We start from the raw sequence: 57,340 nt of genomic DNA on the forward strand, positions 1-57,340 counted from the left end.
GCTTCTGCATTAATGCAAGGTTTAGCAGATGGATATTTTGTATTGCCATATACAATTGGTGATTACTTATCAGATGATATTCGTACAGGACCAATCTCAACAGATACCAAAGAATTTGAAGAAGCTGAAAAATCAGTAAAAGAAAAATTAGACTTCTTTATAAATAATAAAGGAAAACATTCTGTAGACTACTTCCACAAGCGTTTAGGTAAAATCATGTGGAATAAAGTTGGAATGTCTCGTAATGTAAAAGGATTAACAGAAGCAATTTCTGAAATCAAAGCACTTCGTGAGCAATTCTGGAAAGAAGTAAGTGTTCCAGGAACTAATGAAGAACTAAATGAAGAATTAGCAAAAGCTGGAAGAGTAGCAGATTTCCTAGAATTAGGAGAATTATTTGCTAAAGATGCTTTAGTACGTGAAGAATCTTGTGGAGGACACTTTAGAGAAGACTCTGTAGAACTAGAAGGTGAACAAAAAGGAGAAGCATTACGTAATGATGAAGACTTTGCATATGTAGCAGCTTGGGAATACAAAGGAGAACCAAGTGATGCAGTATTACATAAAGAAGAATTAGAGTTCAAGGATATAGAATTAAAACAAAGAAGTTACAAATAAAAGGAAGACTATGAATTTAACGTTAAAAATATGGCGTCAGAAAAACGCTAACGATAAAGGGAAAATGGTTGATTATAAAATCAGTGATGTTTCTCCTGATATGTCTTTCCTTGAAATGTTAGATGTACTAAACGAACAACTTATCAATAGTGGAGACGAGCCAGTAGCATTCGATCACGATTGTCGTGAAGGAATCTGCGGAATGTGTTCATTATATATTAATGGAGAAGCACACGGACCAGATAGAGGTGTTACTACATGTCAATTACACATGCGTATGTTTAAAGATGGAGATACCATTTATATCGAGCCATTTAGAGCAAAAGCGTTCCCTGTAATAAAAGATTTAGTAGTGGACAGAAGCGCTTTTGATCGTATACAACATGCAGGAGGATTTATTTCTGTAAATACATCTGGAAATACCATTGATGCCAATGCGATTCCTGTAAACAAACAAGATGCAGATACTGCTTTTGAAGCAGCAACATGTATTGGTTGTGGAGCTTGTGTAGCATCGTGTAAAAACTCTTCAGCAATGTTATTTGTTGGAGCAAAAGTTTCTCAATTTGCCTTATTACCACAAGGACAAGTAGAAGCTACAGATCGTGTATTAAACATGGTAAAACAAATGGACGAAGAAGGATTTGGTAACTGTACCAATACTGGAGCTTGTGAAGTAGAATGCCCAAAAGGAATTTCACTTGAAAATATTGCACGTATGAATCGTGAGTATTTAAAAGCCTCTTTCAAAGGATAAAAAACAATACACATACATACAAAATCCCAAGTATAATCTGCTTGGGATTTTTTAATTATCTTCATCAAAAAAATACTATGTTACGACTACGATTTTTTCTACTCATTTGCGGACTGTTTACATATAATTGTATTTCACAAAATACAACTGTAGCGGAAAGAGCACCTACGAAAGCTTTGTATGACTTTTCAAAAGAAGCATTGTTAAAACACGTCAAAGAATTATCTTCTGATGCCTATGAAGGTCGTGAAACAGGAACTGCAGGTGCTACAAAAGCAAAAAACTATATTGTAGCTGAATTTGAGAAGTTAGGAGTACAACCACTTGGAAAAACCTTTATACAAACATTTCCATTGCCTAAAAACAAGAAGATTGAAAAAGGCGAAAACATCATCGGATTCATCAAAGGAAGCGAGAAACCTGATGCATATATAGTAATATCTGCCCATTACGATCATGAAGGTATAAAACAAGGAAAAATATATAATGGAGCTGACGATGATGCTTCTGGAATAAGCGCATTATTCGCTTTTGCAGAATACTTTCAAAAACATCCACCAAAACACTCTGTAATCTTAGCGGCTTTTGATGCGGAAGAAAAAGGATTGGTAGGTTCTTTCTTTTATGTGAAAAATCCAATCGTAAAAAAAGAACAACTCAAGCTTAATATCAATATGGATATGATTAGCAGAAGCGATAAAAAAGAGTTGTATGCGGTTGGACCACAATATTACAAACAGCTGAAACCAGTTGTAGAAAACCTAAAAACGAGTGGAGATATAAATCTAAAAATTGGTCATAAAGAATGGACGTATGCAAGTGATCATGCTGGCTTTCATAAAGCAAAAATTCCATTCATTTATTTTGGCGTAGAAGACCACAAAGATTACCACAAACCCACAGATGATTTTGAGAATATTCATCCAGCATTCTATACCAATGCAGTGCAAACTATTACCACATTTTTTAAAGCAATCGATCAAAAGAAATTGTAAGTAAAAATAACTAAAAAAGTAAGAGCGGATATCTTTTCGAAGATATTCGCTTTTTTACTTTACAACAGGAAAAAGGAGTTTAGAACATTATATAGATGGTTCAGAACATTTAAGAAGCCGCTAGGTGTTTTTCAAATTATATTTACATCGCTAACCTATTGAAAACACTCAAATCTTATGAAACAAAAACTACTTTTTTTATCATGTGCACTCTGCACATACGTATTAACAGCACAAGCTGTATTTCCTGATACATTCGAATTTCGGGGAATAAATTCAAATGCTCCTGATGTGGGTTCAGTAGCTGCCCCAGGACCAAATCCTGCAGGTTTAGATATAGCCGTTTTACCTACATTAACTGGAAGATTAAGCGCACCAGTATTGGTAGATTTAGACGGAGATAACGATTTAGATATGGTTTCTGGCGCACAAGCTGCGGATGGAAAATTATTTTATTATGAAAATACGGGTTCTCCTACATCGCCAAATTGGGTGCAAACAGCACATCCAGCATTAGATGCTGTTGCCATTGCTCCAGGAGGGAATAATGAAACAAAAGGTCAATTTATAGACATCGATGATGATGGTGATTTTGATTTATTTTTGGCGACTAAAAATGATATAAATCAATTTAACTTCAATGATATTCATTATTATGAAAACACAGGATCTGCTACAGCGCCAAATTTTGTAGAAGCGACCATTCCTGGAATATTAAACCAGAACATAGCAAACTTTCCAGGTCTTGGGTTTGTCGATTTAGATAATGACAACGACTATGATTTGGTAGGTATGGGAAGTGATTCGATATCGTATCTTGAAAATACTGGAACAGAAATGGTGCCAATGTTTGAACGTAGACTACATTTAGATAATCCGTGGGATATGAATACAGGTACAGGAGTATTGGATCGTAACTGGCCACACGGCGATATACTGGTAACGTTTCCTAGCTTTGAAGACGTAGATCGTGATGGTGACTATGATTTAATTATGGGAACTGATACAGGAATTGTACGTTGGGTAGAGAATATTGGTACAGCTATAGCGCCAGATTTTGGAACGTATGCATATCAAAATATGCCAGGAGATTTAGAAACATTTGATTTCGGGCAGTTTGCAACAATTAGTTTTGGAGATGTTAACGGAGACGGCGTATTAGATGCTATTTTAGGATCGTTTAGTCCAGGATATTTTGCTTGGTTTGAAGGAGTTTTGACATCACCGTTAAGCGTTGAAGAAGAAAGTATCGCAAAAATAACGGTAAGTCCAAATCCTGTAGATGATATACTGACAGTACAATTTCAACACAATAAAGTCAACAATGCAAGTCTATCAATGTATACTATAACTGGGCAAGTCGTATATAGTAGTAAACAAAATCAAAATGATAGTGCTGTACAGATTGACGTTTCCTACCTAAAATCTGGATTGTATTTCCTAAAAATCAAAAGCGATGATGGCAAAATTATTGTCAAAAAAATTACTGTGAACTAATGTACAGTGATTAGGATTTTTATTAAAAAAGAGAGATTTGCTTATTTATGAGTGAATCTCTTTTGACGTCAAAAATGGTTACATTTGTAATAACCAAAGCTAATCACCATGAATAGATTTCTAACATCTATAAAACCATTTAAATCCTATCTTTTTATAGCAGTATTATGTACTGCTTTTTCTGTTTCTGCACAAAAGCAACAGATTCAAAAACAGTATGATAGTATCTCAGAAGTGCTTTCCAAGACACAAAATAGAGATACCATCAATACTTTATTAAATCTCCAAAAGGAACTTGCTGAAAAATCAAACGATAAAAACCAATTGATTGCTATAATCACAAAATTGGGAATGAATGCAGATGATGGAAGTGTAGCACAATTAGACTATATACAAACAGCATTTGAACTATCTAAAGAACTAAAAGATACGACTTTACTAGCTCAAAATTCTAATTTGTTAGCGAGAGCATATCAGGTTAGAGTTGATTATAAAAATGCACTTTCGTATGCAAATATGTCTATTGAATTTTCAGAAAAAATTACAGCTAAAAGAATAATCATAGAAGCCTATTCAACAAGAGCTAATATTTACAACAACATTTCTCAAAATGCAGATGCCATCAAAGATTTGAATACAGCCAAAAAGATTGCGCTGCAAATGCCAGATAATGAACAACTATTGATACCATTATTAAAAACAGCAAGTTATATTCAGTATTCAAACAATCAATATGAAGAAGGTTTGGCCACACTTGATGAAATTATTTCCTTTTATGAAACTAAAGGGAATGGACGTAAAACTTCTATCTGGAGAAACAACAAAGCCATGATTCATTTAAGTTGTTTGTGTGTGCCTATAGAAGCGCAAAAACAAAACTTATACAAATCGATCAAAAGTGCTAAAAAAATAAACTTCAATGCTGGAGAAGCCTATGCCTATGTGCATTTGGCGCGCATGCTAAAGAATGAAAAAAAATTAGATAGTGCTTATTACTATTTAGAAGCTGCTAGCAAAGTACAATTAGGAAGAAGGGGCAAGCGTTTTCATGGATATTTAAATCAAATAAAAGGTGACTTTTGGGCAACAAAGGAAAATCCAGCGAATGCTATCAAATACTTTGAAAAAGCATATAATATTTGGGATGAACTAAATGTATTAAAAGACAAACAATACACAGCAAAAGCCTTATCGCATTTTTACAATGAAATAAACCAACCCAGAGCGGCTTATAAATATTTGGAAACCTATGCTGCCATCAAAGATTCCGCATTTAGCAGACAAAACGTAGAAGAAATCAAAGAGCTGGAACTTACCTACGAATTTGAAAAACAACAATACAAAGATAGTATTCAGAATGCGGAAACATTAGCTGTTTTAGACTTACAGCAAAAAAATGAACTTCAACAAGAACGACATGTACAGCAAATTTTATTAGGTTTATTTGTGTTGGCATTAGCACTGGGAGGGTTTGCTTATTACGCATATCAACGTAAAAAGAAAACTTCTAAAGTTTTAGACGAAAAAAATAAAATCATAGAAAAAGCATTGCAGGAAAAGCAACTCTTACTGAAAGAAGTACATCACCGAGTTAAAAATAATTTCCAAATTGTGTCGAGTTTGCTCGAATTACAAACCAAAGGAATTGAAGATGAAAAAGCACTAAATCTGGCCAATGAAGGGAAAAATAGAGTCAAATCGATGGCATTAATTCATCAAAAACTCTATCAAAACGATACAGGTTTAATCAACTTTGATGAGTACATTCAAACCTTAGTCAAAGAGCTTTCATACATGTACGCTTCCGAGAAAAAGGTGAAAACCAATATCAGTACAGAAAACATGCAGTTTGATGTTGATACAGCCATTCCACTAGGCTTAATTGTAAATGAATTAATTACCAATGCGTATAAATATGCGTTTGAAGCAGCAAAAGATAACGAACTAAACATATCAATTAATAAAGTAAACGAAGACGAATATAAATTGGTCGTAGCAGACAATGGAAAAGGATTGGATGATGCTATTGATTTAGCAAAAGTAAAAAGTTTAGGACTGCGTTTGGTACGACGACTAACCAAACAACTACAAGGAAATTTCTTACTGAATAATGAAGATGGAGCAAGCTTTGAAATTACTTTTAAAGACACACAAAAAAGAGCATTATTAGACTAAGAAAGCTATGAGCAAAGTAAAAATATTAGTAGTAGAAGACGAAATCATTATAGCAGATCATATTTGTGATACCTTGGACAATTTGGGCTATGAAGCCTTAGAACCAGTGATCAACTATACAGAAGCTATAGAAGCTATAGAACGTGAAAAACCGGATTTAGCAATCTTAGATATTCAATTATCTGGACGCAAAACAGGTATTGATATTGCTGAAAAAATTAGAAAAAACTACGATTTTCCGTTCATCTTCCTTACGTCTAATTCAGATCCTTTAACGGTTTCACAAGCTAAAAAAGTAATGCCGCCAGCGTATCTGGTAAAACCCTTTACCAAAGATGAATTATATACTTCTATCGAAATTGCCTTATACAATTATTCCAAACGAATTGGCGAAGTCAATGAAGAAGAATTAATCATCAAAGACGCGTTTTTTATCAAGGAAAAAAACATTTTTATAAAGCTAAAATTTGAAGACATACTCTTCATCAAAAGTGAACATGTATATGCCGAAATTCAGTTGATTAATAATCACAAACATGTCATTCGCGGTAATTTAAACAAGATCATTACGAAGCTTAGTAAAAAATTTGTGCGTGTACACAGAAGCTATATTGTTAATTTAGAATATCTACAAAAAATCGATCAAAGCAATATCACTGTTTTAAATGTCAATATTCCCATCGGAAAAAAATACAAAGATGACTTGCTTCAAAAAATAAATCTACTCTAAAACAAGCATTCAGAACATTTTCAGAGGAGCTCAGAACATTTGTAAGAAAAGTGATCAATAGGTTAGATACATTTATAGTCTTAACCTAAAATCTTACATGTTGTGATAAAAAAACTACTCACTTTTGTGATGCTCATCAACGCATCATTATTTCTCAATGCACAATGCGGACCTAGTTACTCAGGCGCTACTAGTTCAGGTAGTAGTTCTGGTGGAGCAATACCAAATTTTACAGGAATGTCCTTTACTACAAGTGCTACTTGTGAAGGAATTTTAACATCAATTACATCAACAGTTCTTGGTTCTCCAAACCCAAATGCAACAGTAACTGTACGCCTATATGAAGGTGATGGATTAGGAGGAAATGTACTAGGAGAATTAACAGGAGTTCCTGTAAATGGTAGTGCAGTATATGATTTTTCGGCACTCATGATTATGATGAATCCGTCTACAATATATACATACATCATAGAAAAAGAAAATACGTCTGACTCTATTTTTGCCAATTTTGTATTTGATCCTATTCACCCTGGAGGAACAGCATATTGGGGAGGAGTTCCATCGAATATAGCTATAACTTTCAGCGTAAGTATTGACAATTCTACCTTAAGCATAGCTGATGTTGATACAAACGAAATTAAGTTGCGTGTTTATCCAAATCCTGCGGCAAATAATATTCAATTAACATCTTTACAAAAAGCAGAAAACTATACAATACTAGATATCTCTGGAAAGAAAGTTTTGGAAGGAATTGTAAACGTAAATGAACCAATTAATATTCAGCAACTGAACAAAGGAATCTATTTCATTCAACTAGAAAAAAGAGTGCTAAAGTTTGTAAAAAAGTAGTGCAATCAATAGGTAATTGTTAAACTTTTCTTAGGATGAAATACTTACGAACGCAAATCTATATGGTTTGCGTTTTTTTTTGTTTCTTGGGAAGATATTTCTCAGAATACCATCATGCAAAACCCGAAAGACTTTTACACACAACAAAAAGCCAAATTTGAAGCCGAATTAAGAGTGCAGCGCAGAAAAATTAATCAATCGAGCTTTCTACGTTTGATAGTTTTTTTAAGTCTCGCATTCGCGATTTATCTTTTATTTGGACAATGGGGATATGTAGTATTAGTTTCTGTGGTTGGTATGGCAATCTTTCTATTCTTAGTCTTTCGCCATTCAGATTTGGTATACAAAAGCAACAAGTTAAAAGCCTTAATTCAATGCAATCTATTAGAGTTAGATGTCTTAGCAGGAGATTTGTCTAAATTGCCAACAGGCGAAGAATTTTTGGATGCTTCACACGAATTTAGTTATGATATTGATCTCTTTGGAAATGCTTCATTCTTCCAATATCTCAACAGATCAACGACAAAAGAAGGAAAAAATGAATTGGCAGCATTGTTGGCAAGCAATGATATTTTAGACATTGCAACACGACAAGAAGCCATCCAAGAACTAAATCAAAAAGCAGATTGGCGACAGCATTTTTCTGCCATTGCATTGCTCATAAAAGTAGAAACAACGTCCAAAAGTATTACAAAGTGGTTGCATGAATACGAAAGTTTTATTCCCAAAGCGATTCGATATTTGCCATTGATTTTCTCAGGAATTTCTGTGGCCATCATTACACTTTCATCACTGCAAATCATTCCGTTTTTACCAGTATTACTTTGGTTATTTGTCGGATTGGGAATTACAGGAAGATTCTTAAAAAGCATCACAAAACTGTCTTTAAATACCAATAAAGCAAAAGATACATTTCAGCAATACGGTCAATTATTGCAACGCATAGAAGAAGAAACATTTACATCCAAATTGCTAAAACAAAAACAACAAAACATTCATAGCGATGTGCAAAAAGCATCGACTTTAGTGAAAGGGTTTTCGAGACGAATTGATGCTTTAGACAATCGAAATAATATTTTAGTTGGAATCTTTTTAAACGGTTTTTTACTGTGGGATATTTCAAAGTCGTATCAAATAGAACTTTGGATTCAAAAACACAACCAAAAAGTAGCACAATGGTTTGAAGTAGTTACCTTTTTTGATGCTTACAATAGCTTAGGAAATTTTGCGTTCAATCATCCACAATTTAGTTATCCAACAATTGATACTACTGCAAAAAAGGTGATTCAGGCAACAGAACTAGGACATCCATTATTGCGAACTGCAAACCGAGTTGACAACGATTTCATTATTGGAAACTCAGAATTCTACATTGTAACAGGTGCAAACATGGCCGGAAAAAGTACGTTTTTACGAACGGTTTCACTCAGTATTGTCATGTCGAACGTTGGTTTGCCAATCTGTGCAAAAGATGCTGTCTATTCGCCTATAAAACTCATTACAAGCATGCGTACGACGGATTCGTTGGCAGAAGGCGCTTCGTATTTCTTTTCGGAATTGCAGCGCTTAAAAATGATTGTAGACAAAATTGAACATGATACGTATTTTATCATTCTAGATGAAATCCTCAAAGGAACCAACAGTCACGATAAAGCAATGGGTTCTAAAAAAATTGTACAAAAACTGGCTTCTCAAAATGCTGCCGGAATCATTGCTACGCACGATTTGAGTTTATGCGAATTGGAAAAAGAAATTGATCAAGTGAAAAACTATTTCTTTGATGCAGAAATCATCAACGATGAACTCTTCTTCGGCTACTTACTCAAAAAAGGAATCTGTTCAAACATGAATGCTTCTTTCTTATTGAAAAAAATGGAGATTGTAGAGTGATTTTCTGAGTCAAGATTGGTTATTCTTCCAAAAGAAAAAAATTACAAGTAAGCGCGAAATACTCGTGTCAAATAAATTTTACTAATACCAAAATCATACGAAACAATATAGTTTAACAGTTTTATATTATTTAATTCGTTAATTTAGAACTTGTTATTGCTATGCCTTTAAAATATCTCCACATAAACGAAAAACACCACAAGAAGCAACTGATCATTTCGCATCAGCAAGTCATTATTTTAAAAAACTTCTTGACGGAATTGGTGAAAAGTGAAGTATTGATCATCAATACCAACTTGGGTTTAGAAATCTACTATGAATCTACATACGATTGCACACAGATGATCAAAGATACGTTTGGAATTGTGGCTTGTAAAAAGTGTAATACAGAAGAACGTTATCGTTTTTTTTCCTTTCAAAATGAAGAAGAAATTCAACACTTTATGAATGTTTCCATGCAAAAATTGGCAAAAATGCCGTTGTTTTCAAGCTATACCAAAAGTATGTTGGGACAATTAAATGCGCAATTTGAAACAAATAGAAGACTCATTGGACGATTATTGGAAATCTGGAATGAAATCAGTCGCACCATACGCTACAAAGGTATTGATCTTCGAAAAATCCAAAAATTCCGCAATGATTTTCAAGCGATTTACATTAACAATGTAGAAAACGATACACTGAAAGAATTATTCATGGAAATGTTTGAAAAAAAGCATTTGAATTAAGTTTTTACGAATTGTAATATCCGTTTTTAATGGCATATACGGCAAGTCCCACACGCGATTTAATATCTAACTTATCAAACAAACTATCTCTATAATTTTCAATAGTACGCGGACTGCAAAACATCTTTTCGGCAATCTCACGATACGTCATTTCGGAAGCTGTATATCCTAAAAATTCAATTTCACGTTCTGAAAGATTGGCTCTTAAATCTGCATTAATTGTATTCTCACGAATTGACATAAATATCTTTGCAGAAGCCCAATCGGGAAAAAGAAACCTTTCTCTATAAGCAAACTCAAGCCTCTTTCGAGTTCCGTAGGTTGCGCATTTTTTAGCATATAACCTTTGGCGCCATTTTTTATCATTTTTACCAAACTTAGTTCATCATCTTGCATGCTTAATACCATAATCAAAACCTCAGGATGTGTTTCTTTAAGCCATAATGCCGTAGTAAAACCGTCCATGATCGGCATACTAATATCTAACAATACAATATCAGGGACAGGTTTTACTTTTAATTTCTCTTGAAAATCTTTACCGTTTTCACTGATGTGGATGACTTCAAACTGCGGAAAATTTGAAATAATGCCTTTCAAAGCATTCGCAATCAAAATATGGTCGTCAATAATAGCAATCGTATGTTTCATGGTAATGGTACGTTTAAAATGACACTTGTTCCTTTATTTATAGTGCTTTTCAATACAAAAGTTCCCTTAATAATATCGATCCGCTTTTTAATATTTTTCAGTCCGATTCCGTTGGTTTGCATCGTTTCAATATCAAAGCCTTTTCCATCGTCTGAAATTTCTAATTCTAATTTAGTATCGGTATTTGACAATGTTATATTGATCGTAGAACACTGCGCATGTTTGATACTATTTTGTATGCATTCTTGTGTAATTCGTACTAAAATGCTTTTTATTTGATATGAAAGTTGTAAACCTTTTGTATGATTTTGAAATTGAATGTCATAGGTTTTTAATCCATGTGTTTTTTTGCATTCTTCTTCAATCAATGTCGCTAGTGAATACTGTTCAATGGTATCGTTTGTCAATGATTTGGAAAGGCTGCGAAGCTCAAACAATGATTCGTTGATGATATCATTAATTGCACTGATGTTTTCTGAAATTTGCGGCGCTTTATTTTCAAAAACAAGTTGTTGTAGGTACAAGCTGGATAAGGTTAGCTTTTGTCCTACATTATCATGAATTTCTCGCCCAATATGGCGCATGGTTTCTGTTTGAATTTCTGCTTGTGTTTGTGCCAATTCTTTTTTATAAAGTGTATCTAATTTTTCAATTTCTTGGGTATGTTTTCGCCTTCTCTTTCGAAACTCGTAGACAAATATGATCATTCCTCCTATAAAAATAACGAAGGTGACATAAAAAATTTTGATTATTATTTTGATGGATTCTTCCCCCATATAAATGATGCTGAAAATAATAGATACATTAAACAATTAGAGATAAGAAAGTAGTATATGAAAGGTGTGTAGCCTAGATTTTTAAGTTCTTTGGATGCATTAGAAATTAAGATTGATAACGGACATGTTCCAAAATAGAATAATAAAATTCCCGTATTTATGTAGAACATTTTATTCTCTTTAAATTTAAGAGTGTTTTCGTTTTGTACTTGCTTTATAAATTCTAGAATTACCAGTGTTGTGAGTAAAAAAGTACCTATAATTATATTTACAGGCAATCCTAAATCATACTCTTTTAGAAATACTTCAGTGACTAGTAGAAATAAAATATATACAGAAGAAAATCCATAAAATAAGTTTTTGCGGGACAAAGATTTAGAAGCATACAACCAAAAGAAAAATAGGTATTGAATAGGAATACCAACAAATGTATAATACATATTGACATAGTTATCTAATACAGAAGTAGATCCAGGAGGAATAATGATAATCCAAAATAAATCTTGAATAAAAATAAATAGTAAGTACAGAGAAAACCATTTCCAATAGGTGTTTTTCAATCTTACAAAATAAAGACAACCTACTAGAGCAGCACAAAACTCAAACCCTAGTAGGACCTCTCTCATTATATTTTGCAATTCTTCTGTCATTATCGTTACTACTTTTTGAAAGCCATACCTTTTTCTCCTCTCGGAGGAAACAAGCCACCGTGATTTTGTGCATTTGGATTTTCTGAGCCTTCGTTTTGAGGAAATACAGTTAAAGATAATATGCCTTCATTACATCTATCTGTATCTTCGAAAAGATAATCTAACCCTTCTCTATTTGATGTAGTGTTATAAGGATTGAAATCTATATGCTCTCCAATATCATTTTTTTTAGTTGGAATCATCACAAGAGTATGTCTATTCAAATGGTCTTCTTCTATTGAGTTACTATTTTCTATTGATCTATCTATATTCATATCCCAGTTGTAATTAAATCTAAATTGATTATCATTATTACTTCCTTTGTACGTACATCCTTCTGTTTTAGGGTAAATAGCATAATATATGCGAACTCCTAATTCTTCTTCTGGGATATTTCCGTTACATTTAGAAAGTTTCTCGATATTATAAATGAATTTTTTTAAAGTTTCCAAATCAAACCAAATGGCTTTTGTATCATCGGTGTCAATTCCTGAATTGATTATCTTTAATTGCTTATCTTGATAACCAAATATCATATCACTAACAATTTGAGCAGGCATTCTATTAATAGACTCATCATTGTAATTCATATATATAGGATCTTCACATGATGATGCTAATAGCGACCTAGAAGTATTCCTATTTTGAATTGTACCATCTGAGCAATTATCACAAGCATCAATACGAATTGAGGTGCAACACACTATTGTTAGAACAGTAGTAAATATTACAGTTAAGAAAAATAATTGTTTTTTCATTTTATTAGGTTTTAAAAGTTACTAAATTTATTTGCACTTACCTTACAAATAAAAAGTAAATTCTTACTTTTTGTAGAAGTTTTAAAACCCTAAAAGTATGGGGTGAATGACCTAAAATGTTTCTGTTTTATGGACATAAATCTTAGATGACTCGTTTATTATTTTCTCTATTTGGTCAGATATTTTTATCTATTGTTTTTTAAAACTAGCTAGAACTTAATTACCAGGTGGAAAAAGCCCTCCATGATTTTGAACCAAACTTTCTTCGCTGCTTTTAACTAAAAAACCATCTTGAGTAATCTCTTTAAAAGTATCTTTATTAGTATTCACAATGCTTTGCATATTATGACTAGGCATCAAGAAAATGGTTTGAGCGTTTGCCTTTAATTCTAAACTTCGGTCATTTTCATATACCCCAAAATAAATAGTAATACCGTTTATTGCAAGATTGTTCTCATTTGATTTTTTCTTTAGATATGACATATAGGCTTTTAGTTCATCTAAAGAATACCAAACGACTTTTGTGTAATACTCTTTTTTTATTTTATCTGAAAATGGAGTTATATATTGGTTTTGATAAGCATTGAAAAGTTGTATGGCATCATTGAATGATAAATATCCATTTGAAGAAAAAATTAGATTTTCGTCATTTTGAGAATCAAGTTGAGCGCTTAAAGAATGATTTGCATATTTAAATGCAATAAATTTTTCGTTTTCAATAGTAAAACCTTCATGGTAATTTAATTCGCTATTGAGAGTTGTAGGTATTAAAAAAACAGTTCTTTTCCCACTGTTGTCAGCTCCAAATACAAAACTTACTCCAGTTACAGACATATTTTTTAAAACAAGTGCTTCTAACTTTGCAAAATATTTTTCAAGCACAGTAAAATCGAAATGAATAGCTTTGTCTTCGAAGGAAACATCTTTTTTATCAATAATATTTAAACGCGTCACTTGGTCATTTTGAAATAGTGTAATCGCTTCTTGATTTGATATTATTTTCGTAGGCTTTTCAATGGCCTTATTTAGATCTTTTTCAAAATTTTGATTTTCAGTCTCGCAACTCAAGAAAAGTGTAATATATGCAATCCCTAACAAAGTGAAAATTAATATTTTCTTCATAAATATTTGTTTTTTTAGTTAAAAAAATACTATGATAAAAGTAAGAAAAAAATAATACTGAATGTAAAATAGTATAAAAAGTAGGAAATAGCTTCGTGTTGTTAAATTAAGAACTCATTATTTTGTTTTAAATCTCATACCTTTTTAAGTAAATTACTTAATATTCAGTTTAGACTAGTAAAAGCTATACTATCTGAAACTACACTGGTGTTACAACCTAAAAATTAAAAGTAAAACCGCCTAAAGTTTTTCCGTTTATTATGAGTTTTTTAAGGGTAAATTACTCATATTTAGATGATTGTATTTTTTGGAGTTTTGTAAAGTACTGCAGTATGTACGGGATGTTTTTCCCAACACAAAACTTTAAATCAAACAATTATGTCAACAAAAAAAATAAACCTAGAAGATCGTCTCGATCTTAAACTCAACCTTATTTCCAACCTAAATTATTATGGAAATTTAGACAGTAAAAAATATCTAACACCTTCTAAAAAGATTGTAGCTTCAACACGCTATGAAGCGTTGGGTTGTACAAGTTTTCACCCAGCCACAAATGAGCTAAGAAGTACCATTGAAATTAAAAAAGAATTTGGATATCAAGGTACAGGAAATGAACAAACCAGTTATGAGTTTGTACGTTATTATATTGACTATGAAAATAACGGAACTTGGGAAGATATGGGTGTTACAAGTCTAAAAGTGCAAAATGTACAAAACCATAATGGATTGTGTTATGGAGTAAAACTTAAAATTACGCCATCAGTTTCTAGAAAATGTGCACAAAGTCCTGTATTACCTAACATACGTGCAATCTTATCATGGGAAATTGAACCACCAACTAATACACCAGACTATCAGCCAATCTATGGAAATGTGGAAGAAGTTAGAATTCAAATTGCACCTACAAAATTACCTTTCTCAATATTCAATTTAGGATATTTAGGAAATTCCAATTTTTTTGCAAATCCATTTATTAATGGTCTTCCATATTATCAATCGTCAAAGCTTGATGAATTAAAAAAATCATACAAAAAAGAAGCCAATGATACACGACTTACTTCCATGTCGGTTCAGAATATCAATCTATTTAGTTTATATGATTTTAGCAAATGGCAAACAAAGTTTAAAGTAGCTAATATTGATTTAAAGAAGAGTGTGCAATTGCATAAATCATCAAAGTTTAATACTACTTATGAAGAGTTAACTTGTGTAAGCTTTAATGCGAAATTCAGTGAACTGCAAGCACATATCCATATTAAAAAAAACACAGGGTTTTCTGGTGATTTATGTACAAGTGGAAGCCGCGAATATGTTGCTTTTTATATGGATTTTGGTAATGGTTGGCGATTTATGGGAACTTCGTCTGTAAATGTATATGACGTGAAACAATTGCCAGAAGATGGATTGTGGTATAGTACATTTTTACCAGTAGATGTATCAAAATATCAAAACGAAATTGGTCAGAATGAAAAAGTAAAAATTAAAGGAATACTTTCTTGGAATACACCGCCACCGGCAAATAATCCAGATTATGTCGCTAAATGGGGCGATTGGGAAGTTTGTGAAACGGAACTTAGCGGAATTACTATACCAACAAGTCAAATAGCCAACCAACCTTGGATAGAAAGTATTGGTGGTGTGGACACAGATATTATTGATGAAAATTCTGGATTGGCAAATGGACCTAGCGGAATGGCAAATAATATTATGGCAAAATATAGTCCGTTTGATGGGCGTATGTACATCACAGGAAAGTTATTAAATCCGAGTACGAATGCACGCTATAAAATAATTATCAAAGAGCCAGATACAGAAGCGTATGCATTGCAAAAACAATTTACAGTAGCTATTACTAGATTTAATCTTTCTCAAGGAACACAAACAAATCAAAGTATTCAGCAAAGACCAACAGATAGTTATTACAGATATTTACCCAAAACCACAGGAAATATACAAACACATGTCAATGATGATATATTGGGCGTATTCTCACCAACAGAAAGTGGAATTCATGAGTTGTATATTGAAAGTGCATCAGGCACACAAAGTGAAACGATTGTATTTATGGTTGATAAAGATCGTCCAGAAGTAGATATCAATATTACTATAGCCAATGGTGATTGCGGTAAGTTTACACAAGGAGCCAACGTAAAAGGAACTTTTTCTGTTACGAACGACAGACACTTAAACAGAGTTCGTTTGTGGGCTGCACCAAATAATAATAATGACATAGCAATTGACATTAACAATGTCCAATTAAGTACAGGTGATACAACAACTGTTTCAGGCGCTCAGATTACCGTCAATGATACGGACAGTCGATTGGATTTTGTACGAGGAACTTGGGGAATTGATACAGCAAACTTGCCAGCTTGTGGCTATACAGTTCATATTCAGGCAAGTGATAGAACCATTGTCAATAGTTCTAGCGTTGGGAAAAGCTCCAATAAAGTTTCTAGAGGATTCTGTTTAGAGGAATAATAACTTTATATATCCTTCTAAAATAAACTGATAAACTGTCTGAAAAGTGCAAATTAATTGTATTCTTTAGACAGTTTTTTTAGAGAACTATTCCTCATCAAATACGATAAAAAAGCGAACCGAAGCCCGCTTATCATAACTTAGCATCGTACAAAAGACGGACAGCCAAATACGCTTGGACAAGCATCGCCTGTTTGACATCTAATGACATCTCTGGTATTACAAGCATCTAATCGGGTAAAAGGAGTTGAACTGTCGTCTCCTCCGTGGATTGAACTGTTTTCAAAATTTGAAATGGATTTTTTGTGAAGCTGTAAAGCTGAGAATTTTCTTTTCTTCATGATTTGTAAGTTTATGGTTTTCAGCATAATACTACATAATATTTTTTAAAACCTATTACGGGTTCACCGTACTAATGCACTATTTGAAAGCGTATTATATGGTGTTTTATTTTTTCGGTATTTCATTTCGAAAAATCATTCAAATTCACGACTTTTAGTATCGAATAATCAAAACGTCATTTCGAGTGATTTTTCGAAATAAAATGAAGAAAATTGTATCGAGAAGTACTGCGAAATAAAAAAATACAGTTAGCGTAGCAGATCTCGATACAAAATTCTTTTAGAATTTCACTCGATCAGACGTTTGGGAATTCTAAAACCAATAACGAGCAACAAACCACCATAATGATACACCATACATCCAAACTTCCCAATGTAGGAACCACCATATTTACGGTAATGAGTCAGCTGGCAGCAAAAGAAAACGCGATCAATTTATCGCAAGGGTTTCCAAACTTTCCTTCAGATCCAATATTAATTGAAATGGTACAGCAAGCTTTGCGCGAAAACTACAATCAATATGCACCAATGCCTGGCGCGGTAATTTTACGAGAAGCCATTGCGGAGAAGATGGAATATTTATATCAAAAAACGTACAATCCAGCTACAGAAATTGTCGTAACTGCAGGAGCAACACAAGCCATTTTTACCATTGTGAGTGCTTTTGTACGTCCTGAAGATGAAGTGATCATATTTACACCAGCGTATGATTGTTATGCGCCTGCTGTTGAAGCACATGGTGGAAAAGTAGTGCCCATTCAATTGCAAGGAAAAGCATTTTCGGTAGATTGGGACGAAGTGCGAAGCAAGATCTCTTCAAAAACAAAACTGATGATTATCAATACGCCGCACAATCCGAGCGGAACGGTTTTATCGAAAGCAGATATGTTGGAATTGTCGTCTATTTTGGAAGACACAAACATCATTTTGTTGAGTGATGAAGTCTATGAACACATCATTTTTGATGGAGAACAACATCAAAGTGCAGCTTTATTTCCAAAACTAGCCGAGCGTGCATTTATCACCGCTTCTTTTGGAAAAACATTTCACAATACAGGCTGGAAAATGGGCTATTGTGTTGCGCCCAAAGAATTAATGGACGAATTTAAAAAAGTACATCAATTCAATGTGTTTTCTGTAAATCATCCTATGCAAATTGGAATTGGAAAATATTTAAAAAATCCAGCACATTATCTGCAATTGCCTGCATTTTTTCAAGAAAAGCGCGATTTCTTTCTCCATGCAATCAAAGATTCACGTTTCACATGGACACCTTCGCAAGGAACGTATTTTCAAGTCTTGTCGTATGATAATATCACAAACGAACTTGATACAGAATTTGCTAAAAGACTCACACGCGAAAACAAAATTGCGTCCATTCCGCTTTCGGTATTCAACACCAACAAAGAAGATCATAAATTACTGCGTTTCTGTTTTGCCAAAACTGAAGAGACATTGGAAAAGGCAGCTACTATTTTAAATAAAATTTAATATTTTGGTATGCATATTGCCTGTAGCAATTATATAACAATAAATAACATTCAATGAAGTACACAAAATACCTTTTAGCACTTATCCTTATAAGTGTGTTTGCAAATGCCCATGCACAAAAAGTAACACACAATGGAAAAGAATATGAAGTTGATAAGCAAGAAATTTATCTCGATGGCGTAAAAATAACAAATACACTTTCTGCCGAAGACAAAAAGACAATCATTGAGACGTTTAAAGCCAATAAAAAAAGATTAAAAGCAGAAAAAAAAGCAGCCAAAGAAAAAAGGAAAGAAGAAAAAAAGTATAAGAAGTCGCAGAAGAAAGTTAAGAAGTTAGAAAAAGAACTAAAGCGAAAACAAAAAAGGCAGAAAAAGGCATTAAAAGCCAAAAAGAAATATGAAAAGGCGTTAAAAAAGTATGAAAAACTAAAACGTAAAAACAAACTTTCTACAGAAGATGAAGTAAAGTGGCAAGAGAAAATAGAAAAGCTACAAAGAAAAATGGAAAAGGCTGAAAGAAAGCTTTAAAAACATACAAAAGCAAAAAGCTTCTCCATCGAGAAGCTTTTTTTTACTGATAAATTTATCTACTATTTAGGTGCCGTACAAATTCCTGGCGATCCAGTATTGTAGCACCATCTGTTATACGTCCAATTACAAAACTCTGGTTCTTGTGTAGTACAAACTGGGTGATTGTACGAAAAATTTCCACCTTTTATTTCTTCATTTACTAAAGAAGAAACAGAATTTTTGTTGAGAGATAGATTTTTTAAATTCTTTTTTTTCATGATTAAAAGTTTTTAGGTTATAATTAAAATACTAGTGTGCATGACAAGACGTGATGCACATTGAAGTTCTACTATTGCAATCTCCAATACGTGTACGTCCTCCAACAACTTCTTGAGAAGTTTTTGTTTCTAAACTAGCGATAGACGCTTTTACTAATTTTAAAGATTTTGTTTTTTGAGTTTTCATGGGTTTTATTTTGTGGTTAATATGTACGTTGTGATTAGTGTGCCCAACAAGAAGTTTGATACAATGAACGTTGGTTACAGTTTGTCTGGCTTCCACCACCTTGTACTTTTTGCAATTTTCCGTTGTCTAATTGTGCAACAGACGCTTTCACTAATTTTAATGATTTTATTTTCTGAGTCTTCATAATTTCGATTTTTTGTGGTTAATAATCAGTTGTAATTAGTGTGCGTGACAAGAAGTTGGACACATAGAGTCAAATGTCATACAACCAGTCCAAGCGCGCGTTCCGCCACCAACAATTCTTTCTTGTTTGTTAGCATCTAAATTTGCTACAGAAGCTTTCACTAATTTCAATGATTTTAATTTTTGAGTTTTCATAAAAAAATATTTGCGGTTAATTAATAATTTTATTGATCTCAATGTATGATTCGTATTTTATGAAAAAAAGAAAACGTACCGCAAGAGGAGTAAAAATTAGGAGATTTGAGGAGAGATTTTACTTAAGGAATGAATCAATAAAACATAAAAAAATCGGAAGTCAAACTTCCGATTTTTAGTTGTGAATTAATAAGTGTATAGATTAATAACATTGAATACCTGCGCAATATGAAACCATTGCAGAATCATCAACGTGGACTGTAGAATTATTTTGACGAGTTCCACCTTTTACTAACATTGCTGTTGTTTGGTTAATTCGAGAGATAGTTGCTTTTTTGAGTTTCATCTTTTGTAAATACTTTACCTTCATAAATAAGTTTTTTAGTTAGATTATAAAATGAAAGATAGCTTATTTAAACGCTATTATATTAAGGTTTGAGTGTGTAAAAACCTCAAATTACTTAATTTGAGGCATTATTTTCGGCAGTCTCTTCTAGATTCTTTATATAATAAGACGGATACAATTTTGTAGATGCTTTAAAGTATTTTGTAAACGAATTTGTGCTTTTATAACCTATTTCTTCAGCAATATGCTTAATGGAATACTTGCGAAATTTCGGATCTTCTTTTAAGCGCTTTAATACATATTGAATTCGCAAATCATTCAGATATTCATAAAACTTTTTCTCTTTATATTTATGGATGATTTTAGATAAATAGTTTGTGTTTGTTTTTACTTTTTTTGCAAGACTTTGTAATGTACAATTGCTATTTAGGAAAAATAATGATTCTTCCAGTTTGTCCAAACGTTCTAAAATCGCTTCTACTTTTTTGTCTTCAATAGTAAAATTAGGTGCTGGTTTTTCTACTTTTTTAGTGTCTACTTTCGTTACTAATTGTTCAAAAATAACTTTATTCTGCTTTTTTGCTTTTAAAAACCTCCAAACGAAATAACTACACAATGCTACTAAAAAAACACTAAATATTATTACATAAATAAGCCTGTTTTTTAATTGAGAAGCCAAGGAAGAGAGGTCATTATTTTCTTTTTGTACAGTTTCGTACAATTCTTTAATCACTGCTATATCATTACCCTCGTTCGCATCTCTTAATTTTAAATATTTAGAAGTGTAGTCCAAATACGAATTACGTTTATCTGTGAGTTCATAAGCTTTAGATAGTGTAAGATAAGTGCCTAATAATTCTGGAGGATTAAACGTTACGCTCTTTTTGAGGTTTTTTTCATCAACAATGGTTTCAACATTTTTCAAGAAAATAATTGCCTCATTATACTTTTTTAATTCAAAATACGATTTACCAATATAGTAGTATATTTCAGTGAGTCGATTTTGATTATTCAATCCTTTTGTAATTTTTTCTGCTTTTTTTAAATAGTCAATAGCAGTTTCAAAATTCCCTTTAATAAAATGTGCAATTCCGATATCAATATAAAAATAACTCACACCTTCTATGTCATTGATGGCCAAACTTTTTTGCAATCCTATCTCTGAATATTTATGTGTAGAATCGGGTTGCTGCAAACGTAAATAAGTGCCACCAATTCCCATATATGCATTGATGAGAATCATTTTATTTTCAAAACTATGTTGTTCGGCCAAACTTGCATTACTTTTATATATGGAAAGTGCTTCTTCATAAAACCCCATGCGTCTTTTAATCTTGGCAATATTGGCTTGTGCCGCGACTTCAAATTCAACGGCATTTTTTTGTTTTGCAATATCTAGTGCATTGAGATAATTTGCCAATGCTTCTTTATTATCGCCTAGATATATAATGGCGTTTCCTTTAGTCAGATAAACTTCGGCTAAAAAAAGCTGATTTTTTAATGCTTTGGCAGTTACAATAGCTGAATCACAATGTTTAATGGCTTCTTCATAATTGCCTAGAATGTTTTCAATTTTACAACATTGTGCATACGCATTGAAAAGGTGAATGCTATCTTGTTCTTTTTTGCTTTTAGTAACTAAAATTTGAGCATATTTTTTCGAAAGCTCAGGATTAGAATATTTGTGCTGAATGATGAAATCAAAAATTTCTTTAGAAGAGGCATCTTCTGGCATTTCTTGAGAAAAAACATTTGAAAATGCGAATACGAAAACAATAAAACTCCAAAATGTAACCATCTTTCGCATCATAAAACCCGTTTAAAAAATCAAGAATGTTAAAAATAATAATAATTAAATATATTCATCTTGTTTTGTAAACTTTCTATATAAAAAAAGCCTCTCAAATGAGAAGCTTTTTAAGTATATGTAAATTGTAATTTATTGACAGTTCGTTTGATTTCCTGTAAGACACAAAGGACCAGTTTGCCCACCAGTTTCTCCACAATTAAAGAAACAAGATTTTGTAGGTGTTTGCCATGGTAATCCACTAGTTCCACCTTTTAGCATATCTTCTGTCAATTGACTTACATGCTTTTTATTTAATGATAATTTTCTAAGTTGTTTTTTCATTATTGTATATTTTGAGTTAATTATAGTTACTGAAATTAGAAAAAGAAAGACTTGCATTTAAGACAAATAAGCTTTCAAAATTACCATTTAAGTATATGTAAATTGTATTTTATTGACAGTTCGTTTGATTTCCTGTAAGACACAAAGGACCTGTTTGTCCACCAGTTTCTCCGCAATTAAAGAAACAAGATTGTGTAGGTGTTTGCCATGGTAATCCACTAGTTCCACCTTTCAGCATATCTTCTGTCAATTGACTTACATGCTTTTTATTTAATGATAATTTTCTAAGTTGTTTTTTCATAATAGTTCTTCTGATTTATATTTTTATTACGCTGGCATGCCACTACCGCCACTGTAAATTCGAGTTGTCAAGAATGTTGGACATGGATCCATTGTACAATTTGTGTCATGGCACATATTTCCTCCTCTTACTTTATTTGTGCTTTTGGGAGTAATTGCAGAAATAACTTCCTTTTTAAAAACAAGTTTGTCAAAAGTAAACTCTTTGTTTAAACTTTTTTTCTTCATAATTATAAGTTTTGTGATTTGTTAATTGATGTCAAGATAGACAACAAATTCCCCTATAAATACGAGTATTTCCGTAGAAACATAAATATTTTACGATTTTGCGCACAAAAAAACCAGAAGTCAGACTTCTGGTTTTTGTAATTTTAAACGGTATAAATTAGTTAGGCTGACATGTTGTTTTCGCAATGTTGTTTTCCTTGGCAAAAGGTAAGATCGACAGAGACAAAGAGGTCATCGCTATCTGGACGAGTTCCACCTTTTAATGCTTGCAAATGATTCGCTTGCATATTAGCAATTAAACGCTTTCTCAAATGCATCGTGTTTAAGTTCTTTTTCTTCATAAGAAATTATTTAAGTTATTTATTCATCATGGAAAATACTATAATTTTATACCTTAAATTGTAAGAATGTGCCTGTCATAGCTCAAATTTATAAATTTGAGTCATCATTTTTTTCTTTTTCATTAAGGTTTTGAATGTAATAAGAAGGATATAATTTAGTATGAGCCTTAAAGTGTTTTGTAAAAGAATTGGTGCTTTTATACCCTATTTCTTCTGCAATATTTTTGATTGCATATTTCCTAAATTTAGGATCTTCTTTGAGTCGCTTAACTACATATTGAATGCGAAGTTCATTAATATATTCAGTAAACTTTTTTTGTTTGTGTGTTCCAATAATTTTAGATAAATAACTGGTGTTGGTTTTTATTTTCTTGGCTACATTTTGTAGAGTGCAATTGCTATTTAAAAAATACAAAGCATCTTCAAGTTTGTCCAAACGAGTTAAAATTTCCTGTACTTTTTCATCTTGGATAGTCACATCTTTTTTCTTCTTCTGGTGACTTTCAGCTTCTATTTTTTGCATCAATTGTTCAAAAATGAGCTTATTTTTTTTGCGTAAGTTGACAAATTTCCAAATAAAAACGAGACAACAAATTAGTACAATACCAGCAGCGAAAGAAATGACTTTTACAGTACCTTTCAGACGAGATTCAGAAGAAGTTAATTGTTTGTTTTCTTTATTGGCATTATCTAATAAAGATTCATATACATTAGTACGATCTACATCTTTTAGCTTGTCTAAAGCTTTATAATGTTCGAAGCTAGCATTGGATTTTTCAATATCACCTTGTTGTTTATAAACATCTGCCAGTGTTTCGTGGGTTTTTAATAAAATATGCGGATTGAATTTAAGCGCATTTTTGTTTTTATTTTCTTGTGAAATAGTTTCTTTAGTGCGCTCCAAAAATTGAATAGCTTTATCATAAGACTCTAAACCTACATAGGATTTCCCTATATAATAATACACTTCAACCAAGCGCTTTTTATTCTTTAAATCTAATGTAATGGTTTTTGCTTTTTGTAAATATTCAATAGCTTTTTCAAAATCGCTTTTCATGTAATATGCAATTCCCATATCAATATAAAAATAGCTTTCTCCTTCTGCGTCATTGTTTTGAGAAGCAAAGGCAAGTCCAGGTTTTGCATACACAAGCGTAGAATCAGGTTGTAATAAAGTTAAAAAAGTTCCAGTAAGTCCTAAATAGGTGTTAATTCCAATAGTTTCTTTTTCTAATCTATGTTCATGACACAATTTGAAGTTTTCTTGAAACATTTTTAAGGCTTCTTTATTAAAATGTACATTGCGTTTTATTTTGGCAATATTAGCACGTGCCATGATTTGATTCCGAATGTGTTTGCTTTTCTTTGCGTAGTCTAACGCTTGTAAATAATGCTTTAAAGCTTCATCATCATCACCAAGATATACATGTACATTTCCTTTGGTCACAAGTGCTTTAGATAAAAATATATTGCTTTCAGATTTTTTTGCGGCAATAACGGCTTGTTCTGCAAATTGAAGTCCAGTTTTATGATCACCTTGAATGTTGGCAATTCGTGCCAATTGATAATAAGCTTTAAATATAAATTCTAAATTGTTTTCAACTTCACTTCTTTGTAAAAGTGTTTCTGCATTTATATGTGCTCCTTTTGGATCAGAAAATTTTTGCTGTAAGATGTGTTCATATAGTGCTGCTAAAGAAGCATCTTTTGATAATTCTTGCGCATGCGCACAAATAGTTAGTGTGAAACAAAGAAAACATGTTAAAAATCTGGAAAGCAAGAATTTCATAAATGGCGATAACGTCTGGGCTTGTTCTACGATATAAAAAGCATTTAAAAACTATGGTTGGTGATGTTTAATCAAGTCTTTAAAGAAAAATACTTTACCGTTAAAATTACTAATAATTCAAGCAAGAATAGAAGGTTCTGCCTTTTTTTTAATAAAACAGAAAAGCAATGCATAATCTCATACAGAGACGCACTGCTTTTCAAAACAAACTTTACGTTGATAAATTATTTCTGCATTTTCGCAAGCATGCTTTTTGCATTTTTGTCGTTCGCATCCATTGCTAATACTTTTGTATAATATTTTGTAGCTTTTTTAAAATCTTTTGTTGTAAAATAGGCTTCTGCTAAACTGTCATAACCATTTTTATTGCTTGGAAATAATTGAGTATTCATGTTGAAAACTGTAATTGCCTTTTCATATTTCTTCGCCCGAAGCAACACATAACCATAGGTGTTTAGTTCTTTTAAACTTTTAGAATAGGGTTGTAATTTTTTAATGACTTTTTCTTGATTTTCAGCCACATAATCAGCTCCTTTTTTCTCAAACAATTTATGTAATTCTGTTACGACTTGATAGTTGTGTTCGTATGATTTTTTTCTGCAAATTTGAAGCAAATCGGCCTCTAGACTTTCCACAGCATGTTCTACGATACGTCCAACTTCTTTTCCACGTTTGTTGTACACAATAAAGGTTGGTACACGATGAATGTTCAAGCCTTTTTCTTCGCCATTTGGTCCCTGTTTGTAACTTGTTCGCGCATTATTGACACCAATGATGCGCAACTTTTCTTCAGGGAAATTGGCAGCTTCAAGGAGTTTCATAAACTTTGGAACTTCACGTTTGCTATCGCCACACCAAGTGCCCATAAAAATGGTGATGTTGTATTTTTTGAGTTTTCTTTTGAGTTTTTTAATGATTGCTGCATCCGGTTCATAAGCTTCATAATTCTTAGAAAACCACGAGTTAAAAGAATTTGAGGTAAAACCTTCTTTGGTAATTTGACCCAATAACATGTCACGACCGCGTGCATCTTTTGTCAACTGATTGACCGATTGCGATATTGAAAATTGACACACAAAAAGCATCAATAGGAAAGTAAAGAATTTGTTCATTTTCTGGTTGATTTTGTTTGATGCTTCAAAACTCCATCTAACCCAAAAAGAAAACCAATAAAATGTACACAATGCACAAATCTATTCACAAAAAGCAATCTTTTAAAACCTGTATTTCTTTGCTCGTAAATCGAAGTTTGTACAACAAAGCCTGTATTTTATCCGTATATATTTGACGATTTTTAGCTTTCTTAGTACTTTGAACGTTTATAAAAAAGAGGAAATGAACTTTTTCAACTACAAAATCTCTAAAATCCTGATTCACATTCTGTTTTGGGCATTGTTCATATTTGTCTCTCTATTTTACTTTTCAGATTATTATTGGACCGAAAATCCGTTTCTACAATATTTATCCATTTTAGTCATCATCGTATATACAAACGATTTTGTCTTGTTGCCTTTTTTTGAGAAGAAAAAATGGTATACTATCTATATTTTAATCATTACCGCCATCAGTTTTTTGGCAACACAATTGTATTGTAATGTCTTTGCAGAATGTGGTTGCAGCGTTGCAAAATGCTTATCAGATTATGTGTGGCAAACGATTGTGCCAATTATCTTTTTCTCCTTTATTTGGATGTTGTTTCGCTATTTAGAAAAGAAAGATGAAGTAGAAAGTATCAAGCAGAAACATACAGAAATGGAGTTGAAATTCTTGAAATCACAGATAAATCCGCATGTATTGTTCAACAATTTAAATACAATCTATTCGTATTCATTAGAAAAACCGGTACAAGTTCCTGAGTTGATTTTAATGTTGTCTAATAATTTAAAACATGTGTTGTATGAAAGCAATGCAACCTTTGTTCCGCTTGAAAAAGAGCTTACATTTATAGATAATTATATTAAATTTCAAGAAATTCGAACGGAAGGCATTAAAACAATTACCTACCAAAAAAATATCTTTCAATACAATTATACAATTGCGCCTTTGTTGCTCATTACGATGATTGAAAATGCATTTAAACACAGTACCATGAATACCAATATAGAGATCAATATTGCAGTGGAAAATGATGTGTTAACATGTGTTTGTACAAATGAATTTGATGCAACAAAAGCTATTAGCAGCGACCAAATAGGATTGCAAAACCTACAGAAACGCTTGGAATTGATTTATAAAGATAAATACGAATTAAATATTACTACGAAAGGAATGTATTGCGTAACCCTAAAACTACAATTGACATGAAACATCCATTATTAAATTTTAATCATATATTATAAATGGTTATTTTGGATGTTCCATCTGACAGATAAAAAATAATAACTACAAACTGATGAACTGTATCATTATAGAAGATGAAATTCCTGCGCAACGTATTCTCAAAAGTTATATTGACAAAGTATCGTATTTGGAGTTGGTAGGAACGTTTAATGCTGCTTTAAATGCTTACGATATACTGAATGCGGAACCAATTGATTTGATTTTTTTAGATATCAATTTGCCTGATATTTCGGGTTTGAGTTTTTTGCGAACGCTTAAAAATCCGCCAACAATTATTATGACGACTGCATATCCTGATTATGCTGTGGAAAGCTTTGAATTTGAAACGATTATTGACTATTTGGTCAAGCCTTTTTCTTTGGAACGTTTCCTAAAAGCCATTCAAAAAACACAACGAATTCAAACTAAAATTGTTGAAAAAGAAGTGGAAAAACCAAGTTCAGACACCTTGTTCTTAAATGTAGATAAGACGTTTCATAAAATTCAGTTTCAAGAAATATTTTATGTCGAATCAGAGCGCAATTATTTGACTTTAGTTAGCAAACAACAAAAACTATCGTTCATTGGAACTTTGCGTACCTGGAAAGAGAAACTGCCTGAGCAACAATTCATTCAAATTCACAAATCTTTTGTAATCAATAAAGATCACGTCGATAAAATCTCTGGAAATGAAGTCTACATTCACGACAAGCGTATTCCTATTGGCAGGACCTTTAAAGCAAAACTTTTTGAAGTATTGGATATTCATGGAAAATAAGTGGTAACTTTACACTGCTGTTTTTTCAATACAATTATGTTGAAGAAACAGACATCATTTACCAACAATACCTACACAACTCATGGAAAGCCAAGAACTAAAAGTAGCACTTGTCCAAACCAATCTCATCTGGGAACATCCTGTGCAAAATCGAGCGCAATTGTCAGAAAAAATAAATGCCATTACAGAAGCTGTTGATATTATTGTATTGCCCGAAATGTTTACTTCTGGCTTTACGATGAATCCGGAAGCTGTAGCAGAAACGATGGATGGAGAAAGTATTGCTTGGTTACAAAAACTAGCGAAAGCTAAAAATGCGGCTATTACAGGAAGTTTGGTTATTTCAGAAAATGGAAATCATTACAATCGTTCGGTATTTGTACAACCTTCTGGAGTCATTGAAACCTATGACAAAAAGCATACGTTTACATTAGCAGGCGAACATACCGTATACAAAGCTGGAACTGAGAAAACAATCATTCATTATAAAGGCTGGAAAATTTGCTCGCTTATTTGTTATGATTTGCGTTTCCCTGTTTGGGCACGAAATGTAGAAGATTATGACGTATTGTTATATGTTGCCAATTGGCCAAAACCTCGTGTTAGCGCTTGGGATGCATTGTTAGAAGCACGCGCCATTGAAAATATGAGCTATTGTATTGGTGTGAATAGAGTAGGACTCGATGCAAATTCTTTGGAATACTGCGGACATTCAGCAGCGTATGATGTATTAGGAAAACAACTCACCAATATTGCTCCAAACAAAGAAGAAACAGCAATTGTAACTTTAACCAAAGAACATATAGCTACGTATAGAAACAAGCTGAAATTCTTGAATGATAAAGATGCGTTTACGCTACATTCATAAGAAATCAACAGAAACCAACATTCAACAGATCATTAAAATTTTAATTTAAAAAAACACTCATGGCGGAATTAATTGACTCGTTTGACATGTATGGTGATTTCGACAAGAACTCGTATTACATTATATGTTTTGATAAAATAGCTTCTATTCTGAGCTTTAAAACACCACTTGAAGAAACTAAAAAGAACATAGAAACGGCTATTGAAACCATTGACCTTGAGTCGCATGATTTAGAAGTTGTTTTTAAAAGTTGGAATACAGAAGATGCTAAAAATGCCGATTTTTCTAAAGATTTTCCATATCAATACTTTCTAAAAAGCACTTCAAAAAAACTGCTTGTTTGGATTGCATTAGAACATCATGAGCTCAATGTTGAGTTTTATTATGATAATTTGGATGAAGCACTTGAAAAATGGGTTATTGAAGCCAATCATACCTTAAGAACTACTTTTGGATTGGATCGAAAGTCTGTATTCAAAGTATTATCAAGAGACAGAAATAGCTTTTTTACGGAAGATGTGCGAACGGCAGATTTTGATTGTGATATTAAAACCATGTATAACGATGATTTTATTCCTGTAAATGAAACTATTGAAGCGTCGTTAGCGGTTGAAAAAGCAGGACTTATTTTATTGCACGGAGTTCCTGGAACGGGGAAAACATCGTATATAAAAAGTCTCATTACCAAACATCCTACAAAGAACTTTATCTTTATTCAGAACGAGTTTGTCAATGAGTTACTACATCCTGATTTTATTTCATTCTTACTAAAAAATCAAAACTCTATCTTAATTATTGAAGATGCAGAAAAAGTGTTGACAAGTAGAGAACAAAAGAATGAAAACTCTGTGGTTTCTACCATTTTACAACTTACAGACGGACTTTTTAGTGATTATTTAAACATAAAAATTATTTGTACATTCAACACAAGTATGAATAAGATTGATACTGCTTTGTTGCGAAAAGGACGTATGATTGCCTATTATGAATTTAAAGCACTTGAAAAAGAAAAAGCAAACATGTTGCTCAGCAAGCTTGAGCATGAAGCAACAGACAAACCATTGACCTTAGCAGATATTTTTAACTATCAAAATAGAAGTTTCAAACCGACAGAAAAAAGACCGATAGGATTTTAATTTTATATTCTTATAAACGTTAAAGCGTGTTTGTTGCTTTAACGTAAGTTTGAGATAGCTATTATGTTATATGTTTAGTTTGCAAAAGTTTACAATGAGTGTCAAATCGAGCGCAGTCGAGATTCAATTGAAAATTTAGTTTTTCTAGAGTTCTCGTGAGCTACGCTTTGTGTCTACGATAATACTCGAACTCACATACACTATTTCAAATTCTTCAAATCTTCTATAACATCCCAATTGGCTCTAATTTCCACTTTTTTCGGGAAGTATTTTACAGTTTCCGGTTGTATGTTTTTTAGATAATTTCCAGTATCCCATTTTCCGTTTTTATTCGTGTCATAGATCACACGGAAATACACAAATTGCGGATCGATATAAGGAAAGTTATAAGAAGCTTTTGGCTCCGTAGCGTATTGTTCAGCAATCAATTCGAGCTTTTCATTAACAACTTGAATCAATACAGGGTATTCTGGACCATTATACGTAAGTTGAATGTTTCCGTAATCTTTATTTTCTTTGGTAATTAATTTGTAATTCAATGTATCATTTACTTCACCATAAAAATCGGTAATTGCTTTTGGTAATATTTGAATACTGTATTGTTGATTTTCTTTCTTATCAAAAAACACATCCAAACTATTATTCTTTTCATTCAGCTTGGTTGTAAACTTTACAGGAATAGAATCTTTATTTTGAATGGAAATTGTATTTTCATCAATGGCCGTAATGGGCGTGTTCGACGCTATTTTGAAATCGCCGTTTGGCGGAATATTTCCTCGGTAATTCACAGATAAATTCATAGAATCTTTTTCCATGTCTTTGATCTTAACAGTAAAATCTTGAGTATAAGCGCCTTTGGAAACCGTAAATAATAACGAATCGGTTTCAGGTTTTAAATTTTCAAACCAATAACGCAAGGTATCTTTTTCTGGATGACGTGTTGTTTTGAATTTAAAATTCTCAGGAACTTCAGAGTTGATGGTAACTTTCATACTATCTACAGGTCCTTCGTGTCCAAAAGCAATCATATTTTTAGAAATTTGTGCCGGACGCGTTGCTTTAAATGCTGGAATTTCCTTAAACAAAGTAATCGTATAAAACGAATCTGTTGGCACAGTAACTTCTTGTTCAACATACCCAATTTTGTCCGTTAACGGATCGAAAAAATAGTTGCTGGCTTTATCCTTAAGTGCCACCATTTTATATTTTCCTGCACGTAAATTAGAAAGCTTAAACTCTGTCAAACTATCTAAAGTATTGGTAATATAGGTTGGCGTCTTTTTATATATAGTAGAGTCATTATACGTAGAATCAATCTCATACAACATTACAGAAACGAATTTTTCTGGTTTTCTATCCAATGCATCTTTGATGGTTCCAGTAACTTCTAAAGAGTCAATATACGAGCCTGTTGAAAATACATACTTAAAATAATCGTATGGATTTTCCTCGTTATTATCAACAATACTTTGTCCAAAATTAAACGAATAGGTTGTATTGGGTTGAAGCGTATCAAGAATTTGAATATCAATATACTTACTAGAACTTCCTTGCGGGAATATAACATAACCACCTTCTTTGATTGGCGGAGAAATAATCAACTGTTTCTGAATATTTTTGACTTTAATATATTCGTCAAAATAAATACGAATTCGTTTTTCGTCAAAATTTGTGCTGAATTCTTCAGGTTGTGCCTTCACCATTTTTGGTGGAGTTTTATCAGGTTCGCCGCCTGTTGGAAAACCACGCTTGGCGCAATTGAACAATGATAAAAGAATCAAAGTCACCAAAGAAAAATATATAAAACGTTGTTTCATTAACTGATATAAAATAATGCGCTACAAATAAACTAATTATTTTTGGTACTGACGAACGTTTTAACTTGCTATTGACATAGTTGCTACACTAATTTTAATATTTGGTATTTTTTGAAGCGCTAATGCACAAGCTTCCAAGGTGGCTCCTGTGGTAATAATATCGTCTACTAATAAAATGTGTTTTCCAGCTAATTTTGTGATATCTGTAACTTCAAAAGAATGTTGTGCAGTTAACCAACGAGCAGCACGTTTTTTAAAAGCCTGTGTCTTTATATTATTTACTTTAATTAGAATGTCTGCGGCATATTCAGCGTCCAAATGCATGGCAAGTTGTTTCCCAAAAGTGGTTACTTGATTGTATCCGCGTGTACGCAATCGTTTCTTGTGTAATGGAACAGGAATGATGTAGTCAATATCAGTGTATGCAGTCTCTTGCGTAAGTCTTTCACCAAGCATTTTTCCTAGAAAATCGCCAATTTCTTGTCTGCCTTTATATTTTAATTGATGTATGAGTTGTTGTACTATTCCATTTTTCTTGTAGTGAAGCAAAGCTGTTGCATTTTCAATTTGAACCCGACCATAAAATGTATGTATTACAGGATTTTCTGTATGTTTATGAAATTCTGTAAAGGGTAAATTATGCAAACATTTCGTACAAATATGCTGTTCTTGATGCATCAATTTGTCAGAACAGGCCAAGCAAGTTGTTGGAAAGAAGGAAGAAAGAATATTATTTAATATATTTGCCACACTTAAACGTTAAAATTTTAACATTTTTGATTTAAAAGTACTACTTTTTTATGAGTGGAGCCACAAAAGATACAATTCAAAAAATACTATTAATTGCACTTGCTGCAATGACTGTATCTATGGTCTGTATTTCCGTGTACAACCAAAACAATAACAATAAAGAGAAAAATGAGTACTTAGATAATGAGAAATCGCTTGTAAAAGAAGAATTGAAGGAAATCATTAAGAATTGCGATCACTTATTGAAAGAACACAAATTAAATTCTGCAGAAGTAAACTCAGAAAAAGCAAAAGCAAAAGAACTGCTCGATAATATAGAACATACGGTACTTGATTATAATTCTATTACAGAATACAGAAAAAAAATGTTAGCACTGCGAAAAAGCAACCTTCATTTGCAGCAAAAACTTCACGATGGCATGTCGCCAACCAAAATGAATACTAGTTTTTAATCATCACCAACATATTTTCAATTAGACTGTGAAAAAGTAAAAGATTCACACAAAAAACATCTTATTCTCTGAATAATTTCTTTACTTCGCGGTATATTCTAAAAACGAACACTAAGTATTAAAATTTCCTCGATTGGATCGGTTAAAATTTTTCAGAGAAGCTATACGCGACATTAAAACCTCAGGAACAATTGTTCCTAGCTCACGTTTTTTAACGAGACGAATGGTGAAAAACATAGATTTTGATAATGTAAAAGTAATTGTCGAGTTTGGCCCTGGAAATGGAATCATCACCAAAGAAATTTTAAAAAGAATACAACCGCAAACCAAGTTAATTGCTTTCGAAATCAACGAAAGGTTTTTTCAATCCCTAGAAAAAATAAAGCATTCACAACTTATTATTGAAAAAGTATCTGCCGAAGACATCGCAGAAGTTTTGCAAAAACACGGTTTTAACAAGGCAGATTGTGTCGTTTCTAGCTTACCATTTACCAATATTCCTACTGAAATTAGCGATCGTATTTTAAAAAATGCTTACGATGCTATGATTGATAATGGCTTGTTTGTTCAATTCCAATACAGTCTTACATACTACAAAAAACTCAAGAAAGTTTTCAATGATAAAGTCAAGTTATCGTTCGAACTTTTCAACATTCCGCCTGCTTTTGTTTACAACGCTAAAAAATAGCTTGTAGCTCATATACAAACGTTTTATATTTGCGGCATGGCAAAACAAGATGACCAATTTAAGAAAGTAGTATCGCACGCAAAAGAGTACGGTTATATATTTCAGTCGAGTGAAATTTATGACGGGTTAAGTGCAGTATACGATTATGCTCAAAATGGAGCAGAGTTAAAGAAGAATATACGCGACTATTGGTGGAAAGCAATGGTGCAAATGCATGAGAATATTGTAGGAATTGATGCTGCAATTTTAATGCATCCAACGACTTGGAAAGCTTCGGGCCATGTAGATGCGTTTAATGATCCTCTTATTGATAACAAAGATTCAAAGAAGCGTTACCGCGCCGATGTACTGGTAGAAGATCACAGAGAAAAAATTGTTCAAAAAATAAATAAAGACATCACAAAAGCTAAAAAACGTTTTGGAGATGCTTTTAATGAAGAAGAATTTCGCTCTACGAATCAAAATGTGCTACGCAGACAAAAGCAAATTGATGAAATAAGCAACGAACTGGCACGTGTTCAGGAAGAAAATGATTTAGAAGGATTCAAGCAGCTTATTGAAGATTTAGGAATTGTAGATCCAGTTTCTGGTTCAAAGAATTGGACAGAAGTGAAGCAGTTCAACTTAATGTTTGGTACGCAATTAGGTGCTTCCGCAGATAGTTCAACCAAAGTATATTTACGACCAGAAACGGCACAAGGTATTTTTGTGAATTTCTTGAATGTGCAAAAAACAGGTCGAATGAAAATTCCGTTCGGAATTGCACAAACAGGAAAAGCATTTCGTAATGAAATTGTAGCACGTCAGTTTATCTTTAGACAACGTGAGTTTGAACAAATGGAAATGCAATTCTTTGTAAAACCAGGAACGCAAAAAGAATGGTATGAGAAATGGAAAGAAAACCGTTTAAAATGGCACTTGTCATTAGGAATGGGTGAAGAGAATTACCGTTTTCACGATCACGATAAACTAGCACATTATGCAGATGCAGCTGCAGATATTGAATTTAATTTCCCGTTTGGTTTCAAAGAATTGGAAGGAATTCATTCACGTACGGACTTCGATTTAAGTCAGCACGAAGAATTCTCTGGAAAAAAATTGAAATATTATGACAATGAAAGTAAAGAACACTATACTCCATATGTAGTGGAAACTTCCATAGGTTTAGATCGTATGTTTTTGGCAGTTTTCTCAAACTCTTTAGTAGAAGAAACATTGCCAGACGGAACTACACGAACAGTATTGCGTTTACCAGTCGTTTTAGCACCAACTAAAGCAGCCGTTTTACCTTTAGTAGAAAAAGATGGTTTGCCAGAAGTTGCCCGTAAAATTATGGATGATTTAAAATGGGATTTTAATGTAGCTTATGAAGAAGGTAAAGATTCAATTGGACGTCGTTACCGTAGACAAGATGCAGCGGGAACGCCATTCTGTATTACTATTGATCATGAGACGTTAGAAGACAATACCGTTACCATTCGTCATAGAGATACGATGGAACAACAACGTGTAAAAATAGAAGATATACGTAGTATTATCAGCAAAGAAGTTGATATGCGTACATGGTTGATGAACATGTAGCATACACAACTAAAAATATAGAAAAAGCAATACAACTCGTATTGCTTTTTTTTATGCACTATTTTCTGAAAATTACTTCGGCCAATAAGATTTTCCACTCTCATCAATACTTTTTACCTATTTGCCTAATATTTTTGTAAGTTTCTATTTACAAAAAACTATGTGGGTTAGAATTTGCATTAAGATGTGATATTTATATTGCTGAAAAACAATTGATTAGCGTCTGGAAGAAGGCTCCATAAATGATAGCTGTATTTATAAAAGCCATGTTGTGTATTTATAAATGTAATAAATAGATGTTTTTTATTGTAATAATTATACTATTAATTAGCGGTGTGATTTTGTTGCAACATGATTACAGAAGGGTTTAGGGTAAATCCTTTTTTAACCATTAAATCATATTAATAATGAAAAAAATCAAAATGTATTTAGGAATGCTTTTAATAGCAGCCTTAACAATTACGAGTTGTCAAACTGACTCGGTAAGCGAAATCCCAGAGGAGCAAGCAGATGCTGAAATAGCAAAGCGAGCAAGTCAAGAAAGTATAACAAATGTAAAACACAATTATACTTACAATGGAGAAAGTTTTAGTATCGTTTACACTTTAAATAATGAATCTGGGGAAGTATTAGATACTTCTGGAGATTTAGAGCGAGCTCAAAGTCTTGTTTCGGCAGACCGAGAACCACAAGCTGTTTTATATACAGACCTTGAAGAGTATTCAGAATCGAACGCTGATGCTGCTGCACCAAGTGAAGTAGTAATAGAGGTTAAATTATATGATTCTGTTGAGGAAATGGAATCTGATGTAGAGCGTCTTGCAGAAACTCGTATTCCGTCTACGGAAGGAAGTGACCAAGTTGCTGGAGCAGAAGGACCATGTATTAGTTTTAGTGGAGCTGGAAATGGTAATTTCTATTTCTACAAGCATGCATACTACAGTACTGAAATGACAGGCTTAAGAAGAACAAATCGTCGTTACTTCTGGAATCATTGGGTTGGATCTACGTACAATGATCAAATGTCTTCATTGATTTCATTGAAGCCTTACTACCAAAGAGTATATACTATTTTATATGAGCACTCTTGTTTCAATGGAAGAGCTATCGGATTCTATGCAGGTCCAGGTAACTACGGATTTGGAATTAGAAACTTAAAATGGTACAGACTTAGATGGTGGAGAAGTTGGAACGATCAAGTTTCTTCAATAAAAGGATACGCTTGGTAGACTTTTAAATATTTTTAGAAAAAACGGTTAATCATAATACAAAGCCTATTGATACGTCAATAGGCTTTGTTATTTTTATAAACGATCTAAATGTGTTGGATTAAAATCTATATCCTAATGAAATTCCTCCTCTAAAAGTGAATTCTGGAGAATTATCATCCAATCCTAAGTTTCGTCCGCCACCAAGTGAGAATTCTAGCATAAAGCCTCTTTTGTTCACCCATTTTTTTCCAATGGCTAATCCTAAAGCTGCATCAAAATATTCCTCATTCAAATTGTCAGGATTGTCACCTGAAGCAAATTTTGAAAATACTTCGGCAAATAAACCTTTGGCTCCAAAATCTTCTTTATTAAAGAAATAGAATCTAAAAAATGGTGTCACGGCAAATTTTTCATAGTATGCAGCATTATCTTCTTTAGGATCTCTAAAGTTTGCAAAAACAGAAACTCCATATCCGATAGAACTGTCGTTTACACGCTCATAACTAACATCTAATGCAGAGAAAAAAGCGGCATCAAATACGTCTAACTTGATTTCACTTTTGCGATCACCAACGCCAAATTGGTCGTCTGAATTCATGTCTTGTGCGCTTGCTAAAAATCCTGTAAAAAGGAATACTACGAGTAATTTAATAGTAAAGTTGTTTTTCATAATTAACGGTTTTGTTCTTGTATGTTGCTTTCTTTAACAACAATTGTACCACTAATAGATGTGAAAAATTAAAAAGGTTGCGTTTTTATTTAGAATAAATTAAAATAAAGTTCGACTCGTGATTGTGAAGTTGTATGTAAATATTTGTAAGATAATGATTTATGTGAATCTTCTAATTGCTAGAAAAATGCTTTTAATTGAACGTTTCCTGTGTGAATTGTTTGTGAAGTTTCACTTTTTCTACCAAAATAAGAAAGATTTAAATCTAAAAACTTGGTCAATTTCTTCTGAATTAAAATATTCCAAGTGAAGTTGGTGCCAGGTTGCAAACCTTCTAACATTTGATACCCGACCGGCGAAAAAGCATTTCCTGAAAAGTTATTCTGAAAGTAATTAAACTCACCATTTAATGCAATTTTTTGCTGATTGCTATACGCAAATGAAATACCAACTTTTTGTTGTGTTAAGGTTTCAGCATCACCCACAATATTTTCTTTATTCTCATATTTATAAAACACACTAAAACGACTATTTCGACTGAATAAGTATGAAAGTGTTGGTTCTACTTTAAAAAGATTGATCTCGAAGTTTTTATTTAGAAAGTTCTCGGAGATACTTTCTGTTTTTCCAGTACTACTAATAAGATCTGTGAGCCAGAATTTGCCAATTTTATGTGTAAACTGCAATTGATGAGAAGTATTGATATTTTCCTGTGAACCTATAGAAAGTAAGTTTTTCGATTTGGCATTCAAATACGTGTACGAAGTGGTGTATTTCTGCTTTCCACGATTGAAAAAGAGCGCATTCCGCAAGGTTTGACTCAAGCCTAATACATTGTCACCTTCTTCATTATCGAACGGATTGAAATTGAAATTATCATTTTCACGACGAATCTTTCTATCTATTAAAAATGATGCTTGATTGTAAAAATGCGATATAAATTTCTTGAAACCTTTTGCATTGCTTGTATTCCACTGTGTTGGATTGAAGGTAACAACTTGACTAAATTTGTTTTGATGAGTTTTGATGAAAACCTGATTTGGTAGTAACACTCGTACATAAATAGCTTCATCGGGAAATTGCGCGAGTTCAAATTCGTTTAATTCTTGAATGCCGTTGTCGTTATAATCATTCCAAGTGTACACACCTTGTCCTTGATCTACTTGTACATAGGTAAATTCTTGTTGCGGCAACGTTCCAGAATTGGTTTCGTAAACGGTATTCAACGTCACAATTTTATTGAACAATCGCTGCTGATATACCAAACGCGAATTCAATGATTGCTCGTCTTCCAAGTCTTCATCTTCCTGATTTAAAGTTCTGTAATTGACAAATAAGGACAGTTGCGTATTTTCATTCTGAATTAATCGCGACTTTAAAAAGTACGTGTTTGAAGTGTTTACACGCTGCAAAAGGTTGTTGCGTAAACTATCATTCACACGATAAGTATAACCAACTTCCGCATGAATTTTCAAGCTATCACCAACACCAATAAATCCTGTATAGGCTTTAAATCGTTGGCTTAAAGGTGTAAAAGATTCAGAGGCAATTTCTTTTTGTTCATTGCTTTCCAAATCTACGCGAGCGCCAATCCAACTTTTGTCAAAACTATATACAGAACGTGCAAACAAACGTAAAAAATCAGAAGTTGTCGTAGCAGTTTCGTTGGTTAAATAACTTCCGTTAGACTGTAATTGTAGTTTGCCAAACTTTAAATTGGATTGCAATACGTGTCGGTTTCCAGTAGCATTATTTTTAAAGTCTAAATATTCAAAACGATATTGAGCTGTGCCATTTTCTTTGTTAGAAAAGTCTAAACCTGTGCTTAAAAACTGCTGATTTCCTATGTTATTGATCGTATTATCTAAGTTCCAATCACGATTAAATTCAATAGAATACAAGCGTTCAATAGTTTGGAATTTTTCATCGATATAATTGAAATCTGCAAAACTTTGTACTTTCCATTTCTTGTCTAACAATTGCTGACGAATACGAACTTTGGCTGCCAACCCTTGATTGTCATCATCATCCAAAGACGAAAATAAATTTTGATCGTTATTGCTAACACCAACTTCAAATTGCACATCTGTTTTTTCACTTGGTGTATAGGCGCCATTAACCACTGCGACTTGTGTTTTTGTAGGTGAAACTAGTTGAATAATAGGTTCGTAATTTCCCTGTGGAACGCCAGCAATAGGCGAAACATATTCATAAATACGTCCGTTAGAAGCTGTATTTGATAAGATATAATTTCCTTGATTATCGCCCACAAGTGTAAAGCGAACATCAAATAATGTGTCATCAGCATTGTTAGAAAACACAAACACTTCCATGCCATCAATGGTTTCTTTTCGGTACAAAATTCGATTTTCGGAAAAAACTTGTTCTACCGCAGAAGGAGCAGACATTAATTGTTGGTTGTCTCCTGCATCACGTAAAATTTGTACTTGTTCTTCCGATAAATTTTGCTGAATTGGCTGATTTTTAGAATCATTTTCAGAATAAATATAACCCGCTACTTTAAACTTTTCATGTTCATATTGCGCGCCGCCATACGCTACAAATCGTGTATAATTATTATCGGTAAATTGATATTCTACCGAAATACGCATTTCTGACGTAATTGGATAACGAGACGTAAATGTTATTTCTCCAGCATTATAATCAATGATATAATCGTTGTTTTCTCCACGTTCTACAGGCAATCCATTTACATATACGGTTTCACTTCCAGAAATAATTAAAATGAATAATTCTTCGTTTGGACCTGTCAATTTATACGGACCTTGATTTCCTTCTTGTCCTTGAAATCTACTTTGTGTATACCGACCACGCACTAAGGCACCAGAAGCAAAAACTGTCGTTTTACTATTTTCTCTAGGCAAGGTTGCCGTAATGCCAACACCTTGTACTTTTTTCTGAAAACGCATAAAATCGGTTGTTGTATTTTCCAGATTTACATCTCCGGCGCGTATTTTCCAGTTTTTACTTTCGAGTTCAATAAAAACTTGGTCAAATTCATCCAAACGTTGCGAATATCCACTTTCTTGAATCGGAATATTGGCATCTTGAATAGACGCACGAAGTGTCACATTTTCAGAGATTTTTCCAGAAATCTGTAAATCTAATTCAGAGTTGAGCACAGAGTTTTGGTTGTTTCCAACCGTTACACCACGCGAAATGCTTCCAGAAGTATTCAAACCATCAAAAAGACGTGTGTTCTTAGGTTCTTTATTGGATCGTAGTGAAACAATTTTATCAATATCAATTGGGTTTTCAACAATGACATTTTTATCAAAACCTGTATATTTCTTGGTTAAAAATTTCGGGTATTTTGTATAGCTTACGCGAATGGAATCGGTATTAATTTTAGCCAAATCCAAATACAGAATCGCTTTTGTAAAATCAATTCGGTACGCTGTAGAATCGATTTTTTTATTTTTTTTATCTGTGATTTGAAACTGAAATGGATTGATGCTTACAGAATCTAAAACAATAGAATCTTTGACAGCCACTTTTTTGATACGACGATTTTCTGTTTGTCCCTGCAACTGTACAGTGAAAAACAAGCCGATACAAAAAAATAGAAAGAGTGACTTCATCTACAACTAAACTAATTCCAACCAAAAATATTTTAATTTTAGCAGGAAAAGAAGCTTTTTAGTCGAAACGATCCTTTTCTCTTAACAATATGGCGATTTAACTCCTAAAGTTTTGATGTTTTCGTTCCTAAATCATGAACTAACGAGTATTTTAATCGAGCTCGGCAGCTACAAAATCTTCACAAAAGGATTTAATTTGCACTCTTGCTTTCTTAAAAGCATTAAAAATTTGTACTTCAGAGCCTGTTACTTTGGAAGGATCAGAAAAGTTTTGGTGAATGCGTTTGGCGTTTTCGCTTGGAATATATGGACAATTTTCATGTGCATGATCGCAGACTGTAATGATAAAATCAAAATCAATATCCAAGTATTCTGAAACATTATTAGATGTATTCTGGGAGATATCAATACCATCTTGTTTCATAATGGCCACAGCTTTTGGATTGACGCCGTGCGTTTCTATTCCGGCACTGTAAATGGTGGCTTTTTCTTTTGCAAAATGTGCTAAGTAACCATCTGCCATTTGACTACGGCATGAGTTACCTGTACAAAGAATGAGTACATTTTTCATAATTTCTTGTAGGTGTGAGGGTTGATTAAGTCGTTCACTTTTTAAACATATTAGGCTATTTGGTGTATGATTGTTTAAAAATTAACGTTCTTATGTCAACAAATGTAAGCAGAAGAAAGCCATTATGAGTCGCTTTTTTTGCAAAAACACATTATTTAACATAATGCTGATGATATGATTACATATATAACGTGGGATTATTTTTGGCAGTTGACTTGCACTTTTACAAAGAAATCATTGATTTTTCTACGATACTGATTCAGTAAATCTAAATCGATTGCATAAAACGTATTCTTCCCTTGTTGTTTTTGTTTGAGCAACTGAATTCTCTTGATTTCGGAGAGATGTTGAGAAACGGTAGGTTGCGCTAATCCAGTAGCTTTTACCAAGTCATTGCAATTGCAATATTCATGTTTACTAATGTGTTGTAAAATGGCGATTCGTGCAGGATGACCTAAAACTTTAGTGATTAAAGCAGTTTCATTTTGATAATCGTCGAAGATGTGATTTTTTGTGATGCCCATAACGTAGGTTGTAACGCGATATTACAATAAAGATAAAAAAAGCTAGAAATAATTCTAGCTTTTGATATGTTTTATTTTCCAAATAGGTTTCGAAAGAAGGTTTTTGTTTTTTTAGAAGCTTCTTCTAAGGTTTCTTTTGCCTCTTCTTTAAATTCTTCCAAACGTTCGCTTGCTCCTTCGGCAAATTCGCTTACTTTCTCTTTTACATCTTCCAAAACTTCTTTGGCTTCTTCACTAATTTCAGCAAATTTATCTTTCGCTACTTCTTTGTATTCTTCATATTTTTCTTTCGTCTCATCTGCAAATTCAGACGCTTTTTCTTTAGCTTCTCCAAAAGCTTCTTTGGTGTCTTCTGCAAAATCGGCTGCTTTTTCCTGTGCTTTTTCAGAGAATTCTGAGAACTTTTCCTTGGCTTCTTCGGCAAACTCTGATACTTTTTCTTTAGCTTCTCCAAAAGCTTCTTTGGTATCTTCTGCAAAATCGGCTGCTTTTTCCTGTGCTTTTTCGGAGAATTCGGAGAACTTTTCTTTGGCTTCTTCGGCAAACTCAGCTGCTTTTTCTTTGGCACCGCCTAGTGCTTCTTTAGCATCTTCTGCAAACTCGGAAGCCTTTTCTTTGGCTTTTTCTGCAAATTCAGATGCTTTCTCCTTTACGTTATTTAAAGAATCTTTTACTTCATCTCTAATTTCTTCTGCCTTTGTATCTCTAACTATTTTTGCTTTGTGAACTTCTGCTGTGTCTTCTGTTTTTTTAGATAATTGATCGTTGTCTTCACTCATGACTGTTTTTCTTTTGATGATATCTAATTAGTTTACAGGATCGTGTTTTTGTTACATTATTTAATGTCAAAAGTATCTATATTAAACTCTAATTTATGGTAAACATGAGTATAAGTGTCACTTCTGTATCTACTGGAATTCCATCTTTTTTCCCAGCTTGGGTAACTTTTTGCTGTTGAAGAACGGTTAACACATTCTCTTCTAAACTTTTGGTTGCAGCTCTAATTCTAATGTTTTTGAGTTGTTTATCTTTTGTGACTATTAAACGTACCATGCATCTATTTCGACCTTTATTTTCTTTGGATGGATCAATAATTTTTAAGACCTCCGTTTGTACTTTTTTAGAAAAATCTGATAGTTGTACTCTATTTTCAATAATGGGTTTTTCATCTAGAATAGCATAAGGATAAGCTTTCTCTTTTGTAGTTGAAGTTGCTTTGTTAAAGGTAATTATAGAAAAATTACTTGTATTGTTGAGTAATAATGGTTTAATGTTTTCATTAAAATTATCAATACCTTTTTGTTGTAACTTTTCCACTTCTCCTTTGTAAGCATAAAATATTTCATTGTCAATTCTCTTACTCTTGAGCTCTGTACTGTACAATGAACCGTTACCATCTTTGAAGAAAATTGTGATAAATGTTTTCTTCTCAGCCTCCATTTTAGCTTTTTCATATAAAACTACATGTGGTTTGAGTTTAGGACGTTTTGGATATTTGCTTAGTTTTTTATCAAATTCATCAAAAAGACTTTTAGGAGTTGCTTCTAAATGTTGTCCGTAGCGAAACTTTATTTTATTATAATCGGTTTCATCACTTGCGGCAAATAACTTTTTGAGATCTTTTGCATCACATAGAAAGTCATAAAAACCTTGTGCATTTTTTGTGTTAATGATTTTTGAAAGCTTAGAAATATCTTTTTTAATAGTTTCTTCTATTTGCGCTTGTCCCACCGTGCAGATTAACAATAGTAAAAGTGAAATTTTCTTCATTATGTATTGATGTTGATTTAAAAATCAGGTAGGCTTTTGTGTTTTCAAGTTACATTAAAATTATTTGAAAGCCTCGTCATTGGGCTCCCAAAGTTCAATTTTGTTGCCTTCAGGATCTACAATCCAACCAAATTTTCCGTAACTGTATTCTTCAACTTCTCCAACAATGGTCACGCCTTCTTCTTTTAAAACGGCTAAAAGTTCTACTAAGTTTTCTACTCTAAAGTTCATCATAAACTGTTTCTCACTTGGCTGAAAATACTTCGTATCGTTTGGAAATGTACTCCATTGTGTAGAACAGTCGTTTCCTTCTTTATCTTTCCACCAAAAAGTACATCCATAATCATCTACAGGTAAGCCTAAATGTTTTCCATACCAATTTTTTAATCCTTTGGGATCTTCTGTTTTAAAGAAAAATCCACCTAGTCCTGTTACTCTATTTTTCATCTGTTCGTTTTTTAATTGTTGTTTGTTATTCTTGTTTTTTGTGTAATGTTAATGCAGAAAGTAGCGAAATAACCGTTCCTACAACCAATACCATCATCAGTGTCACAAAAAATACGATTGTGGCACTTTCAAATACTTCACTACGGAGCGCAATGGATTTTTTTTCAATATACATTGCTGCTGCTGTGAGTTTTTCTGTTTCCAACAAGCCAATTTCATGTGCAATATAGTCTTGTGAAAAACCAGGATTAATGGTTGAAATGTAAATAGCATCAATCACTGCAAAAGCAATCGCCGCAAAGGACGCAATTCCAAAACCAATAGTGAATGCTTTTTTGAAATCGATTTCACCATCAAGATCATGATTTTTATAATGTTTTACACCAAAATATACGAAAACTAAGGATGCTGTAATGGTTGCATATCCAATGATTCCGTGTGTTTTAAAAGCCAATGCATATCCAAAATAAAGTGCTGACGAAAAGAGAATGGAAGCTAAGATAAAACTGTAAATTCCGTATTTGAGCACTGTATTTTTCATGATTGTAAAATTTAAAAGTTTGTATCCTAAAATTAGCGTAGATGCTGAACATGGTATTCTTGAAGAAGTACCAATTCTGTTTGTACTAAAATACTAATTTTAAGGAATTTTTACTGCTTTTAAAATCTTAACTACTTTTTCGTTGTAATGTAAAAGCAGAAAGTATGGAGATGATGATGCCTAAAATAAAAACCATCGCAAACATTAATAAAGCACCAAAAGCTGGCGTTCCATATTGTTGCATCATATCTTTTGCATAGGTGATTTCTTTGAGTTTTTCTTCTGCACTTAAATCAGAAGCATTGATATTATCTATGCTATATGCCAAATATTGCTCTGGGAAATCAGGATTTATATAGCTTACAAAAATATAGTCAATAATAGCAAAACCGATAGCGGCACATAGGGCAATTGAAATCCCGATTATAAATCCTTCTTTGAAATTTACGGCTCCATTATTTTCATGATCTCTGTAATGTTTGATTCCAAAAAATATAGGAATTAAACATACAACCATGGTGATATAACCAACGACTTCTTGTGCTTTAAACGATAGTCCTTTTCCAAAATATAAGGCAATAAAGAAAAGTGATAAAGCGATGATTAATGCGTAAAGGCCATACTTTTTAATTGTTGTTTTCATTGTGTTCGATTTTTTATGATTACTGATTCAAAAGTAGGTGAGATGCTGAAAATAGTACTCATACGAAAGTACCAATTCGCTCATACTAAGGTAGTAATTTTAGAAAAAAGCAAGTATGACTATATATTTTGTAACTAACGCATCAATCTTTTGATGCTTGAAGATGCAATCTATTCAAGATAGGATATGTTTCGTATAAGATTGATTGTCATTCTGTGAAATCGCTTTATAAATTAGGCAGGATATTTAATTCTTTTGCTTTTTGAATGGCTTGTGTACGGCGTTTTACATCTAGTTTTGTATACACGTTAGAAACATGCGTTTTTATAGTACTTTCGGATACGAATAGGAGCGAAGCTATTTCTTTGTTAGAATGTCCTTTGGCAAGCTCACATAAAACTTCATATTCACGTTTGCTGAGTCCTAAATTTTCAATTTTTTTGGTGTCAATTTCAATTGATGGAGTTATAGTATTGGTGCTGGATTTTCTTTTGTTAATGTACAATCCAACAAAAAAGAAGACAATAGCAATTCCGCCAATAATATATTCAATAGAAGTATTTTTTGAAATTAATGAATATTGACTCAATTGAAACAATGCCAATAATGCAATGATGAGTACACCAAATATGAAAATCGTTTTTTTCATTTGTACATTTAATGAAAATGAACTTTGAATTTGTCTACAATGGTTTGCGCTAATTTTTCTTTACTTTCTATAGTCCAACCAGCAACATGCGGTGATAATAATACATTTTCTGCCTGAATTAAATATTGAAAAGCAGCAGGTATTTTTTGATCATTGAATAGATTTTCAAACGAACTTTTTTCATATTCTAAAACATCTAATCCAGCGCCTAAGATTTTCCCAGATTGCAATGCTTCTACTAAATCTTGTGTCACAACACTTTTTCCACGCGCCGTATTGATGAACCAAAAATTATGCTGAAATGCTGCAATGAATTCTTTGTTGATCATATTCATTGTCAATGGCGTTTGTGGTGTGTGTAAACTTAAAACTGTCGCACGTTTTTGCAATTCCTCCAAAGAAACTTGTGTTGCATTTTCGTCGCCGATACCATCTTTTAAATCGTAAAAAAGCACTTCAACGTCAAAACCACGTAACTTTTTTGCAAAGGCTTTTCCCATATTTCCATAGCCAATAATTCCAACTGTTTGTCCATCGAGTTCTACACCACGATTGGCTTCACGCAACCATTTTCCAGCGCGTACTTCTCGGTCTGCTTTGTTGAGTTTGTTGAATAATGATAGTATCATTCCCAACGCATGCTCACCAACTGCATTTCGATTGCCTTCAGGAGCAGAAATTAGTTTGATTCCTTGTGCAGAAGCAAACTCGCAATCAATATTTTCCAATCCAGCACCAACACGACCTATAAATTTCAGTTTGGTTGCTTTTGCTAGAAATGCTGCATCAACTTTGAATCGACTGCGAATGATAAAACCATCATACCTATGAATTTTCGCTTCAATTTCAGCCTTGCTCGACGTATAATCTTCATGATTCATATGTCCTAGTTCAGCAAATTGAGTCTTTAGCAATGGATGATTTTCATCGAGGTGTAATATATTCACGTGTACTATATTTTTGGATATTCAGTTTGCGTTTTTTCGTGTTGTACATTGCCAGTATGTGCCGTAGAAAGTTTTTCGAAAAGTAATAAATGTACTTCTTCATCATCTTTGGTTGCAGGACAATGTTCTACACCTTTGGGAACTACGATAATTTCACCTTCATTGACCGTAACGGTTTTGTCACGAAACTTCATAAATAAGGTTCCTTTAACCACTTGAAAAAGCTCGTCTTCGTCCTCGTGTGAGTGCCATACAAATTCACCTTGAATTTTGGCTAATATCACTTGCATATCGTCAACAGTAGCAATTTGGCGTGGATGCCATTGTGTGTCAACGAGTTTAAATTTGTCTTTGATGTTAATTGCGTTCATGCAACTAAATTACGAGATTTTAGAATGTTTTCATCATAATATTGAAAACAAAATCTTCTTTTCCGATGGTAAATGATTGTGTGTGATGTTTGTGGAAGTCGCGCTCTTTGTAAAAATTTATTGCACGTTGGTCCGTGTGAAGTTCTTTTAACCAAACACGTTTGATACTGAGCTTTTGAATTTCTTCAAAAAAATCTATTTTAAGTTTCAAACCGTTTCCTTCCAAAATATAATCTTTGAGGATATATACTTTTTGAAGCTCAGCTGCTTCGTCATAGCCTGTATCGGGAACTGGAATATCTTTTTTTAATTTTGCGTATCCAACGGGAAGTGTTTTTACATAGGCAATCCAAAAAACATTTTCACTCTTTTTAAGCGAATCTGTCATTCTTTCCACGGAAAATTTCTTGTCAATATACAGGCGGAGTTCTTCTTCGGAAGCAAATAAATTACCGAAGGATTCAGAAAAGTTAATTTTTGCTAGTAACGATATAAATTTTGCGTCTGCGGGAACCGCTTTTCTAATTGTGTGATTTTCCATTCCTTTTTGAACCTTGAATTCGATAATTATCGGCTTAGTTTTGTTGTATGTATTTGATATTTAGGTTGTTATAATTTTGAATTTGCTCAAATATATTTCTGATTTTCAACACGTTAATTCGATAATCACGGTTTACTTCTCTTTTTTCTCTTCAAATTTAGTATTTCATTTGTTTCATCATTAACGATTTAAAAAATATAATATTATGAAGAAACACAGTAAAAATTTAAAGTTGAACAAATCAGTAGTATCAGAATTAAGTATTGAAAGTGCTGGAGAAGTTAAAGGAGGAAAAACTGGAGCTGGAACATTCTGCCACACAAATCAACAAGGATGTTTAACAGGTTGGAATTGTCCTCATCAATCATTTAACGGTCCTTGTTAATAAGACCTATATAGTACATGATGATAGCGGACTTTAGTTCGCTTTCTTAACTATTTTAAACAATAAATCCATTATTATGAAAACAAAAACAAAGAGTTTAAAACTAAATAAAGCCGTAATCTCAGAATTAGGAGCTAAAAAAGCAGGAGAAGTTAAAGGTGGAAATAGCTCACCAGGAAATACAGCGTGTAATACTATTGGAAACTGTATTACAAAACAAGTGAGATGTTTTACGGAATTTGTTTGCTAGTAAGCATTACAATTATTTTATAAAGTGAATTTGATTTCACTTCTTTTTTTTCAATAATTAAAGCGGACTTTTATAGTTCGCTTTTGTGTTTTATTTAACATACTATCCAGCAATAGTAAGGCTTTACCGTACTTAATAGGTTTTCATTTTATGTAAATTTATATTAAATCAAAAAAAATATATATTATGAAAAAAAGTTTTAAAACATTATCATTAAAGAAATCAGTAGTGTCTGAATTAAACGGAAAAAATTCTAATGCAGTTAAAGGAGGAATGACTGTAAAAACACAAGCAGATACGTTGTGTACTTCTGCAGCAATTATTTGCCATCCTTCAATCAACTTTTCATGCGGTAGCTTATTTGCGTGTTAGAATTTATAGAAGTGTACTACTAAAATAAGCGGACTTCGGTTCGCTTTTTTTTAGATACCAATAATAAGTTTTGCAATGAGGAAATAAATTAAAATTCCAAAGATATCATTGCTTGTTGTAATAAAAGGTCCTGTAGCAATGGCCGGATCAATGCCTCTTTTGTCTAAAAATAATGGAATAAATGTACCAATGATTCCTGCTACTATAATTACAGCGACTAATGAAACTGATATTGCCAAGGCTTCAATAGGGTTTTCTTTCCAAATCCAAACCACCAAAAATAAGATGGTGGCTAAAGCAATTCCGTTTAACAAGGCTAAGAGCATTTCTTTCCACAAACGATTGTTAATGCTTCCTTTTATGTCGTCATTTGCTAAACCTTGCACAATAATTGCACTCGATTGTACACCTACGTTTCCTGCCATAGCGGCAATTAATGGTGTAAAAAAGAATAGAATGGAATAGTTTTCTAACATTTTGTCAAAACCTTCCATAATGGCTGCGGCGCCAATTCCACCTAAAAGTCCTAAAAATAACCAAGGCAAACGTGCGCGTGTGAGTTCCCAAATGCTATCATCGGCTTCTACATCTTGTGTAATACCGGCAGCCAATTGGTAATCTTTTTCAGCTTCTTCACGAATCACATCTACAATATCATCAATCGTAATACGTCCAACCAATCGTTTCATTTCATCGACCACAGGAATGGCTTCCAAATCGTATTTTGACATGACTCTAGCAACTTCTTCCGCTTCGTCATTTACATTGACATAATCTACTTTTGGAATGTACACATCTTTGATATGTGCTCTGGTAGAAGTAGTTAGTAAGTCTTTGAGAGAAAGACGTCCTTTTAAAATTCCGTCATCATCAATTACATAAATAGAGTGTACGCGTGTTACTTCTTCTGCTTGTTTGCGCATTTCTTTTACGCAGGTTAGCACATTCCAGTTTTCATTGGCACTTACCAATTCTTTCGCCATCAATCCACCAGCAGTATCTTCATCATAACGAAGTAATTCTACAATTTCTTTGGCGTGTTCTTTATCTTCTAATTCCGAAATTACGGCTTGCTTTCGCTCGTCTGAAAGTTCGGAAATAATATCTGCAGCATCATCCGTATCGAGTTCGTCAATTTCTTCTGCGATTTCTTTGGCAGATAGATTTTCCAGAATTTTTTCACGTACATCATCGTCAACTTCCGTAAGAATATCGGATGTTTTTTCACTGTCAAGTAGCTTAATAATATACGTAGCTTCCTCAAGATGTAGTTCATCAATAATCTCTGCGATATCCGCATAGTGCAGCTCTTCTAACAATATTAGAAGTTCCGAATCTTTTTTTTGCTCAACGTAGCTTTGTACTTGCTCTATGAGCTCATTGCTAAGTTTAAATGGAGTCATTCGCTATCTTGATGGTTAAATCTACAAATCCTTGAACACTTAGTTGTTCAGGTCGCAGCCCAAAGATAGTATCTTCTTTTAAATTATCAGATAGATTGAATGTTTTTAAACTGTTACGAAGTGTTTTTCTTCGTTGTTGAAAGGCCATTTTTACAACTCTAAAGAATAATTTTTCCTCACATGGAAGTGTATAATTTTCTTTTCGAATGAGTCGCATTACGCCAGAATCTACCTTTGGCGGCGGATTAAAAACACTTGGCGGCACGGTGAATAAGTATTCTGCATGATAAAATGCTTGCGTCAATACCGAAAGAATTCCGTAGGTTTTGTTTCCATGTGGCGCACAAATACGTTGCGCTACTTCTTTTTGAAACATACCACTAAATTCTGGAATTTGATCGCGCATTTCGAGTGTTTTGAATACAATTTGTGTGGAAATATTGTACGGGAAGTTTCCAATAATCGCAAAAGGTTCATCGTTGAATGTTTTTTTGAGATTATATTTTAAGAAATCTTCTTCTAAAATTCGATTTGAAAGCTGCAAATAATGCGCTTGTAAGTACGCCACTGATTCTGTATCAATTTCACATACATACGTTTTGATCGGTTTTTCAAGCAAGTATTTTGTCAAAACACCCATTCCTGGACCAATTTCTAAGACATTTTCATAACGATTCAGCGTAAGCGTATCTGCAATGCGCTGCGCTATTTCTTCATCTTTTAAGAAATGCTGTCCTAAATGTTTTTTAGCTCTTACTTTATCCGTCATATTATTGTATGGTATTGATGCGATCTATGAGAAAGGCTTCAATCTCTTTTTGATCTTTTTTAGAAAACCATGAAAGCTCTAAATCGTATTGTTTTCCTTCTTTAGAAATTACATAAGGTTCACTTCCGCCTTTGCTTGGATGATATGATTTTAATTCGTCAAACTTCTTTTTGAAACGATTGGTTCGTATCGTAGTACCTGTAAGTGTAATTTGAGGTTTTCCTCTCAGTAGGATGATTAAGATTAAAAGAAAAGAAATAATACCGACAGAAATGTTGACTAGATATTCGATAAACACTAAGTTTTTACGAAACTTAATACTTAATACCTCTGCAATTTTATCTGAAAGTTCTGTGGCAATATAAAAGAATACACCAATGACGATAATAATGAGAATCGCTTTGATAAAGTATGCCAATTGCGAATAATATTTTTTCTCCTTCATCTTCTTTTCTTTACGCTTTAAAATCTTCTATTATTTTCAATTCGGTACGAAATCCTAGCATTTTATCGGCAAATTTTTTCATGCCTTCTGCTCGTAATCGCGGTGCATCTTCTGCATAATACGCATCTAAATCAGCTCTAGATTTTGCAGTGTATTGCACAGAATAGGTAGTTCCGCCATTTTCTTCGTCGACTAATACTTGCGAAAATCGAGCTTCGGTAAATTTTCCTGTAGCCAATACGTCTGGAATGTGTTTTTTCATCCAGATTAAGAATTCTTCATGAACGCTATCGTCAATGTTGACTGTTACATTGTAAATGTACATACGTAAGTTTTGAAATAAAGTGCAAAATTACGGTTTTAAGCTGAATTACACACCGAAACTTTGTTGAATTCAATATTTAGCTAAAGTTTAAGAAAAAATCTTAAATTAAGTGGTTAGCCTAATAATATTAATTGTTTGTCACTTCGAGCGCAGTCGAGAAGCTAAAGAAAATAATTGTTTTTATTGAATCTCGACTGCGCTCGATTTGACATTTATGAGTTAGATTTTACTAATGTATTTTTAAGGAAAAGATTTATAGAGCTTAAGCTAGTTAATTCACAGAATCACCACGCAGTTTGCGATACGCTTTTTGCGCCTCTACATAATGAATGCTGTCTTGATGATTGAAAATGATTTCTTCAAAGAATTGTTTGGCTTTTTCGGGATCGTCAAACTGATTGAGATAGAGTTTTGCCATCGCGAAATACGCATCATCTACCAAAATATCTTCTTTGTAAAACTCAATGATTTTCTTGTAGTTTAAACGTGCTTTGTCAAATTCGCCACGTTTTTCATAGAGCTGTGCTTGCATTAACAAAGCTTCATCTTCGATTTTTTCTCCTTTGTGATTTTGCAAAATATCTTCAAGCGTTTCAATGGCTTCCGTTTCTTTCTTTTGATAGTATAGCAAATCGGCTTTGGCATATTTTTTCAAAGCAGTTTGTGTAGAATCTTCCAAAGAATTATCAGAAATAATCAACTTTAATTGCAATGCATCGTTCGCAATTAATTGTGATACTGACGATTTTAATACTTTGAGTTGCGTTTCTGCCCATTCAAAATCACCTTTATAATAACTTGTACGTGCTACGCGGAAACGTGCTTCTTGCCCTGTAACATCATTTTTCAAAGCTTTTTGTACTTGTGAAAAGTAAATCAATGCTTGATTGAATTGTTCTTTGTATACCAAAATATCGCCCAGAGCTAATTTTACAACCGCTTGCTGACGTAAGGTAAGTTTTAATTCCAACGCTTCTTTTAAATAGGTAATGGCAGTTTGCGGATCGTCTTTTTGAAATGCTAAAAAGTTTCCATAATCACGTTGCAATAAAATGGTTCTAAAATTACGTTTGTATTGCGCAAGTAATTCTTCAAATCGTTGCTGAATAGCTTCATAGTTTCCATCTGTTACTGCTTCAATATCTAACTGAAGTAAGCTTTGAGATGCACGAATAATAGTGCTGTCTTGCGTAGATTTCTCAATGATATAATTTAAAATTTCGCGTGCTGTTTCTTTGTCGTTGTCTTCAATACTTAAGTTTGCCAATTCAAAAATTCGCTGAAGAGAATAATCGCCATTCATATAAATAGCTTTCTCTTGAATAAAGGCTCTTTTGTATTGTTTTTGCTGAATGAATAACCAACTTAGCAATTCGTTCCACAATAAATTGGGTTCTTCCTGATTGCGTTTGAGAAGTAATTTTCGAAAGAGTGTATTGTTTTCATCATTGGGATCGTTTCGTAAAAACTGACTGATGATGCGTTGTGCATATCCTTTTTGTTCTACACGATCTTTGATCAAATCTAAATAGCTAGAAAACATTTTTTCAATGTCTCCTTTTTCACCATAAATTCTAGCAATATTATTTAAGAAATTATAGTTTGGATTTACTTCCATAGCATGTTTGTAGACACGCAAAGCATAATCTAGCAACGACTTTTTCTCAAATGCACGTCCAATGCCATAAGAAGCTGTCACTTTTTGTTCGGTATGAGCTACGGCTTTTTCGTAATAAATATTGGCGTTAACAGAATCGCGTTTTAAATCGTAATTAAAACCTGCTTCCACCAATAAAATAGGGTTTAAGCGCTTTAGCTTAGGATTTTCAATTTCTTCTAGCAATAATTTTTCAGCAGTATCAAAATCTTCCATTTGCTGATAACTATTGACCATTCCCATGAAATAATTGACTTTACGCGGCGATTTTTTATAGAGTTTTTCAAAAGCGACAATGGCTTTTTTGTATTCTCCTTTTTCGTAATATTGTTGCGCCAAGGCATCACTTTGTGCCAATGTTTGTGTACACATTGCCAAACTGAAGATGATGAATAGAATATAACGCATAAAAAAGCTTTTCTTCAAAGATACTATAAAGTATGTTAAATAAATTGTAATGTTGTTAGATTGTTAGATCACGCTGACGCACTTTTAGATTTGTTTGATATCGTGAACTTGTAATTTTTGAGCGTATTAAAAAATTAATATTCAACATAGTTACTTAGCTCTATCAAATTTAAGTCTGGATCTCTTAGATAGATAGATTTAATTTTTCCTGTAGCACCAGTTCTGTCCACAATACCTTCGATGATGGTAATGCCTTTATTTTCTATTGTTGTTTTTACCTGTTCAATGTTTTCAGAAACGATAAAGCATATATCTGCAGAGCCACAGGTTGGATGCTGTGCTTTTGGTTCAAACTCTTTTCTTTTTTCATGAAGATTTATTTTTTGATTTCCAAAAGTCAATGCTTTTCTATTTTGACCAAACGTAATTACCTTCATTCCAAGAATGTTTGTATAAAACTCAATTGTTTTTTCAATATTTTGTACGGTTAAGACGAAATGATCAATGCGTTGAATATTCATAATGGTATTAAGGTTTTTGAGGAAGTTTAATATTTGAGTAGTGCTATTTACAAATTTCCATAGATGACAATGTAATCTGCGTATCGTAATTTACTTTTAAACCATTTGATTACGTTTCGTAAAAAGAGTTCAACACCTTCGTCTTTGGTTTTAATTTTTGACATGCGATCTACAATGATTCGACCTGTTTTGTTGTCAAAATAATTATTGCTTAGAATGTCAAAGGAATGTTCTATTTCTCCTCGATTGTCTTTTATTGGATATACCGATTTAAAAACATCGATAATATAGTCAAAGTCTTTAGCTTGAATGAATAAACTCTTATCATTCGTCCTGTACTTATCAAGACTATCGTTTTCAGCCCATAAAATAAATCCTATTTTGTGTATCGGTTGATTTGGAGTGGCTGTAAGAAAAAATAATTTTTCATTGATTTTCTTGATTGCTTTTTCTATGCTGAACTTACATATACGATAATATTTTTCGGCTGTTTCTTCATCACATTCTGCAAGTCTGCAAATTGTATTGATATTGTTTCTATGAAATTCTTGTTCACAAAGTGCGATGTCGCCATTATACTCATTGATGAATTCAATGGCAGCATTTAGCGGGATCGATAATCGATCTCTTAATTCTTTGATTTTTTGAATTTCTACGTTGGATTTCATTTTTTAAGCGCAAAATTGTTTGTGTAATTTTCGTTGCTTGGAAGCTAAATTAGGAAAAAGTAATAAGTATGTGCATTAAAAATCAAAATGCCGAAGCAATTGCTTCGGCATTTCTATCAGCTATAAATAAATTCCATAGATTCAACTATTTAAAAACTAGGTTTGGGTATATAGCATTTTGTGTTAAGCTCGAATATGTTACGTACTAGCTATTAATCTATGGATTGACGTACATATTTTGGTTTAAAAATTGGGATTACAAACGTATACAAATCATCGATAAAAAGCAAAAAACACCGACAAAATACAGTGTCGGTGTTTAAAAAATAATAGTTTTTGATGATTTTATATTTATGAAATCACGTCGAAACCTGTGTATTTACGCAGGACTTCAGGAATTTCTATTCCGTTTTCCGTTTGGTAATTTTCTATAATTCCAGCTAAAACTCTCGGTAAGGCCAATGCACTTCCATTTAAGGTATGTGCTAACTGCTTTTTACCGTCTTTATCCTTGATTCTCAGCTTTAAACGATTGGCTTGGAAGGTTTCAAAGTTAGAAACCGAACTGATTTCCAACCAACGATCTTGTGCCGTAGAAAATACTTCAAAATCATAGGTTAGTGCAGAAGTAAATCCTAAATCGCCACCACACAAACGTAAAATTCTATATGGAAGCTTCAATTCTTCCAAAATTTCTTTGATATGATTTACCATACTATCCAAAGCAGCATATGAATCTTCCGGACGTTCAATACGTACAATTTCTACTTTGTCAAATTGATGTAAACGATTCAAACCACGAACATGTGCGCCATAACTTCCAGCTTCACGTCTAAAACATGGCGTATATCCTGTACAGCAAATTGGCAAATCTTCTGCTTTTAGCAAATCGCCACGAAACATATTCGTGACAGGCACTTCTGCTGTTGGAATCAAATACAAATTGTCGCCAGTTGCATGATACATTTGTCCTTCTTTGTCTGGCAACTGACCTGTTCCGTAACCAGAAGCTTCATTTACCAAATGCGGTACTTGGTATTCTGTATATCCAGCATCCGTATTTTTATCCAAGAAATATTGAATCAATGCACGTTGCAAACGCGCACCTTTTCCTTTATATACAGGAAATCCAGCTCCCGTTATTTTATTTCCAAGTTCAAAATCGATGATGTCATATTTTTTCACCAATTCCCAGTGTGGTTGTGCATTGTCATGTAAGGTTGGAATCTCGCCTGCACGAAATACTTCTTCGTTGTCATCTTCACTATTTCCAGCTGGCACCAAAGCATTTGGTACATTCGGAATCGTATATAAAAGTTCTGGAAGTGCTTCTTCCTTAGTTTTCAATTCTGTTTTTAATCCTTCCGCTTTAGCTTTTAACTGCGTACTTTTTTCGCGTAAAATCTCTGCTTTCTGGCGTTCTCCACTCTTAAATAACTGTCCAATTTCTTTGGATAATTTATTAGAGGAAGCTAATGTATTGTCTAACTCAACTTGCAAACTTCTACGCGCCTCATCAAGCGAAACAACTTCGTTCACAACTTCAGTGGCATCAAAATTTCTTTTCTTCAAAGCTTCAATAATTTCCGCTTTGTTGTCTCTAATAAATTGTAATTGTAACATTTTGTTATGTTTATGGCGTTTCTTTCGTACACTTCTGCTCCGCTCAGTGTACTTCGGTCGGGCTTTCAGCTATATCTTTTTGATGTTGTCATTGCGAGACAAATTTTTGAATTTGTCGTGGTAATCTGTTTAAAAGAAACAGATTACTTCGTCGTTTGCTCCTCGTAATGACAATTCATAACAAAAAGGATATCGTGTCAATCCTTAACGCACGGATTAATGAAGCCACAAAAATAATCAAATTAAGAGAAAAGCTGTATTATTTTTCAGCATACTTTATGGAGTCAATATAACTTCTCGTGTCACTTGCCAACGATTGTCTTTCCAAATGAAATCAATCATTAAGTTGATTAAGTTTTCAGTTCCTGTCAAATTTACTTTCCGATCAAGAATTACCAAGCCTGTATCGCCCTTTACTTGTATGTGATGAATTGCTGACCAGGTATTTAAATCTTGCTCATTGGCTTCTTTTTTTGCGGCAAACATTTCCATAAAAGCAGTTTTGTTAGCCAACATTTTCTGTTTTTCAGCAGTAAACATGATAATTTGTAAATCTTCGTGATACAATTCATCAAGCGCTACTAAGTCAAAACTTGTCCCTGC

General features: G+C 33.0%; 66 protein-coding genes (2 of these 66 only partly in view). 23 read left to right on the top strand and 43 right to left on the bottom strand.

What is annotated here, in order from left to right:
* The 9 genes from Q0845_RS01225 to Q0845_RS01265 form a co-directional block, all read left to right on the top strand.
* Positions 1-618, top strand: partial view of a fumarate reductase/succinate dehydrogenase flavoprotein subunit gene (locus tag Q0845_RS01225; RefSeq protein WP_298507904.1) — the final stretch only. 1,395 nt of this gene lie to the left of the window's left edge; 618 of the gene's 2,013 nt are visible here — the last part of the coding sequence; its start codon lies off the left edge, out of view; the stop codon is at positions 616-618.
* Between the two features lie 10 nt (positions 619-628).
* Positions 629-1,375: a succinate dehydrogenase/fumarate reductase iron-sulfur subunit gene (locus Q0845_RS01230; protein WP_298507907.1), complete on the top strand. Its 747-nt coding sequence runs from the start codon at positions 629-631 to the stop codon at positions 1,373-1,375.
* A gap of 77 nt (positions 1,376-1,452) precedes the next feature.
* Positions 1,453-2,370 carry a M28 family peptidase gene (locus Q0845_RS01235; protein WP_298507910.1) on the top strand — a complete coding sequence of 306 codons (918 nt, stop codon included), beginning with the start codon at positions 1,453-1,455 and terminating at the stop codon, positions 2,368-2,370.
* A gap of 177 nt (positions 2,371-2,547) precedes the next feature.
* Entirely contained in the window at positions 2,548-3,867 is a 1,320-nt protein-coding gene (locus Q0845_RS01240) for a T9SS type A sorting domain-containing protein (protein ID WP_298507913.1), read from the top strand.
* A 108-nt stretch (positions 3,868-3,975) separates the two neighbouring features.
* On the top strand, positions 3,976-6,042 hold the full coding sequence (locus Q0845_RS01245) for a sensor histidine kinase (protein WP_298507918.1): 2,067 nt from the start codon (positions 3,976-3,978) through the stop codon (positions 6,040-6,042).
* Positions 6,043-6,049: 7 nt separating this feature from the next.
* The gene (locus Q0845_RS01250) at positions 6,050-6,772 is read left to right on the top strand and encodes a response regulator (RefSeq protein ID WP_298507921.1); all 723 of its coding nucleotides are present in this window, start codon (positions 6,050-6,052) and stop codon (positions 6,770-6,772) included.
* 102 nt (positions 6,773-6,874) lie between these two features.
* Positions 6,875-7,621, top strand: coding sequence for a T9SS type A sorting domain-containing protein (locus Q0845_RS01255; protein WP_298507924.1), 747 nt, complete (start codon positions 6,875-6,877; stop codon positions 7,619-7,621).
* A 114-nt stretch (positions 7,622-7,735) separates the two neighbouring features.
* Complete coding sequence (locus Q0845_RS01260) at positions 7,736-9,511, top strand: DNA mismatch repair protein MutS (protein WP_298507927.1); 1,776 nt, start codon at positions 7,736-7,738, stop codon at positions 9,509-9,511.
* Between the two features lie 161 nt (positions 9,512-9,672).
* The gene (locus Q0845_RS01265) at positions 9,673-10,239 is read left to right on the top strand and encodes a hypothetical protein (protein WP_298507930.1); all 567 of its coding nucleotides are present in this window, start codon (positions 9,673-9,675) and stop codon (positions 10,237-10,239) included.
* Between the two features lie 4 nt (positions 10,240-10,243).
* Here the strand turns inward: Q0845_RS01265 and Q0845_RS01270 are convergent, their stop codons facing one another.
* The 6 genes from Q0845_RS01270 to Q0845_RS01295 all read right to left on the bottom strand — a co-directional run bounded on the left by Q0845_RS01270 (position 10,244) and on the right by Q0845_RS01295 (position 14,232).
* Positions 10,244-10,480 carry a response regulator transcription factor gene (locus Q0845_RS01270; RefSeq protein ID WP_298507932.1) on the bottom strand — a complete coding sequence of 79 codons (237 nt, stop codon included), beginning with the start codon at positions 10,478-10,480 and terminating at the stop codon, positions 10,244-10,246.
* Positions 10,444-10,887, bottom strand: coding sequence for a response regulator transcription factor (locus tag Q0845_RS01275; RefSeq protein WP_298507935.1), 444 nt, complete (start codon positions 10,885-10,887; stop codon positions 10,444-10,446). Before Q0845_RS01275 ends, Q0845_RS01270 begins: the two co-directional genes overlap by 37 nt.
* A complete protein-coding gene (locus Q0845_RS01280; protein WP_298507938.1) occupies positions 10,884-11,663 on the bottom strand; it encodes a sensor histidine kinase in 780 nt (259 codons plus the stop codon). The genes Q0845_RS01275 and Q0845_RS01280 overlap by 4 nt, the downstream gene beginning before the upstream one ends.
* Positions 11,639-12,289 carry a hypothetical protein gene (locus Q0845_RS01285; protein ID WP_298507941.1) on the bottom strand — a complete coding sequence of 217 codons (651 nt, stop codon included), beginning with the start codon at positions 12,287-12,289 and terminating at the stop codon, positions 11,639-11,641. Before Q0845_RS01285 ends, Q0845_RS01280 begins: the two co-directional genes overlap by 25 nt.
* 32 nt (positions 12,290-12,321) lie before the next feature.
* On the bottom strand, positions 12,322-13,110 hold the full coding sequence (locus Q0845_RS01290; protein ID WP_298507944.1) for a hypothetical protein: 789 nt from the start codon (positions 13,108-13,110) through the stop codon (positions 12,322-12,324).
* Positions 13,111-13,326: 216 nt separating this feature from the next.
* A complete protein-coding gene (locus Q0845_RS01295) occupies positions 13,327-14,232 on the bottom strand; it encodes a hypothetical protein (RefSeq protein WP_298507947.1) in 906 nt (301 codons plus the stop codon).
* Positions 14,233-14,610: 378 nt separating this feature from the next.
* Here Q0845_RS01295 and Q0845_RS01300 point away from each other — a divergent pair, with 378 nt between their 5' ends.
* Positions 14,611-16,713: a hypothetical protein gene (locus Q0845_RS01300; protein ID WP_298507949.1), complete on the top strand. Its 2,103-nt coding sequence runs from the start codon at positions 14,611-14,613 to the stop codon at positions 16,711-16,713.
* A 140-nt stretch (positions 16,714-16,853) separates the two neighbouring features.
* On the opposite strand, the gene Q0845_RS01305 is transcribed toward Q0845_RS01300, so the two are convergent.
* On the bottom strand, positions 16,854-17,054 hold the full coding sequence (locus Q0845_RS01305) for a hypothetical protein (protein ID WP_298507952.1): 201 nt from the start codon (positions 17,052-17,054) through the stop codon (positions 16,854-16,856).
* 348 nt (positions 17,055-17,402) lie between these two features.
* On the opposite strand from Q0845_RS01305, the gene Q0845_RS01310 reads away from it, so the two are divergent.
* Entirely contained in the window at positions 17,403-18,545 is a 1,143-nt protein-coding gene (locus Q0845_RS01310) for a methionine aminotransferase (RefSeq protein ID WP_298508760.1), read from the top strand.
* A gap of 53 nt (positions 18,546-18,598) precedes the next feature.
* Positions 18,599-19,075: a hypothetical protein gene (locus tag Q0845_RS01315; RefSeq protein WP_298507955.1), complete on the top strand. Its 477-nt coding sequence runs from the start codon at positions 18,599-18,601 to the stop codon at positions 19,073-19,075.
* A 62-nt stretch (positions 19,076-19,137) separates the two neighbouring features.
* On the opposite strand, the gene Q0845_RS01320 is transcribed toward Q0845_RS01315, so the two are convergent.
* From Q0845_RS01320 to Q0845_RS01375, 12 genes are all read right to left on the bottom strand, one after another.
* The gene (locus Q0845_RS01320; RefSeq protein WP_298507958.1) at positions 19,138-19,335 is read right to left on the bottom strand and encodes a hypothetical protein; all 198 of its coding nucleotides are present in this window, start codon (positions 19,333-19,335) and stop codon (positions 19,138-19,140) included.
* A 31-nt stretch (positions 19,336-19,366) separates the two neighbouring features.
* Positions 19,367-19,522 carry a hypothetical protein gene (locus Q0845_RS01325; protein WP_298507960.1) on the bottom strand — a complete coding sequence of 52 codons (156 nt, stop codon included), beginning with the start codon at positions 19,520-19,522 and terminating at the stop codon, positions 19,367-19,369.
* Between the two features lie 34 nt (positions 19,523-19,556).
* On the bottom strand, positions 19,557-19,706 hold the full coding sequence (locus Q0845_RS01330) for a hypothetical protein (RefSeq protein WP_298507962.1): 150 nt from the start codon (positions 19,704-19,706) through the stop codon (positions 19,557-19,559).
* Between the two features lie 35 nt (positions 19,707-19,741).
* On the bottom strand, positions 19,742-19,900 hold the full coding sequence (locus tag Q0845_RS01335) for a hypothetical protein (RefSeq protein WP_298507965.1): 159 nt from the start codon (positions 19,898-19,900) through the stop codon (positions 19,742-19,744).
* A gap of 202 nt (positions 19,901-20,102) precedes the next feature.
* Positions 20,103-20,270, bottom strand: a complete 168-nt coding sequence (locus tag Q0845_RS01340; protein WP_298507968.1) for a hypothetical protein — start codon at positions 20,268-20,270, stop codon at positions 20,103-20,105.
* Positions 20,271-20,361: 91 nt separating this feature from the next.
* A complete protein-coding gene (locus Q0845_RS01345; RefSeq protein WP_298507971.1) occupies positions 20,362-22,056 on the bottom strand; it encodes a helix-turn-helix domain-containing protein in 1,695 nt (564 codons plus the stop codon).
* Between the two features lie 129 nt (positions 22,057-22,185).
* Positions 22,186-22,377 (bottom strand): hypothetical protein, encoded by a 192-nt coding sequence (locus Q0845_RS01350; protein WP_298507974.1) that lies wholly within the window; start codon positions 22,375-22,377, stop codon positions 22,186-22,188.
* A gap of 109 nt (positions 22,378-22,486) precedes the next feature.
* The gene (locus Q0845_RS01355) at positions 22,487-22,678 is read right to left on the bottom strand and encodes a hypothetical protein (protein ID WP_298507976.1); all 192 of its coding nucleotides are present in this window, start codon (positions 22,676-22,678) and stop codon (positions 22,487-22,489) included.
* 26 nt (positions 22,679-22,704) lie between these two features.
* A complete protein-coding gene (locus Q0845_RS01360; RefSeq protein WP_298507979.1) occupies positions 22,705-22,905 on the bottom strand; it encodes a hypothetical protein in 201 nt (66 codons plus the stop codon).
* A gap of 161 nt (positions 22,906-23,066) precedes the next feature.
* Positions 23,067-23,246, bottom strand: coding sequence for a hypothetical protein (locus Q0845_RS01365; RefSeq protein WP_298507982.1), 180 nt, complete (start codon positions 23,244-23,246; stop codon positions 23,067-23,069).
* A gap of 88 nt (positions 23,247-23,334) precedes the next feature.
* Positions 23,335-25,035 (bottom strand): AraC family transcriptional regulator, encoded by a 1,701-nt coding sequence (locus Q0845_RS01370; protein ID WP_298507984.1) that lies wholly within the window; start codon positions 25,033-25,035, stop codon positions 23,335-23,337.
* A 224-nt stretch (positions 25,036-25,259) separates the two neighbouring features.
* Positions 25,260-26,147: a thioredoxin family protein gene (locus Q0845_RS01375; protein WP_298507987.1), complete on the bottom strand. Its 888-nt coding sequence runs from the start codon at positions 26,145-26,147 to the stop codon at positions 25,260-25,262.
* 223 nt (positions 26,148-26,370) lie between these two features.
* Here Q0845_RS01375 and Q0845_RS01380 point away from each other — a divergent pair, with 223 nt between their 5' ends.
* From Q0845_RS01380 to Q0845_RS01395, 4 genes are all read left to right on the top strand, one after another.
* On the top strand, positions 26,371-27,339 hold the full coding sequence (locus Q0845_RS01380) for a sensor histidine kinase (protein ID WP_298507990.1): 969 nt from the start codon (positions 26,371-26,373) through the stop codon (positions 27,337-27,339).
* A gap of 88 nt (positions 27,340-27,427) precedes the next feature.
* Entirely contained in the window at positions 27,428-28,132 is a 705-nt protein-coding gene (locus Q0845_RS01385) for a LytTR family DNA-binding domain-containing protein (protein WP_298507993.1), read from the top strand.
* Between the two features lie 82 nt (positions 28,133-28,214).
* The gene (locus tag Q0845_RS01390) at positions 28,215-29,000 is read left to right on the top strand and encodes an amidohydrolase (protein ID WP_298507997.1); all 786 of its coding nucleotides are present in this window, start codon (positions 28,215-28,217) and stop codon (positions 28,998-29,000) included.
* Positions 29,001-29,059: 59 nt separating this feature from the next.
* A complete protein-coding gene (locus tag Q0845_RS01395) occupies positions 29,060-30,136 on the top strand; it encodes an AAA family ATPase (protein WP_298508000.1) in 1,077 nt (358 codons plus the stop codon).
* A gap of 200 nt (positions 30,137-30,336) precedes the next feature.
* Here the strand turns inward: Q0845_RS01395 and Q0845_RS01400 are convergent, their stop codons facing one another.
* Together Q0845_RS01400 and Q0845_RS01405 are read right to left on the bottom strand one after the other, a co-directional pair.
* Entirely contained in the window at positions 30,337-31,953 is a 1,617-nt protein-coding gene (locus Q0845_RS01400) for an Ig-like domain-containing protein (RefSeq protein ID WP_298508003.1), read from the bottom strand.
* A gap of 60 nt (positions 31,954-32,013) precedes the next feature.
* A complete protein-coding gene (locus tag Q0845_RS01405) occupies positions 32,014-32,703 on the bottom strand; it encodes a ComF family protein (protein WP_367180633.1) in 690 nt (229 codons plus the stop codon).
* Between the two features lie 50 nt (positions 32,704-32,753).
* Between Q0845_RS01405 and Q0845_RS01410 the strand changes: the two genes are divergently transcribed.
* The 4 genes from Q0845_RS01410 to Q0845_RS01425 all read left to right on the top strand — a co-directional run bounded on the left by Q0845_RS01410 (position 32,754) and on the right by Q0845_RS01425 (position 36,653).
* Positions 32,754-33,155 carry a hypothetical protein gene (locus tag Q0845_RS01410; RefSeq protein WP_298508005.1) on the top strand — a complete coding sequence of 134 codons (402 nt, stop codon included), beginning with the start codon at positions 32,754-32,756 and terminating at the stop codon, positions 33,153-33,155.
* 133 nt (positions 33,156-33,288) lie between these two features.
* Entirely contained in the window at positions 33,289-33,843 is a 555-nt protein-coding gene (locus Q0845_RS01415; protein WP_298508008.1) for an rRNA adenine N-6-methyltransferase family protein, read from the top strand.
* Between the two features lie 36 nt (positions 33,844-33,879).
* Positions 33,880-35,424: a glycine--tRNA ligase gene (locus Q0845_RS01420; protein WP_298508012.1), complete on the top strand. Its 1,545-nt coding sequence runs from the start codon at positions 33,880-33,882 to the stop codon at positions 35,422-35,424.
* Between the two features lie 407 nt (positions 35,425-35,831).
* Positions 35,832-36,653 carry a hypothetical protein gene (locus Q0845_RS01425; protein WP_298508015.1) on the top strand — a complete coding sequence of 274 codons (822 nt, stop codon included), beginning with the start codon at positions 35,832-35,834 and terminating at the stop codon, positions 36,651-36,653.
* A 100-nt stretch (positions 36,654-36,753) separates the two neighbouring features.
* On the opposite strand, the gene Q0845_RS01430 is transcribed toward Q0845_RS01425, so the two are convergent.
* From Q0845_RS01430 to Q0845_RS01490, 13 genes are all read right to left on the bottom strand, one after another.
* Entirely contained in the window at positions 36,754-37,305 is a 552-nt protein-coding gene (locus Q0845_RS01430) for a hypothetical protein (RefSeq protein WP_298508018.1), read from the bottom strand.
* Positions 37,306-37,484: 179 nt separating this feature from the next.
* The gene (locus tag Q0845_RS01435) at positions 37,485-40,820 is read right to left on the bottom strand and encodes a hypothetical protein (RefSeq protein WP_298508021.1); all 3,336 of its coding nucleotides are present in this window, start codon (positions 40,818-40,820) and stop codon (positions 37,485-37,487) included.
* A gap of 238 nt (positions 40,821-41,058) precedes the next feature.
* Positions 41,059-41,478 (bottom strand): arsenate reductase ArsC, encoded by a 420-nt coding sequence (locus Q0845_RS01440; RefSeq protein WP_298508024.1) that lies wholly within the window; start codon positions 41,476-41,478, stop codon positions 41,059-41,061.
* Between the two features lie 197 nt (positions 41,479-41,675).
* Entirely contained in the window at positions 41,676-42,002 is a 327-nt protein-coding gene (locus Q0845_RS01445) for a helix-turn-helix transcriptional regulator (protein ID WP_298508028.1), read from the bottom strand.
* Positions 42,003-42,073: 71 nt separating this feature from the next.
* Entirely contained in the window at positions 42,074-42,781 is a 708-nt protein-coding gene (locus Q0845_RS01450; RefSeq protein ID WP_298508032.1) for a hypothetical protein, read from the bottom strand.
* Between the two features lie 88 nt (positions 42,782-42,869).
* Positions 42,870-43,772 carry a hypothetical protein gene (locus Q0845_RS01455; RefSeq protein ID WP_298508035.1) on the bottom strand — a complete coding sequence of 301 codons (903 nt, stop codon included), beginning with the start codon at positions 43,770-43,772 and terminating at the stop codon, positions 42,870-42,872.
* 60 nt (positions 43,773-43,832) lie between these two features.
* Positions 43,833-44,219, bottom strand: coding sequence for a VOC family protein (locus Q0845_RS01460; protein WP_298508038.1), 387 nt, complete (start codon positions 44,217-44,219; stop codon positions 43,833-43,835).
* A 25-nt stretch (positions 44,220-44,244) separates the two neighbouring features.
* Complete coding sequence (locus tag Q0845_RS01465; RefSeq protein ID WP_298508040.1) at positions 44,245-44,760, bottom strand: DUF4199 domain-containing protein; 516 nt, start codon at positions 44,758-44,760, stop codon at positions 44,245-44,247.
* Between the two features lie 127 nt (positions 44,761-44,887).
* The gene (locus tag Q0845_RS01470) at positions 44,888-45,403 is read right to left on the bottom strand and encodes a DUF4199 domain-containing protein (protein WP_298508042.1); all 516 of its coding nucleotides are present in this window, start codon (positions 45,401-45,403) and stop codon (positions 44,888-44,890) included.
* 226 nt (positions 45,404-45,629) lie between these two features.
* Positions 45,630-46,052 carry a LuxR C-terminal-related transcriptional regulator gene (locus Q0845_RS01475; protein ID WP_298508044.1) on the bottom strand — a complete coding sequence of 141 codons (423 nt, stop codon included), beginning with the start codon at positions 46,050-46,052 and terminating at the stop codon, positions 45,630-45,632.
* A gap of 8 nt (positions 46,053-46,060) precedes the next feature.
* On the bottom strand, positions 46,061-46,999 hold the full coding sequence (locus tag Q0845_RS01480; protein ID WP_298508047.1) for a 2-hydroxyacid dehydrogenase: 939 nt from the start codon (positions 46,997-46,999) through the stop codon (positions 46,061-46,063).
* Between the two features lie 5 nt (positions 47,000-47,004).
* On the bottom strand, positions 47,005-47,370 hold the full coding sequence (locus Q0845_RS01485; protein WP_298508050.1) for a cupin domain-containing protein: 366 nt from the start codon (positions 47,368-47,370) through the stop codon (positions 47,005-47,007).
* A gap of 19 nt (positions 47,371-47,389) precedes the next feature.
* A complete protein-coding gene (locus Q0845_RS01490) occupies positions 47,390-47,911 on the bottom strand; it encodes a GNAT family N-acetyltransferase (RefSeq protein ID WP_298508052.1) in 522 nt (173 codons plus the stop codon).
* A 205-nt stretch (positions 47,912-48,116) separates the two neighbouring features.
* Between Q0845_RS01490 and Q0845_RS01495 the strand changes: the two genes are divergently transcribed.
* From Q0845_RS01495 to Q0845_RS01505, 3 genes are all read left to right on the top strand, one after another.
* Entirely contained in the window at positions 48,117-48,296 is a 180-nt protein-coding gene (locus Q0845_RS01495; RefSeq protein ID WP_298508055.1) for a class I lanthipeptide, read from the top strand.
* Between the two features lie 76 nt (positions 48,297-48,372).
* Positions 48,373-48,546, top strand: coding sequence for a hypothetical protein (locus tag Q0845_RS01500; RefSeq protein WP_298508058.1), 174 nt, complete (start codon positions 48,373-48,375; stop codon positions 48,544-48,546).
* 186 nt (positions 48,547-48,732) lie between these two features.
* Positions 48,733-48,918 carry a hypothetical protein gene (locus tag Q0845_RS01505; RefSeq protein WP_298508061.1) on the top strand — a complete coding sequence of 62 codons (186 nt, stop codon included), beginning with the start codon at positions 48,733-48,735 and terminating at the stop codon, positions 48,916-48,918.
* Positions 48,919-48,968: 50 nt separating this feature from the next.
* Here Q0845_RS01505 and mgtE read toward each other — a convergent pair whose 3' ends face one another.
* The 9 genes from mgtE to Q0845_RS01550 form a co-directional block, all read right to left on the bottom strand.
* On the bottom strand, positions 48,969-50,321 hold the full coding sequence (gene mgtE, locus Q0845_RS01510; protein ID WP_298508063.1) for a magnesium transporter: 1,353 nt from the start codon (positions 50,319-50,321) through the stop codon (positions 48,969-48,971).
* Positions 50,308-51,090: a 16S rRNA (adenine(1518)-N(6)/adenine(1519)-N(6))-dimethyltransferase RsmA gene (rsmA, locus tag Q0845_RS01515; protein ID WP_298508066.1), complete on the bottom strand. Its 783-nt coding sequence runs from the start codon at positions 51,088-51,090 to the stop codon at positions 50,308-50,310. The genes mgtE and rsmA overlap by 14 nt, the downstream gene beginning before the upstream one ends.
* Position 51,091: 1 nt before the next feature.
* Entirely contained in the window at positions 51,092-51,535 is a 444-nt protein-coding gene (locus Q0845_RS01520; RefSeq protein WP_298508069.1) for a hypothetical protein, read from the bottom strand.
* A gap of 10 nt (positions 51,536-51,545) precedes the next feature.
* Entirely contained in the window at positions 51,546-51,860 is a 315-nt protein-coding gene (locus Q0845_RS01525; RefSeq protein WP_298508072.1) for a DUF4286 family protein, read from the bottom strand.
* Between the two features lie 271 nt (positions 51,861-52,131).
* Positions 52,132-53,925 carry a tetratricopeptide repeat protein gene (locus Q0845_RS01530; RefSeq protein ID WP_298508075.1) on the bottom strand — a complete coding sequence of 598 codons (1,794 nt, stop codon included), beginning with the start codon at positions 53,923-53,925 and terminating at the stop codon, positions 52,132-52,134.
* A gap of 134 nt (positions 53,926-54,059) precedes the next feature.
* The gene (locus tag Q0845_RS01535; RefSeq protein ID WP_298508078.1) at positions 54,060-54,446 is read right to left on the bottom strand and encodes a VOC family protein; all 387 of its coding nucleotides are present in this window, start codon (positions 54,444-54,446) and stop codon (positions 54,060-54,062) included.
* A gap of 47 nt (positions 54,447-54,493) precedes the next feature.
* On the bottom strand, positions 54,494-55,114 hold the full coding sequence (locus tag Q0845_RS01540) for a hypothetical protein (RefSeq protein WP_298508080.1): 621 nt from the start codon (positions 55,112-55,114) through the stop codon (positions 54,494-54,496).
* A gap of 351 nt (positions 55,115-55,465) precedes the next feature.
* On the bottom strand, positions 55,466-56,737 hold the full coding sequence (serS, locus tag Q0845_RS01545; RefSeq protein WP_298508082.1) for a serine--tRNA ligase: 1,272 nt from the start codon (positions 56,735-56,737) through the stop codon (positions 55,466-55,468).
* Positions 56,738-57,013: 276 nt separating this feature from the next.
* A protein-coding gene (locus tag Q0845_RS01550; protein ID WP_298508085.1) for a hypothetical protein crosses the window boundary here: on the bottom strand, positions 57,014-57,340 show its 3' portion. 54 nt of this gene lie beyond the right edge of the window; only the last 327 of its 381 coding nucleotides appear in the window; its start codon lies off the right edge, out of view — the gene reads right to left on this strand; its stop codon occupies positions 57,014-57,016.

The organism is uncultured Kordia sp. (genome assembly GCF_947489565.1).
Classification (GTDB): Bacteria; Bacteroidota; Bacteroidia; order Flavobacteriales; family Flavobacteriaceae; genus Kordia.

Coding starts and splice junctions, on each gene's coding strand:
- Q0845_RS01230 (WP_298507907.1), top strand. CDS start 629: ATGAATTTAACGTTAAAAATATGGCGTCAGAAAAACGCTAACGATAAA.
- Q0845_RS01235 (WP_298507910.1), top strand. CDS start 1,453: ATGTTACGACTACGATTTTTTCTACTCATTTGCGGACTGTTTACATAT.
- Q0845_RS01240 (WP_298507913.1), top strand. CDS start 2,548: ATGAAACAAAAACTACTTTTTTTATCATGTGCACTCTGCACATACGTA.
- Q0845_RS01245 (WP_298507918.1), top strand. CDS start 3,976: ATGAATAGATTTCTAACATCTATAAAACCATTTAAATCCTATCTTTTT.
- Q0845_RS01250 (WP_298507921.1), top strand. CDS start 6,050: ATGAGCAAAGTAAAAATATTAGTAGTAGAAGACGAAATCATTATAGCA.
- Q0845_RS01260 (WP_298507927.1), top strand. CDS start 7,736: ATGCAAAACCCGAAAGACTTTTACACACAACAAAAAGCCAAATTTGAA.
- Q0845_RS01265 (WP_298507930.1), top strand. CDS start 9,673: ATGCCTTTAAAATATCTCCACATAAACGAAAAACACCACAAGAAGCAA.
- Q0845_RS01270 (WP_298507932.1), bottom strand. CDS start 10,480: ATGTCAATTCGTGAGAATACAATTAATGCAGATTTAAGAGCCAATCTT.
- Q0845_RS01275 (WP_298507935.1), bottom strand. CDS start 10,887: ATGAAACATACGATTGCTATTATTGACGACCATATTTTGATTGCGAAT.
- Q0845_RS01280 (WP_298507938.1), bottom strand. CDS start 11,663: ATGGGGGAAGAATCCATCAAAATAATAATCAAAATTTTTTATGTCACC.
- Q0845_RS01285 (WP_298507941.1), bottom strand. CDS start 12,289: ATGAGAGAGGTCCTACTAGGGTTTGAGTTTTGTGCTGCTCTAGTAGGT.
- Q0845_RS01290 (WP_298507944.1), bottom strand. CDS start 13,110: ATGAAAAAACAATTATTTTTCTTAACTGTAATATTTACTACTGTTCTA.
- Q0845_RS01295 (WP_298507947.1), bottom strand. CDS start 14,232: ATGAAGAAAATATTAATTTTCACTTTGTTAGGGATTGCATATATTACA.
- Q0845_RS01300 (WP_298507949.1), top strand. CDS start 14,611: ATGTCAACAAAAAAAATAAACCTAGAAGATCGTCTCGATCTTAAACTC.
- Q0845_RS01305 (WP_298507952.1), bottom strand. CDS start 17,054: ATGAAGAAAAGAAAATTCTCAGCTTTACAGCTTCACAAAAAATCCATT.
- Q0845_RS01315 (WP_298507955.1), top strand. CDS start 18,599: ATGAAGTACACAAAATACCTTTTAGCACTTATCCTTATAAGTGTGTTT.
- Q0845_RS01320 (WP_298507958.1), bottom strand. CDS start 19,335: ATGAAAAAAAAGAATTTAAAAAATCTATCTCTCAACAAAAATTCTGTT.
- Q0845_RS01325 (WP_298507960.1), bottom strand. CDS start 19,522: ATGAAAACTCAAAAAACAAAATCTTTAAAATTAGTAAAAGCGTCTATC.
- Q0845_RS01330 (WP_298507962.1), bottom strand. CDS start 19,706: ATGAAGACTCAGAAAATAAAATCATTAAAATTAGTGAAAGCGTCTGTT.
- Q0845_RS01335 (WP_298507965.1), bottom strand. CDS start 19,900: ATGAAAACTCAAAAATTAAAATCATTGAAATTAGTGAAAGCTTCTGTA.
- Q0845_RS01340 (WP_298507968.1), bottom strand. CDS start 20,270: ATGAAGGTAAAGTATTTACAAAAGATGAAACTCAAAAAAGCAACTATC.
- Q0845_RS01345 (WP_298507971.1), bottom strand. CDS start 22,056: ATGATGCGAAAGATGGTTACATTTTGGAGTTTTATTGTTTTCGTATTC.
- Q0845_RS01350 (WP_298507974.1), bottom strand. CDS start 22,377: ATGAAAAAACAACTTAGAAAATTATCATTAAATAAAAAGCATGTAAGT.
- Q0845_RS01355 (WP_298507976.1), bottom strand. CDS start 22,678: ATGAAAAAACAACTTAGAAAATTATCATTAAATAAAAAGCATGTAAGT.
- Q0845_RS01360 (WP_298507979.1), bottom strand. CDS start 22,905: ATGAAGAAAAAAAGTTTAAACAAAGAGTTTACTTTTGACAAACTTGTT.
- Q0845_RS01365 (WP_298507982.1), bottom strand. CDS start 23,246: ATGAAGAAAAAGAACTTAAACACGATGCATTTGAGAAAGCGTTTAATT.
- Q0845_RS01370 (WP_298507984.1), bottom strand. CDS start 25,035: ATGAAATTCTTGCTTTCCAGATTTTTAACATGTTTTCTTTGTTTCACA.
- Q0845_RS01375 (WP_298507987.1), bottom strand. CDS start 26,147: ATGAACAAATTCTTTACTTTCCTATTGATGCTTTTTGTGTGTCAATTT.
- Q0845_RS01380 (WP_298507990.1), top strand. CDS start 26,371: ATGAACTTTTTCAACTACAAAATCTCTAAAATCCTGATTCACATTCTG.
- Q0845_RS01385 (WP_298507993.1), top strand. CDS start 27,428: ATGAACTGTATCATTATAGAAGATGAAATTCCTGCGCAACGTATTCTC.
- Q0845_RS01390 (WP_298507997.1), top strand. CDS start 28,215: ATGGAAAGCCAAGAACTAAAAGTAGCACTTGTCCAAACCAATCTCATC.
- Q0845_RS01395 (WP_298508000.1), top strand. CDS start 29,060: ATGGCGGAATTAATTGACTCGTTTGACATGTATGGTGATTTCGACAAG.
- Q0845_RS01400 (WP_298508003.1), bottom strand. CDS start 31,953: ATGAAACAACGTTTTATATATTTTTCTTTGGTGACTTTGATTCTTTTA.
- Q0845_RS01410 (WP_298508005.1), top strand. CDS start 32,754: ATGAGTGGAGCCACAAAAGATACAATTCAAAAAATACTATTAATTGCA.
- Q0845_RS01420 (WP_298508012.1), top strand. CDS start 33,880: ATGGCAAAACAAGATGACCAATTTAAGAAAGTAGTATCGCACGCAAAA.
- Q0845_RS01425 (WP_298508015.1), top strand. CDS start 35,832: ATGAAAAAAATCAAAATGTATTTAGGAATGCTTTTAATAGCAGCCTTA.
- Q0845_RS01430 (WP_298508018.1), bottom strand. CDS start 37,305: ATGAAAAACAACTTTACTATTAAATTACTCGTAGTATTCCTTTTTACA.
- Q0845_RS01440 (WP_298508024.1), bottom strand. CDS start 41,478: ATGAAAAATGTACTCATTCTTTGTACAGGTAACTCATGCCGTAGTCAA.
- Q0845_RS01445 (WP_298508028.1), bottom strand. CDS start 42,002: ATGGGCATCACAAAAAATCACATCTTCGACGATTATCAAAATGAAACT.
- Q0845_RS01450 (WP_298508032.1), bottom strand. CDS start 42,781: ATGAGTGAAGACAACGATCAATTATCTAAAAAAACAGAAGACACAGCA.
- Q0845_RS01455 (WP_298508035.1), bottom strand. CDS start 43,772: ATGAAGAAAATTTCACTTTTACTATTGTTAATCTGCACGGTGGGACAA.
- Q0845_RS01460 (WP_298508038.1), bottom strand. CDS start 44,219: ATGAAAAATAGAGTAACAGGACTAGGTGGATTTTTCTTTAAAACAGAA.
- Q0845_RS01465 (WP_298508040.1), bottom strand. CDS start 44,760: ATGAAAAATACAGTGCTCAAATACGGAATTTACAGTTTTATCTTAGCT.
- Q0845_RS01470 (WP_298508042.1), bottom strand. CDS start 45,403: ATGAAAACAACAATTAAAAAGTATGGCCTTTACGCATTAATCATCGCT.
- Q0845_RS01475 (WP_298508044.1), bottom strand. CDS start 46,052: ATGAAAAAAACGATTTTCATATTTGGTGTACTCATCATTGCATTATTG.
- Q0845_RS01485 (WP_298508050.1), bottom strand. CDS start 47,370: ATGAACGCAATTAACATCAAAGACAAATTTAAACTCGTTGACACACAA.
- Q0845_RS01490 (WP_298508052.1), bottom strand. CDS start 47,911: ATGGAAAATCACACAATTAGAAAAGCGGTTCCCGCAGACGCAAAATTT.
- Q0845_RS01495 (WP_298508055.1), top strand. CDS start 48,117: ATGAAGAAACACAGTAAAAATTTAAAGTTGAACAAATCAGTAGTATCA.
- Q0845_RS01500 (WP_298508058.1), top strand. CDS start 48,373: ATGAAAACAAAAACAAAGAGTTTAAAACTAAATAAAGCCGTAATCTCA.
- Q0845_RS01505 (WP_298508061.1), top strand. CDS start 48,733: ATGAAAAAAAGTTTTAAAACATTATCATTAAAGAAATCAGTAGTGTCT.
- mgtE (WP_298508063.1), bottom strand. CDS start 50,321: ATGACTCCATTTAAACTTAGCAATGAGCTCATAGAGCAAGTACAAAGC.
- rsmA (WP_298508066.1), bottom strand. CDS start 51,090: ATGACGGATAAAGTAAGAGCTAAAAAACATTTAGGACAGCATTTCTTA.
- Q0845_RS01520 (WP_298508069.1), bottom strand. CDS start 51,535: ATGAAGGAGAAAAAATATTATTCGCAATTGGCATACTTTATCAAAGCG.
- Q0845_RS01525 (WP_298508072.1), bottom strand. CDS start 51,860: ATGTACATTTACAATGTAACAGTCAACATTGACGATAGCGTTCATGAA.
- Q0845_RS01530 (WP_298508075.1), bottom strand. CDS start 53,925: ATGCGTTATATTCTATTCATCATCTTCAGTTTGGCAATGTGTACACAA.
- Q0845_RS01535 (WP_298508078.1), bottom strand. CDS start 54,446: ATGAATATTCAACGCATTGATCATTTCGTCTTAACCGTACAAAATATT.
- Q0845_RS01540 (WP_298508080.1), bottom strand. CDS start 55,114: ATGAAATCCAACGTAGAAATTCAAAAAATCAAAGAATTAAGAGATCGA.
- serS (WP_298508082.1), bottom strand. CDS start 56,737: ATGTTACAATTACAATTTATTAGAGACAACAAAGCGGAAATTATTGAA.